Consider the following 48,948-nt stretch of genomic DNA (forward strand, 5'->3'; position numbering starts at 1 on the left):
GCGCCTTTCGCCGCGCGGGGGGGTTGCCCGCGCCCGGGGGCGGTGGCCCCCGGGGGGGGGGGGGGGTCCCGGCCCCGGTCCCCCCCCGGGCGGCGCCCCCCCCCCGGGGGGGGGGCGCCCGCGCGGGAGCCGCGTCGTCCTGTTCGGCACGGGGTCGTGCTGCTGCCGGTGGCCGCGCGGTGGGGCTGGTGCTCATCCGACGCACCCCGGCGGCGTGCGATCGCGAGTGCGGCGCTAGCTGATCTGGCATGTTCAGAATATGAACGAACCGGGCTCATTGTGCGGCGAGGCGGGCTGCTCGTCAAGGGTCGATGCGGGCGAATTCCGCGGGACTTCGGTTGGGGAGGCCGAATCGAGTTCGGGTGGGGTGCTTGACGGCGACGGAGGTCACTGCCACTCTGGATTGAACGTAACGGTCACTATGTGAACGCATCTCCCCGGTGTCGAGTCCCGGCGGAAGGACGGCGATCGCAGCCGGACCGACGAACCATCCCGTGCCGAGGAGAACCGATGTCCGAGCTCGCCGAAGCCCGCACCGCACTCGCCCGCGGCGGCATGGTCCTCGTCGTCGACGACGAGGACCGCGAGGACGAAGGCGATCTGATCATGGCCGCCGAGCACGCGACCACCGACGACGTCGCCTTCTTCCTGGAGCACACCTCCGGATTCCTGTGCGTCGCCGTCGACGAGGAGCGGTCCCGCGACCTCGGCCTCGACCTGATGGTCACCGCCAACACCGAGAGCCACGGCACCGCGTTCCTCGTCAGCGTCGACCTCAAGCACGGGACCGGCACCGGCATCAGCGCGGGGGACCGCGCCGCCACCATCCGCGCCCTCGCCGATCCGCGGACCGCGCCGCAGGACCTCGCCCGCCCCGGGCACGTGCTGCCGCTGCGGGCCAAGGCGGGCGGCGTGCGGGAACGCGCCGGGCACACCGAAGCCGGCGTGGAGCTGTGCCGCCTGGCCGGGGCGAGCGGCGCCGCGCTGCTCTGCGAGATCGTGACCCCCGACCGGCGCGACATGATGCGCCGCCCCGCGCTCGACGACTTCGCGGCGCGGCACGGCATCCCGATGGTGACGATCGCCCAGCTCGTCGAGCACGCGCGCACCTCAGGTCCGGCGATCGCGCGGACCGGGCGGGCCGAGCTCCCCACCGAGCTCGGCACCTTCCAGGCCACCACCTACCGCGGTGCGGGCGACGTCGAGCACCTCGCGCTGACGATGGGCGACCCGTTCGACGCGGGAGCGCCGCTGGTGCGGCTGCACAGCGAATGCCTCACCGGCGACCTCGCCGGATCGCTGCGCTGCGACTGCGGCAGCCAGTTCCGGATGGCGATGAGCGCCATCGCCGAGGAGGGCCGCGGCGCGCTGATCTATCTGCGCGGCCACGAAGGACGCGGCATCGGGCTCGGGCGCAAGCTGCGGGCCTACGAGCTCCAGCAGCACCGCGGGCTGGACACCGTCGAAGCGAACGTGGAGCTCGGGCTGCCCGTCGACGGCCGCGACCACGCCGACGCCGCGCGCATCCTGCACGACCTCGGCGCGGGCTCGGTGCGGCTGATGACGAACAACCCCGACAAGGTCCGGGCCCTCGCCGACCACGGCATCACCGTCGCCGAGCGGATTCCCCTCGAAGCATCGGAGAACCCGCACAACGCCGGCTACCTCGCCACCAAGCGCGCCCGCATGGGACACCTGCTGCACGCCTGATCCCGCTCCCGGCGGGCCCGCGGGAGCGGAACCTCGGGCGGTCGCCGGTGATCTCCCCGGCACACGGGGGAATTCGGCACGAAGTCCGCGGGCGAACCCGCGCGCACGTTCGGAGGAACACGGTGAAGATCGCGGAAATCCACGTCCACCAGCACGGACTTCCGGTCCGCGGCGGTGCCTACAAGATGGGCCACTCCGAAGTCCGGTTCCTGACCAGCACGCTGGTCCGGCTGGTCGCCGACAACGGGCTGGTCGGCTGGGGCGAGACCTGCCCCGTCGGGCCGCTGTACGCCGAGGCCCACGCGGCCGGTGCGGTCGCGGCGCTCCGCGAGATGGCATCGGGACTGCTCGGCGCCGACGTGCTGCCGGTCCCGCTGCACCGGCGGATGGACGGGCTGCTGCACGGGCACCGCTACGCGAAGGCGGCCGTCGACATCGCCGCGCACGACCTGCTCGGCAAGCACCTCGGCGTCAGCGTGTCCGACCTGCTCGGCGGCGCGCTCGTCGATCGGGTGCCGTCCTACGCCGCGCTCGGCGTCGGGCCGCCGGACGACACCGCCCGCCTCGCCGCGGAGAAGCGCGCCGAAGGCTACCCGCGGTTGCAGGTCAAGATCGGGGGCAGGCCGGTCGACGAGGACGTGGCCGCCGTCCGCAAGGTCGGGGAGGTGCTGCGCGGAACCGGCGTGCGGCTCGCCGTCGACGGCAACCGCAGCCTCGGCACCCGGGACGCGCTGCGGCTGAGCCGGGAGTGCGCGGACGTCCCGTTCGTGCTGGAACAGCCCTGCGACACCCTCGACGAACTCCGCACGATCCGCCCGCTGCTCGCCCACCCGCTGTACGTGGACGAGAGCAGCACCGGGCTGGACGTGGTGGTCGGCGCCGCGGGAACCGGCCTGGTCGACGGTTTCGGCGTGAAGATCACCCGGGTCGGCGGGCTGCACCCGATGCGCGCGGTGCGCGACGTCTGCGCGGCGCGGAACCTCCCGCACACCTGCGACGACTCGTGGGGCGGCGACATCATCGCCGCCGCCTGCGCCCACGTCGGCGCGACCACCCGCCCGGAACTGCTGGACGGCGTGTGGATCGCCGCCGACGGCATCGACGGGCACTACGACGACGAGCACGGCGTCCGGATCGACGCGGGCCACATCGCGGTGCCGCAAGGCCCCGGGCTCGGCGTCGAACCCGCGGACGGCCGCTTCGGCGACCCGGTCGCCTCCTGCTGAAGGACCGGTCCACGCGCAACCGGCCGCCCGGGGAGGCGAGCCGGGGAACGAACGCACGCAACAGGAAGGGTTCCGGAATGTCGCCGCAACTGAGTGGAGTTCTCACCGCCCTGCCGACCCCGTTCACCTCCGGCGGCGAAGTCGACGTGGCCGCGCTGGGCCGCGTGGTCGACCGCAGCATCGACGGCGGGGTCGACGGCCTCGTCGCCTGCGGCTCCACCGGCGAGTTCGCCGCGCTCGACGAGGACGAGCGCCGCCTGGTGGTGGAGACCGTCGTCGAGCGGGCCGCCGGGCGGGTGCCCGTCGTCGCCCAGACCGGCGCCGTCAGCACCGAGCAGGCCATCCGGCTCTCGCAGCACGCCCAGCGGTGCGGGGCCTCCGTCGTGATGCTGGTGACCCCGTACTACGAACCGCTCACCGAAGCGGAGACCGAGCAGTACCTGCGCACCGTCGCCGCCTCCGTCGACATCCCCGTGATGCTCTACAACCTGCCCGCGATCACCGGCGTCGACCTGTCCCCGGAGGTCGTCGGACGGCTGGCCCGCGAGGTCGACAACATCCGCTACATCAAGGACACCAACGCTGACATGTCCCGGCTGCGGCAGTTCGTCCACCACCACGGGGACGTGATCACCACCTTCGGCGGCTGGGACACGCTGATCCTCGCCGCGCTCACCGAGGGCGCCGCCGGTGTGGTGGCGGGCAGCGCGAACCTCGTGCCCGCCGAACTCGTCTCCGTGCACCGCGCGCTGCGGGCGGGGGAGCTCGACCGCGCCCGCGCCGAATGGGCGCGGCTGCACCCGCTGATGGACTCGCTGATGACGGTGCCGTTCATCCCCGCCGTGAAGGCCGTGCTGAACGCGGCGGGCCTGCGGGTCGGCAGCCCGCGCAGCCCGCTGCTGGACCTGCCGCCGGACACCGCGCGGCGCGTCACCGCGCAGGCCGCTGCGGCGCGCGGCGAGACCCCGGCCGGCGGCGGCGCACCGGCCGGAGGTGGCGCACCGGAGCCCGCGGCGGTCCGCCGGTCCACCGACGCGCGCCCGCTCGCCGCGGCGGCCGAACTGCCCCCGGCGCGCCACTTCATCGCGGGCGGCTACGCGGATTCCACCTCGACGCGACTGCTCGACGTCATCGATCCCTGCACCGAACAGGTCCTCTGCCACACCCCGGACGGCACCACCGAGGACGTGGATCGGGCCGTCGCCGAAGCCGTCGCGGCGCGCGGATCCTGGGCGCGGCGGGTTCCGAAGGATCGTTCCGACGTGCTGCACGCCATCGCCGGCCGGGTCGAGGCCAACGGCGATCTGCTGGCACGGCTGGAATCCGCGAACACGGGCAAACCGCTCGCAGTCGCCCACGACGACATCGCGGGCACCGTCGACACGTTCCGGTTCATGGCGGGAGCGGTGCGCTCCACCACCTCGATGTCGGCGGGGGAGTACCTCGACGACCACCTGTCGCTGGTGCTGCGCGAACCGGTCGGCGTGGTGGGCGTGGTGACGCCGTGGAACTACCCGCTGATGATGGCGGCCTGGAAGGTCGCGCCGATCCTGGCCGCGGGCAACACCTGCGTGCTCAAGCCCTCCGAGATCACACCCGTGACGACGGTGAAGTTCGCCGAACTGGTGGCGGACCTGCTACCGCCCGGGGTGCTCAACATCGTCACCGGTCGCGGCGACGTGGTCGGCGCGCGGCTCTCGTCGCACCCGGACGTGGACCTGGTGGCGCTGACCGGATCGGTGCCCAGCGGCCGCGCCGTGGCCCGCGCCGCCGCCGAGGACCTCAAGCGGGTGCACCTGGAACTCGGCGGCAAGGCGCCGGTGGTGGTGTTCGAGGACGCCGACCTGGCCGCCGTCGCGGAAACGCTGCGCACCGCGTCGTTCTGGAACTCCGGGCAGGAATGCGGTGCCGCGTGCCGCGTGCTGGTGCACGAATCGGTGGCGGCGGAGCTCGCCGAGCACCTCGTGCGCGAGGCCGCGACGCTCGTCACCGGTGAGCCGGCGGTGGACGGTGCGGAACTGGGCCCGCTGGTGTCCAAGGCGCACTTCGACCGGGTGCGCGGCTACCTGGAGCGCGCGCAGCGGGACGGGGCGCGCGCCGCGCTCGGCGGTGCGGCGCTGGACGGGCCGGGCTACTTCGTCCCGCCGACCGTGCTCGTCGACGTGCCCGAAGGTGCCGAGATCGCCCGGGAAGAGGTCTTCGGTCCCGTCGTCACGGTCGAGACGTTCCGCGACGAGGACGAGGCGATCCGGCGCGCCAACGACGTGCCCTACGGGCTGGCCGCGTCGGTGTGGACGGAGAACGCGCGGCGCTCGCACGACGTTCCCGCGCGCCTGGACGCGGGCACGGTCTGGGTGAACTCGCACCTGGCGTTGGCCAACGAGGTTCCGTGGGGCGGGTTCAAGGGATCCGGGTACGGCCGCGACCTGTCGCTCTACGCGCTGGAGGACTACTCCCGCACCAAGCACGTCATGCACAACCACGCTCGCTGACCGCCCGCCCGGCTCCGCCGATGCAAGGTCGGGCGGTGAAACCTCGGCGTTCTCCTCGCCGCGGGACCGGACGCGCCGGTGGCTCCGCCACGGCCCGGAACGCCGTCCGAACGGGAGAACGCCGAGGCGCCGCGGGCGGGGCCGATCGGGTCGCCGGTGCGGAGGGGAAGAAATCGCTCTGCTGGGGAGGAATCGGGAACCATCGTACTCGCCGGTGGGGGAATTCCCGCGCCCGGCCCGGAAATCTGCCGTGCGCGGTACCGCCACCTGGTTCAATGGCCGACGGCCGGGGCGTGGCGGATGGTCGGCGCGGCGTGCTTCGCGGCAGGAATGTGCGCGCGCCGCAACGGTTTTCGTACTTCACCTGCACCCGCGAGGAAAGCATCGTCGGCTGCCGCGGCGATTTCCCCGGGGTTCTCCCTCCGATGTGCACCGTCGACCGCCGAAAGGGTTGACTACCCCGCGCGACTCTGCCAAGTTTTCGGTCGCTGCGTTCGAAATATGAACACAGGTGGAGGTGTTGTCCTTCGAGGACGGCTCGCCGCCGCGGCCGTCCCACCGACGCTCGCGATCGCGCTTCCGAGCCGTGCCACGTCGAATCACGCCGACCGCCGGAGAGGGACAACGTTGTCCGAACCCAGGAGTGGCCGCCCGTCCTCGGGCGCGCGCAGGATCCGCGAAGAGGACTGCATCGTCGTCGACAGACCCGCGCTCATCCGCGCGCAGCTCGGCGCCGGCGTGGGCAACTTCATCGAGTGGTACGACATCGGGGTCTACGGCTACCTCGCCGTCACCCTGACCCAGGTGTTCACCGCGGGCATGGACGAACGGCTCGGGCTGCTGGTGACGCTGCTCGGGTTCGCCGTGTCGTTCCTGGTGCGACCGCTCGGCGGGATGATCCTCGGGCCGCTCGGGGACCGGATCGGCCGCCGCAAGGTCATGTTCTTCACCATCGCGCTGATGGCGGTGGCCACCACGCTGATCGGCCTGCTGCCGGGCACGGAGCAGATCGGCGCCTGGGCCGTGGTGCTGCTCTACCTGCTGCGCATCGCGCAAGGCTTCTCCACCGGTGGCGAGTACTCCGGTGCGCTGACCTACGTCGCGGAGTTCTCCCCGGACCGGACCCGCGGCTTCTGGACCTCGCTGCTCAACAGCGGTTCGCAGCTCGGCTTCGCCGCGGGCGCCGGCGTGGTCGCCGCGACATCCGGCATCACCACCCACTTCTGGGGCCAGGACGCCATGGTCAACGGGGGCTGGCGGATCCCGTTCCTGCTGGCGTTCGTCCTCGGCGCCGTCGCGCTGCTGCTGCGCAGCCGCATCGAGGAGTCGCCCAGCTTCGAGGCCGCCCAGGCGAAGACGGCGGAGCAGGCGGCCAACCCGCTGTTCACGCGGCACAAGCTGCCCGGGGTGTTCAAGTTCTACTGGCCGCAGGTCGTGGTCGGCCTCGCGCTGATCGGCGCGGACGGCGCGTCCTCGTACACGCTGACCAGCTACATGCCCACCTACCTCGAAGTCGAGGTCGGCATCGCCACCACGCACACGGCGATCGCCACCGTCGCCATCCTGCTGCTGCAAGCCGTGCTGCTGCCGGTGTTCGGGCGGATGTCGGACAAGCTGGGGCGGCGGCCGGTGTATGTGATGGCGGCCGTCGGGAACCTCGTGCTGCTGCTGCCCGCCTTCGCGCTGATGCGGGTCGGGGAGCCGTGGGCGTTGTACGTCGCGCTGGGGCTCGTGATGATCCCGTCGACGCTGTTCCTGTGCATGAACGCGGCCGTGATGGCCGAGCTGTACCCGACAGCGTCGCGGTACTGCGCCGTCGGGTTCACCCAGAACACGGCGACCTCGCTGTTCGGCGGCACCGTGCCGCTGGTCTCGCAGCTGCTGGTGGAGCTGACCGGCAACACCTACGCGCCCGCGTTCTACGTGATGTTCTTCTCCGCCATCGCGCTCGTCGCGGTGCTGTTCATGCGGGAGTCCGCGGCGCGCCCGCTGCTGGGCTCGGTCCCGGTCGTGGCCAGCGGCGCGGAGGCCCGCGAACTGGTCGAGGGCCAGGACGAGAACGAGCGCCTGGACACCTCGACGATGCTCCTGGCGCCCCTGCCGCCCGTCGAAGAGCGCACCTGAGCCGTGCCCGTTCCGCCGCCGCCGATCCGCGGCGGCGGGCCGGCGCGGCCCGGGCGTGCCGACGAGCCGGGGAGCCCTGACCGCCCGGGCGTGCTGTCGGCCCGGGCGCCTGGTCGGCCGGGCATCGTGACGGGCCCGGGCGCGCTGATTGACCGCGGCCGCCGCCGGGTAGGCGAGGGGCGTCGTCCCCGGCGCGCGGAGGTGGTCGTGTGAAGGCGTTGACCTGGCAAGGACCCCGGCAGGTCGAGGTGCGGGACGTTCCCGACCCGCGGCTGGAGGAGCCGACCGACGCGGTCGTGCGCATCACCAGCACCGCGATCTGCGGCTCGGACCTGCACCTCTACGAAGTGCTCACCCCGTTCATGACCCCCGGCGACGTCCTCGGCCACGAGCCGATGGGCGTCGTGGAGGAGGTCGGCTCGGCGGTGGACCACATCCGGCCCGGAGACCGGGTGGTGGTGCCGTTCAACATCTCCTGCGGGCACTGCTGGATGTGCTCGCGCGGCTGGTACGCGCAGTGCGAGACCACCCAGGTCCGCGACCAGGGCACCGGTGCGCCGCTGTTCGGCTACAGCGAGCTCTACGGCAGCGTTCCCGGCGGGCAGGCCGAGCTGATGCGGGTGCCGCAGGCGCAGTTCGGCCCGATCAAGGTGCCCGAGGGACCGCCGGACGTGCAGTTCCTGTACCTCTCGGACGTGCTGCCGACCGCGTGGCAGGCCGTCGAGTACGCCGACGTCCCGCCGGAGGGCAGCGTCGCGGTGTTCGGGCTCGGCCCGATCGGCCAGCTGTGCTGCCGCATCGCCGCGCACCGCGGGTTCCGCCCGATCGGCGTCGACCTGGTCCCGGAACGGCTGGACATGGCGCGGCGCCGCGGGATCGAGACCATCGACGTGTCCGAAGTGGACTCACCGGCGGACCGCATCCGGGAGCTGACCGACGGGCGCGGCACCGACTCGGTGATCGACGCCGTCGGGATGGAGGCGCACGGCTCCCCGGTCGGGGAACTCGCGCAGAAGATCGCCAGTGCGCTGCCGAGCGGGATCGGCGGGCCGATGATGGAGAAGGCCGGGGTGGACCGCCTCGCCGTCCTGCACCAGTGCATGGACGCGGTGCGCCGCGCGGGCACGATCTCGCTCAGCGGCGTCTACGGCGGCATGGCCGATCCGGTGCCGATGCTGACGCTGTTCGACAAGGGCGTGGCGGTGAAGATGGGGCAGGCGCACGTGAAGCGGTGGATCGACGACCTGATGCCGCTGGTCGGCGACGAGACCGATCCGCTCGGCGTGCACGACCTGGCGACCCACGACCTGCCGCTGGAGGACGCCCCGCACGCCTACGAGCTGTTCCAGAAGAAGCAGGACGACGCGATCAAGATCGTGCTGGAACCGTAGCCGCGGATCAGCCGAGCAGCGGCAGCAGGTGCTCCCGCGCCAGCCGCTGGGCGCGGTCCCGCTCGCCCGCCCGGATGGCGTCGGTGATCGCCGCGTGCTGGTCGACGAAGCTCGCGAACTCGGCGGGCGGCGTGGTGTCCCGGACGGACCGTTCCGCACCGTCGCGGATCGCGCGGTAGAAGTGGGTCAGGATCGGGTTGCGCGCCGCGTCGACGACGGCCCGGTGGAAGCGGGTGGACAGCTCGGTCAGGGCTTCCGCGTCGGCCCGCGCCAGCGCGTCCCGCGATTCGCCGAGGATGCCGTCCAGCCGCGCCAGGTCGTGCTCGTCGGCGCGCGTCGCGGCCAGCGCGGTCGCCTCGCCTTCGATGGCCAGCCGCACCTCCAGCACGGTGGCGAGGTCCTCGCCGCCGAGGAAGCGGCGCAGCACGGCGTCGAGCTCGGTGGTGGCGCGGACGAACGTGCCGCTGCCCTGCACGGTCTCCAGCACCCCGACGTGGACGAGCGCCTGCACCGCCTGGCGGAGGGTGATCCGGCTGACGCCGTGCTCGGCCGCGAGCTCGACCTCCTTCGGGATGCGCGATCCCACCGGCCACCGGCCGTCGGCGATGTTGTGCTGCAGGTTGCCGATCAACCGGCTCACCAGGGCGGACCTCTTGGGCGGCTCGCCGTCCGCGGTCATCGCGCGCACCTCCAGGTCCGGGCCGTCGACCCCCGGCGTTCGCCGAGATGGGGTTGCCCTTTAGCGTAGCGCGCTGAAAGGGTTGCCCTTTTCTCGTCTGGAGGAGCTGTGGTCGAAACGACGTCCTTGTTCCGGCGCGGTGCCGTGGTGGGCTGCCTGTTCGCCATGACGGCGATCGGCGCGCTGACCGCCGCGCACGGGCCGGCGATCCCCGCTTTCCGGGCCGAGCAGGGGATCGACGGGGCCACCGCCGCCGGCGGGCTCGCCGCGCAGTCGATCGGCGCCGTCGCGGGCATCCTGCTCAGCCAGGCCTTGTTGCGGCGCAGGGGGAACACCGCCGCGGTCGGCGCCTCGGCGCTGCTGGTGGCCGTCGGATCGGTCGCGATCGCGCTGGCCCCGTCGTGGCCGCTGATCCTCGCGAGCGCCGCCGTCGCCGGGCTCGGGCTCGGCGGGTGCGACGTGCTGATCACCCAGCTGCTGATCGTGGGCGCGGGCAGCCGCGGACCGGCGCTGGTCAACGTCGCGCACGCCTGCTTCGGCCTCGGCACGGCCCTGGCGCCCGCGGCGATCGCCGCGATCGGCGCGGAGCACTACCGGGTCGTGTTCGCGGGCATCGGCTCGCTCGCGCTCGTCGGGCTCGCCACCGTCCGCGGGATCTCGGCGGCACCGACCCCGCTGGAGCTGACCGCGCGGACCGCGGGCGACGCGGCACCGCGGCGGCTGGCGGGGACGGCGATCGTGCTGGGGTTCCTCGTGCTCTACGTGACCCACTTCGGCGTCCAGTCCGGCATCGGCAGCTGGGAGCCGACCGTCCTCGCCGAGCAGGGGTACGGCGCCGCGGCGGCGTCGCTGGCGACCTCCGGGTTCTGGCTCGCCATGGTCGGTGGGCGCTTCGCCGCCGCGTCGCTGAGCCGCCGGGTCCCGCTGCCGGCGCTGGTCGTGGCGAGCTGCGCGGGGATGGTGGCCGCGGCGGCGGTCGCCCTGCACGGACCGGCCACGGCCTGGGCCTACCTGCTCGCCGGGTTCTGCATCGGCCCGATCTTCCCGAACGGCCTGACCTGGCTGGCGGCGTCCGGGCACGCGCACGGCGGCAGGTTCGCCGCGGTGATCGCGGCCTCGATGATCGGCATGGCGCTCGCCCCGACCGGGCTCGGAGCCGTGATCGGCCGGTGGGGCACGCAGGCCGTGGCGCCGTCCGTCCTCGCCATTGCCGCGCTCGCGCTGCTGGCCGGCGGGTTCGTCACCGTCCTGACCCGCGCGGGCGCCCGACCCGAGGACGGCGGTAGCGCGGGCGGACGCGGTGGTGCGGTGCCGCGGAGCACCACCTCGGCCTGAACACCCGTCCGCGCGGGGCGGGACGTGCTGCCGCGCGAGGACCCCGAGCACCCGCCCGCACCGGGGCGCAAAAGTCGCAAAGAACGTTGAGCGCGGTGGTGGGCGGACCTAGCTTCGCGGTGGTCGTCCCGCACGAGGACCGGCCGGGAAGGAGCAGTGCCGATGCGTTCGCACCACCCCGCCCGTCAGTCGACGTCCACCCGCGCCGCCGCGGGAGGCACCGTCGTCGCCGCTCACGAATCCAGCTGCGCGGCCGGGCTGGACGTGCTGGAGCAGGGCGGCAACGCCGTCGACGCCGCGGTGGCGGCCGCTCTCGTCGCGGGGGTCGTCGAACCGACCGAGACGACCCTCGGCGGCTGCGGATTCCTGCTGCACCAGCCACCGTCCGGCGACGCCTGGTCGGTGGAGTTCGGGCCGAAGGCGCCGCTGCGCGCGCCCAGCACCTTGTTCGAGCTCGACCCGGACGCGGCGGCCGCGCCCGTCCTCGGCCTGGCACCGGTGGCGGGCAACGCGAACTTCGACGGCCCGCTCGCGTCCGGGGTGCCGCGGACCCTGCTGGGCCTGCTGGTGGCGCAGCAGCGGTTCGGCGTGCTGAGCAGGGACGCCGTGTGCGCACCCGCGGTGCGGGCGGCGCACGAGGGGTTCCCCGCCGACACCTGGTTCATCGGCGGCGCGCTGGCCGACGTGGACCGGCTCCGCGCGGACGAGCAGGCTCGCCGCACCTTCCTCGACGACCGGCTGCTCCCGATCGGTGCCCGGACGGCCACCGCCTACGGCGTCACCTTCGGCCCCCGGCCGCGGGTCACCCAGCCGGTGCTGGGGGAGTTGCTGGAGCGGGTCGCGGCGCTCGGCCCGGCCGCGCTCGTCGACGGCGAGGTCGCCCGGCAGCTCGTGGACACCTCCGCCGAACGAGGCGGGCTGCTCTCCGCCGCGGACCTGCGGGACGCGGCCCCGGAGATCCGGCGGCCGCTGGTGCTGCGCTACCGCGACGTGGACGTGGCCGTCCCCACCGCGCCCGGCGGCGGGTGGACCGAGCTGCAGGCGCTGGCGATCTGGCAGGCGCTGCACCCCGACCCGGCCCCGCCCACCGCGGGGCCCGAGCGGCTGCGGGAACTGGCGCTGGTGCTGCGGCACGCCTTCGCCGACCGCTACCACTGGTTCGGCGACCCGCGGGTCGTCCCGGTGCCGCTCGGCGGAACGCTCGACCCGGGCTACGTCGCCGACCTCGCCGAGCGGGTCCGCCGCGGCGAGGACGTCCCGGGATGGCGCGACGGGGCGCCGTGGCTCACCTTCGCGTCCCGCGCCGCGCACGACCCGTGGCCGTTCGACCCGGGCAGCGGCGACGCCCCGATCTGGCGGCCCGGCGGCGGCTCCACCCCGGGGAGCGGGACCACGCACATCTCGGCCGTGGACGCGGCGGGCGGTGCCGTCGCGATCACGCACACGGCGGCGAACCACTTCGGCAGCGGCGTGCTGTGCCCGCGGACCGGGCTGCTGTTCGACTCGGCGATGGCCTGGTTCAACGCGGCTCCCGGCGCGGCCAACAGCATCAGCCCCGGCGCCCGGCCGCTGGCGAACATGGGGCCCGCGCTGATCAGCAGGGGCGGCGAGGCGGTGGCGGCGCTCGGCGCGTCCGGCGGCCGCCGGATCATCAGCGCCGTCGTGCAGCTCGTCCTCGGCCTGGTCGACGGCGGGCTGGCACCGGCCGAGGCGCTCGCCGCGCCCCGCATCGAAGCCAGCGGGCGGGAACTGCTCGTCGACGAAGCACTCACCGGCCTCGGTGCCGACCTCGCCGCGTTCGACCCGGTCCCGGTGCCCGCGTCCAACGAGCCGTTCGCGATGGACTTCGCCCGCCCGAACATCGCCGGGTTCGACGCGGCGGGCCTGCCCGCGTCGGCGATCGCCACCCTCCACCACAACGACTGAGCGCGGGACGGAACATGGACATCGAAGTGGAGCGCCCCACCGCGCCCGTCTCGGGGGTGAAGGCGTTCTTCGTCGCGGGGCTGGGGACCGCGCTGGAGTACTACGACTTCCTCATCTACGGGCTCGCCGCGGGCCTCGTGTTCAACCACGTCTTCTTCCCCGCGCAGGACCCGCTGCTGGGCACCCTGTACGCCTTCGCCGCGTTCGGCACCGGGTTCTTCGCCCGCCCGCTCGGCGGCGTGGTGATCGGCCACTTCGGGGACCGCGTCGGCAGGCGGAAGATGCTGGTGCTGACGCTGGTCACGATGGGGCTCGCCACCCTCGGCGTCGGTCTGCTGCCGACCTACGAGCAGGTGGGCCCGCTGGCCCCCGCGCTGCTCGTCGCGCTCCGGCTCGTGCAGGGCTTCGCGGCCGGCGGCGAGTGGGGCGGGGCCGCGCTGTTCGGGATGGAGAACGCCCCGGCGAACCGGCGCGGGCTGTGGGGCAGCTTCACCAGCACCGGCATCGGCCTCGGCACGCTGCTCGGCACGGGGGTGTTCGCGCTCGTCAGCATCGGGTTCGACGGGGACCTGACCGGCTTCGCGTGGCGGATCCCGTTCCTGCTCGTGGGCACGCTGCTGCTCATCGGGCTGATCGCCCGGCTCGGCATGCCCGCGGAGGGCGGCGACGACGAACCGGCGGAGGTGCCGCTGGTCGAAGCTGTGCGGCACCGGCCGCGGGCGGTGCTGCTCGGGCTCGGGGTGAGCTACGGGTACAACACGATCGCCTACATCGGCTTCACGTTCTTCCTGTCCTACCTGACCGGGCTCGGCTACGGGGCCACCGAATCGCTGCTCGGCCAGCTCGCCTACAGCGCGGTGCTGTTCGGTTCCGCGCCCGCGTTCGCGCTGCTGTCCGACCGCATCGGGCGGCGGCCGACGATGGTGCTCGGCGGGGTGTCGACGAGCCTGTTCCTGTTCGCGTACTTCCCGATGGTGGGCGCGCTGGACGTGGTGCTCGCGGTGGTCGCGTTCGCGGTGACCGGGTTGCTCACCGGCATCACGCAGGGGCCGATTCGCGCGTTCCTCGGCGAGCAGTTCCCGGCGCGGATGCGCTACAGCGGGATGTCGGTGTCCTACCAGCTCGGCGCGGCGCTCGGCGGCGGGACCGCGTCGTTCATCGCGACCGGGCTGCTGGTGCTCACCGGCCACGACCCGATGTCGGTGGCGGTCTACGGTTCGTTCGCCATGCTGGTCCTCGTCGCCTGCTCGCTCGGGCTCGACGAGACCGCGTTCCGGACCGCGGAGCGGATCGACGAAGGATAGGGGGGAGCGGATGAGCACCGGCGGACCCACCCTGTCCGAAGTGGCCCGGCGCGCCGGGGTGTCGGTGTCCACCGCGTCCCAGGTCTACACGGGACGGCGGCCGGTCGCGAAGGCCACCCGGCGGAAGGTGCTGGAGGCCGCCGCGGAGCTCGGTTTCCGGCCGGGGCACGGGGTTCCGGCCGTCGGCATCGTCATCCGGCCTTCCGAGGCGGTGACCGGTTTCGCGTTCGGCACCGCCACCTTCTCCAACCTGGCGGGCGCCGTCGCGGTGTCCTGCTTGAACCGCGGCTGGTCGGTGTTCACCGCGCGCGGCGCCGCCGACGTGCTCGGGCAGGTGCCGCGGCTCGACGGGTGCGTGGTGCTGTACCCGGACGCGCGGGACGAGGCGCTGCGAGCGCTGACCCGGCGCGGCGTCCCCACCGTGTCCCTCGATCCGGACCCGGGTGCCGGGGCGTTCCGCTGGTGGCTGGGTGCGGACTACCGGTTGGCGGTGGGGCGGCTCCTGGAGCACCTCGTCGCGGGCGGGGCGCGCAGCACCGCGGTCCTGGTCGGGCAGACGGACAACGCCTACCGCCGGTCGCTGCTGTGGACGTACTCGGCGGCGGTCACCCGGCGCGGACAGGCCCCGGTCCAGCGGGTCGCCGACAACTCCGAGGGTCCGCTGTCGGCGACCGCGATCACGGCGGACCTGCTCGCCCGCCCGGACCCGCCGGACGCGATCGTCACCTCGTCGAGCGTGTTCGCCGCCGGAGCGCTCGCCGCTGCGCAGGACCTCGGCGTCGACGTCCCGGGCCGGCTCATGATCGCCACCGCCACCGACGGGCCGGTGGCGGAACTGTCCACGCCCTCGATCACCGGGCTGCGCATCGACGTGACGGCCGCGGCGAACCGGCTCGTCGACCTGCTCGCCGAGCGGATGACCACCGACGCCGACCTCCCGAGCCCCGACCGGTTGCCCCTCGACCTCATCGTGCGCGACTCGACGCGGCGGTGACGCTTCACCAGTGCGGGAGGTCCTTGCCGATCGCGTCCCGCTGGTCCTCCACCCAGGAGGCGGCGACGAGGCCTTCGGCGAACAGCTGCACCGCGACGTGGTCGGCCGTCCGCCGATCCGGCAGCGAATCCGCGAACACCCGCCCGGCACCGCCGTCCTCGCGCGCGTACAACACCCTGAACATGCCTGCTCCTGATCGTCCGGTTCACCGCTGGCGGTCGTGGCCGCGCCGTTCGTGCGCACCCGGGCCCTGCTGCGGCGCGTCCACGGCCTCGGCAGGGGAGCGCGGGGTCCGGCCTCCGAAGAGCAGTACCGCGAGGGCTGCGGCGGCCAGGGCCGCGGACAGGCCCGCGAAGCCGGTGGCGAAGGTGGCGGCGCCCGCGGCGACGCCGAGCAGCAGCGAACCGAGCCCCGTCCCCGAGTCGAAGCCGATGTTCCACGCCACCGACGTCGTGTGCCGGTTCGCCGTCCCGGCCCGGTCGAACGCCTGCACCAGGGTGACGCTCTGCAACCCGTCGTAGGCGACGCCGAGCAGCAGCATCCCGGCGAGCAGGGTGGTGGTGCCGGGGGCGGGCCCGACGGCCAGCGTGATCAGCAGCAGCCCGACGGACCCGCTCACCGCCAGCGCGAAGTTGATCGGGCGCGGCGGGAACCGGTCCACGAGCATCCCGCAGCCCCAGCGCGCGACCGCGGCGGTCGCGGTGGTGGCGAGCAGGGCGGCGGTGGCCAGCGCGGGCGTCGGGGTGAACTGCGGGGCGAAGGTGAGCACGGCACCGCCGCTGGAGGTGACCAGCAGCAGCAGGACCAGCGGGAGCGCGATGCGCCGCAGCACCGCGGCCGCGGGCTCGTCGCGCTCACCGGACCGGGCGGGTTCGTCGACGCGCGCCGCGACCGCACGCCCCAGCCCGCGCGTCCACGGCAGCGCCAGCACGGGCAGCGCACCGCAGGCGAGGACCGCGGGCAGGCCGATCGCGCTGACCAGCCAGGGAGCGGCCGGCGTCAGCAGCACCTGCGGAACGGCGATCGCCAGCCCGTACAACCCGATCGCCGCCCCCTGCTTCCCGCGCGGGGCCAGCACGGCCACGGCCGTGGACCCGCACACGGTGAGGATGCCGAACCCGAGCCCGCGCAGCGCGGTGGTGCCCAGCACCGCGGGCAGCTGATCGCTCAGCGCCTGCAGCGGCGCGGGCAGCCCGAGCAGGAGCGCGCCGAGCGCGAGCGTCCACGTCCAGCCGATCCGCCGCAGCACCGCCCGGACGCAGAGCTGGGCGAGCACCGTCGCCGCCATCAGCACCGCGGTGACCAGCCCGGAACCGAACTCGTCCGCCCCGCCGCGCAGCGCCCACACCGGCGACACCGGCACCAGCAGGGCGAACCCGGCGAAGCAGCAGAGCACCACCAGCAGCAGGTGCGGCATGGCGGGATCGCTCAGGACGGAACGTTCGGCGCGTGACGACATGGAACTTCGCTGGTCCTCGGAATCGGCGACGACCTCCGGGCGGAGACCGTCCCCGCATTGCACCACGCGAGGCGGACCCGGGACTCCACCGTGAGATGTTCATCCCCGCGGCAGCGGAACCCCGGCTCGCCGCGCCCACGGTGCGAGTCGGACGAGGGCGTCGGGGTGGAGTTCGACGCCGTTGCGGAGCTGGTCGGCGCGGGAGGCCAGCGCCCGCTCGCCGGGCAGGCGCGGTGGCCTGCCGTCGCGGCCCGGGTCGGCGCGGACGGTGCTGACGAGGTGGTCGACCTCGTCGAGGAACTCGGTGCTGCCCGCGAACTTGGCGGGGTCGATGACCTGCAGGAACACGCCCTGCCCGAACCGGTGCGGGCGGGATCGCCTGCCGTAGCCGGTCAGGGCCAGCGACAGCGCCTCCGACATGAGCCCGAAACCGAAGCCCTTGTAACCGAACTCGGCCTGGCCCAGTGATTGGATGGTGCCCTTCGGTTCGCCGGTGAGCACCGCCGGATCATCGGTCGGCACACCCGCCGCGTCGAGCAACCACTCGCCGGGCAACCGTTCCCCGCGGGCCGCGTAGTCGTCGAACAGGGCGTTGCTGCCGACCGAGGTGCACTGGTCGATCAGCAGCGGCGCGCCGCGGGTGGGGATGCCCATCGCGATCGGATTGGTGGTGATCACGGGGTTGGTGCCGCCGGGAGCGGCGACCGAGGCGACTCCGGGGTCGGTGGCGGTGAGCTGCACCAGCAGCCCGCGTTCGGTGAACGGCGGCAGGTAGCTCTGCAGGCAGCCGATGTGCGAGCAGTCCGCGATGGTGATCGTCGAGGTGGCGCGCTCGCGGACGTCGTCGAGCAGCAGCGCGGTCGCCTCGCCCAGCACCCACGCCCCGGGCAGCCGGTGCGCGCGCCAGGCCGCCGCGCCCGGTTCCCGGTGCACCACCTCGATCTCCCCGGAGGTGCGGATGTGCCCGCCGCTGATCCGCTCCAGGTAGTTGCTGAGGAACCACAGGCCGTGCGTCCGGTGCCCGAGCAGGTCGGCGTCGAGCAGCCGCTCGGTCATCGCGGCGGCCTGCGCCGCGTCCGCCCCGACGTGCCGCAGCAGCGCGGTGGTGAACTCGGTCAGGTCGGCGTGCGGGTAGCGCATGGTGCTGCCTCCCGATCTCGGTGCGGTGGCGGAGGTGTCAGCCCGCGACGATGGCGACGGCGTCGGCGAGCCCGTGGTAGCAGGCGAACAGCGTGAAGCACAGCAGGACGGCGAGGATCGCGTTCTCCCACCAGCGGTTCCGGCGATCGCCCATCATGCTGCTGCGGTTGAGGATCACCAGCAGCGCGACGACGGTGAGCACCAGCATCGGCGCCTGGAACGACACCAGCGCCACGGTGAGCGCGGTGAACCCGGGCGCCCACGGCAGCGACCACACCACCGCGCTCAACCCGACCAGCACGAACCCGCGGTACAGCCTCCCTCGTCCGTCCACAGTGGAATCTAAGTCGCCGCGGGCGGCGAGCCGGGACGCGCGGAAGGACTGCACGGCCAGCTTGCTGATGCTGAACAGCACCCCGGCCGAGGTCGTCCAGGTCGCGGCCAGCAGCCCGAAGTAGAAGATGTACGTGCCGATCGGACCGATGGCCCCGCCCAGCGCGCCCGCGATGTCCCGATCGGTCTCGGCGGGTGGGCCGCCGTGCAGCACCTCGGCACCGACGATCCACATGCACAGCCCCAGGAACGCGACCGCGACCGTGCCGAACAGCAGGTCCAGCTGCTGCTTGCGGCGGTGCCCCGGGGTGGTCCAGCCCTTCTCCTCCATCACCTGCGGGTAGATCAGGTTCGCCAGCGAACCCACGCTGGACATCACCAGGCTCAGCAGCAGCAGACCCGAGTTGAACACGCCGAAGTCCGGCGGTAACCGGAACCCGACCAGCCCGCCGGCCAGCGCGGACCAGTCGACGCCGACGAGCGCCACCGCGACGACGAACGAGGCGCCCAGCGCCGCCAGCAGCACCTTGAACACGCCTTCCAGCAGCGAGTACGCGCCGCGGTCGACGAGTACCGCGACGGTGACCGCACCCAGCGCCGCGCCCCAGAACCGGTCGACCGCGCCACCGGTCAGCGCGGTCAGCGCGGTGCCGACACCGCTGAGCATGAACGCCATGCTGATGTAGCAGTAGAACAGCAGCGCCGCGCCGAACACCCACCCGAGCAGCGGACTCAGCCGCACCAGGCCGCGGATGATGCTGGTGTCGCCGTGCGCGTTGAACAGCGGGTACCGCGCGATGGTGGAGACGAGGAAGAACCGGAACACCAGCGACAGCGGCACCACCCACAGCAGGGCGTAGCCGTAGTTGCCGCCCGCGGTCGCGTTCTCCACGAGGTCACCGGCGCCGACCCAGGTGAGGGCGACGACCAGGCCGGGCCCGACGGTCCGGACCAGGTCGAGCCACCGGCGGCTGGGCGACGTCGGTGCGAGCACCGCCGGTTCGGTCGGGTCGGACATGGGACCTCCACGGGACGTCGTCGTCTTCCTGAGGTGTGCTCTCCGCCGCACGGTGGTGATTCCGGTGTCGGATGGCGGAATCTCGTCGAAGCGAGGGGAGTTCCGCCGGGAACAGCCGCGACGCGTTTCGAGTGGCGGAATTGCCGGAACGAGTGACCGAGATTCCGCGCCGCGCGGCGGCGCTCTCAGACCGCGGTGGGCTCCGCGGTGCGGCGGCGGGCGGTGGACTTCAGCAGGGCGCACGCGCCGAGCGCGACGACGCAGGTCGCGGCCACCACGTACAGGCCGCCGGAGACGCTGCCGGTGCGCTCCTGGACTTGGCCCATCAGGGTCGGCGCCACGAACCCGCCCAGGTTGCCGATCGAGTTGATCAGCGCGAGGCCCGGCGCGGTGAGCGCACCCACCAGGTACTGCTGCGGGATGACGAAGAAGGAGGACGCGGCGACCTTGAACCCGACGGTGGCCACGATCAGCATCACCACCGCGAGCAGCGGGTGCGCGAATCCGGCCACGGCGAGCCCGACGGCGGCGAGCACGAACCCGGAACCGAGTACGGTGCGCCGCGCCCCGGTGCGGTCGGAGATCCGGCCGGCCACCAGGATCGCGACGAACGCGGCCGCGAACGGCAGCACCGCGACGAGCCCGATGGTGATCTCGCCGAGCCCGCCGATGCGGCGCACGAAGCTCGGCAGCCAGAAGGTGACCGAGTACTGCGCCAGCTGCGCGGCGAAGTACACCAGGCAGAACAGCAGCATCTGCGGGTCGCGCAGCATGGTCCACCGGGACGGTTCCGGCGCGCCGCCGGACTTGACGCGCTCCTCCTCGGCGAGCCGCTCGATCAGCGCGGTCTTCTCCGCGTCGCTGAGCCACGCCGCGTCGGCGGGCTTCGCCTCCAGGAACCGCCAGGCGACGAGTCCGATGAGGACGGCCGCGAGCCCTTCGATGAGGAACAACCACTGCCAGCCGTGCAAGCCGCCGATGTCGTCCATGCTCAGCAGCGCCCCGGACAGCGGACCGGCGATCACGGCGGCGATGGTGGAGGCGGAGTACAGCGCGGCGTTGGCCCGGCCGCGCACGGCGTTCGGGAACCACTGGGTGAAGTAGTAGAGGACACCGGCGAAGAACCCGGCTTCGGCGGCGCCGAGCAGCAACCGGAGCGCGTAGAAGATCCACTCGTTGTGCGCGAACATCATCGCGGCCGAGACCAGGCCCCAGCTGACCATGATGCGGGTCAGCCAGAGCTTCGCGCCGAACCGCTCCAGCAGGATGTTGCTGGGCACCTCGAACACGGCGTAGGTGAGGAAGAACAGGCCCGCGCCGAGGCCGAACGCCGCGGCGCCGATGCCGGAGTCCGCTTCGAGCGCGTCCTTCGCGAACCCGATGTTGACCCGGTCGATGTAGTTCGCGACGAACATGATCATCACGAGCGGGACGAGCCTGCGGAACGCCTTGCGCAGCGCTCCGTCCAGGACCGGCGTCGCCGGTTCCTGCTCGCTGGCGTGCGGGGAGGAGTGCATCGTTGCACCTGCCTTCGTACGGGGGAGGAGGGGCGCGCGGTCGCGCCGAGGTCCCCGGAGGTGGACGGCCCATCGGCCCCGTCCCGGCGGCCCGCTGGGCCGTCCACCTGGGGAGGTTCGTCGGGGACGGGCGGCTCAGGCCTGGTCGGTGACGGTGACGCTGGCGGTGGTGCGCCTCGCGATCAGGTCCGCGTCGTAGCTGACGCCGATGCCGGGTCCGGTCGGGACGGGCAGCGTGCCGTCCGCGCCGATGGAGGTGTACGCGTCGGTGTAGCCGCAGGTGTAGATCTCCGGGGACGGGTCGGCCAGCTGCGGCGACACGTTCGCGACCTCGTACATCGAGGTGGCCTGCATGGACGCGACCAGGTGCCGGTGGATCGGGCTGGGCCCGTGCACCTCCACGTTGACGCCGAGGGATTCGGCGAACTTGATGGTCTTCAGGCATCCGGTGATGCCGAGGTCGAAGTGCGAGTCGACGCGCAGCAGGTCGGTGCCGCCCGCGAGCAGGAAGTCGGCCTTCGCCTCGGGCCCGGCGACGTGCTCGGTCTGCAGGATCGGGATGTCCAGCGCCTCGCGGAGCTTGCGGTGCGCGAACGCGCCGATGCCCAGCGGCCGCATCGGGTCCTCGTACCAGCGGAATCCCGCGTCCTGGCAGGCCTTTCCGACGAAGATGGCGTCGGAGAGCGAGTCGAACACGCACGCCGGGTCGAGCATCAGCTCGGTCCGCTCGCCCAGGTGCTCGCGCAGGTGCGCGACGTTCTCGGCCTCCTCCCACTTGTCGCCCTCGTGCCAGCTGTGCATCTTGAAGCCGGTCCAGCCGAGTTCGCGCAGCTCGGCGAAGAACGCCACCACCGATTCCTTGTCGGAGAGGCTGCCGACGCGGTCGCCGTTGACGCTGGAGGCGTAGGCGCGGATGCGTTCCCGCCCGCCGCCGAGCAGTTCGGTCAGCGAGGCGCCGTACACCTTGCCCGCCAGGTCCCACAGCGCGTTGTCCAGGAAGCACAGCCCGTAGGAGTGCGCGGGCCGGGACAGCCTGCGCCCGGCCCGCAGGATGCGCTCGCGGGCGTGCCACGGCCGCCCGATGGCGACCCGGGCGACGTCGGCGGCCTGCTGGGCTGACCCGTTCACGGCGTGGTTGGCGTACTCGCCGACGTGCCCGTCGGTGGTGTGCACCCGGACCAGCAGCACGCCGCGCTTCCCGACCACGCCGGGCTGGTGGTACCAGGAACCGGCGCGGGCGTCGACGTCGAAGGTGCGGGTGTAGCCGGGGGTGTCGACGTCGAACTGGACGACCTCGACCTTGTCGATCAGCGTGCTCACGGTGGATCTCCTCTCAGCGCCCGTCTTCGGGCTCGTGCTGCGGCGGCGCGACCGGCGCGCGGGTGGTGCGGTGGGCGTCACGGGGTGGCCGGAACCGCGATCCCGTCGACGCGGCGGGGAACGGGGGAGGGCCCGTCCCGCAGTTCCGGTGGCAGCGACGCCTCGGGCGCGTTCTGCCAGGCGATCGGGCGCAGGAACCGGCGGATCGCGGTGGCACCCACGGAGGTGTGCTGGGTGTCGGTGGCGGGCCACGGCCCGCCGTGCTGCTGGGCCCACGCGACAGCGACGCCGGTGGGATAGCCGTCGAAGAGCAGCCGTCCGGTGCGGCCGCGCAGGGCCGCGACGGCGCGGTCGCGTTCGGGGTCGTCGGCGGCGCCCCCGTGCACGGTGGCGACGAGCGAGCCGGGCAGCCGGTCGAGCAGGCCGGTCAGCTGCTCGGGGGCGTACCGCACGAGGACCGCGATCGGCCCGAACAGCTCCTCCAACAGCGCGGCGTCGAGGTCGTCGGCGTCGACCAGCACCGCGGTCGGCCGCACCTCGAAGCCCGCGCCGGGTTCGGCGGTGGCGGTGATCAGGTGGCGTCCGCCGAGCGCGGCGACCCCGGCCGCGTAGGACTCGGCGATGCCCGCGTTGAGCAGTGCCGGAGCGGGCACCTCGGCGAGGGCGGCGGTGGCGGCGTCGACGAGCCGGTCGCCGTCGGGCCCGGCGGGAACCAGCACGAGACCGGGTTTGGTGCAGAACTGCCCGCCGCCCAAGGTGAACGAGCCGACCAGGCCGCGCCCGATCTCCGCCGCGCGCTCGGCGGCCGCAGCCGCGGTCACCACCAGCGGGTTCACGCTGCCCAGCTCCCCGAAGAACGGGATCGGGTCCGGGCGCCGCGCGATCAGCCCGCGCAGCGCGGTGGCCCCGGCGTGCCCACCGGTGAAGGAGACCGCGGTGATCGCCGGATCGGTGACCAGCGCCGTCCCGGCTTCGCGACCGAACACCACGGAGATCGTGCCGTCCGGGGCGCCCGCGCGGGCCGCGGCGGCGGCGAGGATCCGCCCGCACAGCGCGGAGGTGAGCGGGTGGCTGCCGTGCGCCTTGACCACGACGGCGCAGCCCGCGGCGAGCGCGGCCGCGGTGTCCCCGCCGGGCACCGAGAAGGCGAGCGGGAAGTTGCTGGCGCCGAACACGGCGACCGGCCCGGTCGGCACCAGCATCCGGCGCAGGTCCGGGCGCGGGCCCATCGGCGTGTCCCCGGGATGGTCGACGACGGCCTCCAGGTAGGCGCCGTCCTCGATGACCTCGGCGAAGAACCGCAGCTGGTAGGCGGTCCGGTTCAGCTCCCCGTCCAGTCGCGGGCGTCCGAGCGCGGTCTCCCGGTCGGCGGTGGCGACCACCTCCTCGCGGGCGGCTTCCAGGTCGTCGGCCATGGCGCGCAGCACGGCGGCTCGCCCGGCGCGGCCGATCCGCTCCAGCTCCTCGGTGGCCGTGGCGGCGCGGGCGCAGTGCGCCGCGACCTCGGCGGTGCCGGTCGGCAGCAGGTCGGTGCGGGTGGCCTCGCCGGTGCGCGGGTCGATGCTGGGCAGCGGGTGCGCGCCCGCCGCCGCGCTCATCGGACGTCCCAGCTGGCGAGGATCTTCGCGACCGCTTCCCGCGCCGCCGGTTCGATCCGGGAGGCGGGTGGACGCACGTCGGGTCTGCCGAGGCCGATCTGGTGCAGTGCCTCCTTGATCACGCTGACGTTGTCGGCACCGGCGTCCGCCGCGCGCAGTTCTTCGAACTCCCGCACCTGGTCCCACACCCGCATCGCCGCCGTGAAGTCCCCTGTGGACAGTGCGGCCTGCATCCGCAGCGAGAGGTCCGGGGCGATGGTGGCGAGCCCGGAGGTGAAACCGGTCGCGCCGACCGCCGCGTAGGCGGGGGCGGACAGTTCGGCGAGGCCCGCGATCCAGGTGAACCGGTCGATCCCGGCGACCCGCGCCACCGCGGCGAACCGGGTCGGGTCGGGCAGCGCGTACTTGACGCCGACGACGTTCGGGCAGGCGTCGGCGAGCGCGGTGAAGTCGGCCGCCTCGATCCGCGGCGTCCGCACGTACGGCAGCACCCCGAGGTCGGGGACCGCGGAGGCGATGGCCCGGTGGTAGTCGATCCAGCCTTGCCGGGAGACGTAGGGGTGCACCGGCTGGTGCACCATCACCGCGGCGGCCCCGCGATCCCGCGCGTAGCGGGCGGAGTCGATCGCGGTGGCCGCGTCGAATCCGACTCCGGCGATGAGCAGCGTGTCCGGCCGGACGGCCGCGGCGGTGAGGTCGGCCAGGGCGCGCGTCTCGGCGGGCGAGAGCGTGTAGAACTCGCCGGTGTTGCCGTTGACGGTGAGCACCCGCACGCCGCCGTCGAGCAGCCGTTCCACCGCGCGTTCGGTGTTCGGCACGTCGATGGTGCCGTCCGCGGTGAACGGGGTCGGGGTGATCGCGATGACGTCGGCGAGCCGGCGCCTGATCTCGTCGAGTTCCATGCTTCTCCTCGGAGGAGTCGGGTGAAGACGTCGTTGATCGCCCGCGCAGCCGGATGTCGCTGCGCGGTGGTGGTGTCGGATGTGCGGGGGTGGCGGTCAGCCCGCGGCGGTGTCACCGTCCGCGAGTTCGGCCGCGCCGGTGAGGTGCGGCATGACGCGCTCGACGAACTCGGCGATGTGGGCGCGCAGTGCGGTGGCGACCGCGTCGGCGTCGCCGCGTTCGGCGGCGTCGAGGATGCCGCGGTGCTCGTCGGCTTCGGTCCGCCACCCGCCCGCCGTGCGCCAGCCGGAGACGCTGACCAGCGCGGTCTGGTCCTTGAGCCCGTCGAGGGTGTCCACGAGGAGCGCGTTCCCGCAGCCCGCGTAGAGGTGGCGGTGGAACTCGCGGTTGGCGAGGCTCATTCCCGCGTTGTCCCCGGCCTCGCCCGCGGCCACCGCGCGGTCCAGCGCGACGCCGGCCGGGCCCGGGTCGAAGCCCGCGGTCACGGCCCGGCGCGCCGCTTCGGGTTCCAGCAGCAGCCGCAGGTCGTAGATCGCGGCGGCCTCGTCGGCGTCGAGTTCGCGGACGATGGCTCCCTTGAACCGGCTGAACGCGACGAGGCCGGTGCCGACCAGCGTCTTCAGCGCCTCGCGCACGGGGGTCTTGGACATGCCGAGGACTTCGGCGATGTCGGCTTCGACCAGCTGCTGGCCGGGCCGCAGCCGGTTGGTGAGGATGCCCCGCTTGATGGTCGACAGCGCCCGGTCGGTCCGGTTCGCCAGCGGATCCACCTCCGCGTCGGCGAGCGACAGCCGGAAGGCCGCCATCGCGTCCGGTGAGCTCTCGGCCATCACGCTGCTCCTTCGTACGTCATATATGAGATACGAGGGACTGTAGGGTGGTGGCATGGCGAGGTCAAGCAGTGGGCGGGCGGAGCTCCCCACGACGACCGAGGTCGCCGACCTGTGGCGGGCCGTGGTGCGCGCAGGCGGCGCCATCGGATTCCCCGTGGACGCCCCCGCGGAACTCGTCGCGGAGGCGGCGGCAGGAGAACTGCGCGACGTCGGATCCGGGCGGCAGGAGCTGCTGGTCGAACGCGACGGCGGGCTCCTGGTGGGGATGGTGCTGGTCTGCGGGAAGGAAGGGCAGGTGTTCCGCCACCGGGCGGAAGTGCGGAAGCTGATCGTGCACCCCGGGTGGCAGCGCGGCGGGATCGGGCGTCGTCTGCTGGCCCGCGCGGTCGAGCGCGCCCGCGACCTCGGTTTCCGGCAGCTCGTGCTCGCCACCCGCGGCGGCACCCACCTGCCCGAGTTCTACCGCCGCCAGGGCTGGGCCGAGGTCGGCCGCTTCCCGGCCGCGCTCCAGGTGGCGCCCGGGGACTTCCGGGACGAGCACTGGTTCCAGCGCGAGCTCTGATCCGCCGCGGTCTCCGGTAGCGATGGTCGTCCAGTCCGCAGTGGACGGGCTCGGCCGACCTGCGACCACCTGTCCTTTGTGGACTAGCGGTTCAGCGGTTCGCGCGGGCGAGTCGGTCGACGGCCTCGACCACGGTCTCCGGGGTCGAGCTCGTAACGTTCGCCGTCGTCGCGCAGCGGCACCTCCACCACCGAGCCGCCGGCTTCCGGCACCAGGTCGAAGAACGGCGGGTAGATCGGCGGGTTGACGATCACGCCGTCGCCGGGCGAGATGAGGCGCCGCAACGATTCGACGATGACGACGCTGACGTCGGTGGTGCAGCTCATCCGCTCCGGTGCGGGTTCCCAGTCCCAGGTGTCGGCCGCGTAGGAGGCGAAGGCCTCGGCGGCCCGGGTGTCGTGCGGGTCGACGTAGCCGGTGTCGCCCGCCTCCACCGCGGCCAGCAGCGCGGACTTGATCGCGGGTGCGAGCGGGAAGTCCATCTCGGCGACGAACATCGGCAGCACGTCCGGGCCGTGCGTGCGCCACTTCTCGCTCGTCCGGCGCCGGAGCGTCCACATCGGATCGGCTGCGGTCACGCGCCCTCCTCGGTTCCGGGTCGTGCGGTGGGGGTGCTCACGACGAGCGCGGGTCGGTGGCGTCGCCGTAGCTCTTGGTGAGGTGGTCGCGCAGGGTCGCCGCGAACGCGTCGCCGTCCCCCGAGGCGGCGGCGTCCAGCAGCAGCCCGTGCTCCTCGACGATCGCGGCGGCGCGGTCCAGCAGCCGCCGCCCGTAGCTGAACAGCAGGAAGCGCTGCCGATCGGCGAGCCGGTCGTAGAGCTCCAGCACCACCTCGTTGCCCGCGGCCGCGATGAAGGACCGGTGGAACGCGATGCTCAGCTCCACGAACGCGGTCAGGTCCCCGGCGTCGAGGACTTCCTGCTGCCGCAGCAGATCCGGGCGCATCTCGACGGCGAGCGCGGTGAGCGCGCGCGGGCGGGCGGCGCGCACCGCGCCCGATTCGAGCATCGCCTTGGCTTCGGCGAGTTCGCGGACGGCGCGGTCGCTGAGGGTCTGCACGAGGGCGCCGCGCTTGGGGTAGATCGTCACCCAGCCCTCCTCCTGGAGCCGGACCAGCGCGGCCCGCACGGGCGTGCGGCTCACCGCCAGCTCGGCGGCGAGCGTCGCCTCGCTGAGCATCGTGCCGCCGGGGAAGCGCCCGGTGAGGATGCCCTGCCGGACGTGCCGGTAGGAGCGCTCGTTCGCGGAGCCCTCGTCGAGCGTGGTCCTGGCCATCGTGTGCCGCCTCTCGTCGTCGCCCCCGATCGCTCCATCCTCCCAAGCAGGCCCGCGAGCCGTTGGGATGCAACATGTATCCTAGTTCGGTGACGAATCGACCCGCCGATCGCCCGGACGATCTGGAGGCGAAGTACCGCCGTTCCAAGATCATCAACGTCGTGCTCGCGGCCCTGTCCGCGTTCCTGCTCGTGGTGGTGGCCGCCCAGCTCTCCACCGGGCAGCCCGCGCCGAGCGCCGACGGCGGTGCGGCCTCCCCGCCGCAGCAGGTGGGCGTCGAGCTGCGCGACCCGCACGACCCGATGGCCATCGGCGGCGCCGACGCCCCGGTGGTGCTGGTCGAGTGGACCGACCTGCGCTGCCCGTACTGCGCCGTGTTCAACCGGGACACGCTGCCCGCGCTCGTCCGCGAGTACGTGGACTCGGGGAAGCTGCGCATCGAGATCCGCGACGTCTCCTTCTTCGGCGAGCAGTCGGCCACCGCCGCCGTCGCCGCCCGCGCCGCGGGGAACCAAGGCATGTTCCCCGAATACCTCGGCGCCGTGTACCGGGCCGCCCCCGAATCCGGGCACCCCGACCTCCCGCGCGACCGGCTGATCGGGTTCGCGGAGGAGATCGGCGTGCCCGACCTCGCGAAGTTCACCGCCGACCTCGACGACCCGCGGCTGCTGGAGGCGGTGCGGCAGAGCACCGGTGACGCGCAACGCCTCGGCGTGAACAGCGTCCCGTTCTTCGCCATCGGCAACTCGGCGCTCTCCGGGGCGCAGCCGATCGAGAACTTCCGCGAGTTCGTGGACGCCGCGCTCGCCGGCGGGGAGTAGGGCGCGTGGAACTCGGCCTGCTCGGCGCGTTCGTCGGCGGGGTGCTGACCCTGCTGAGCCCGTGCTCGGTGATGCTGCTGCCAGCCTTCTTCTCCTACGCCTTCACCGCACCCGGCGCGCTGCTCGCGCGCACCGGGGTGTTCTACCTCGGGCTGATCACCACGCTGGTGCCGCTGGGCGTGCTGGCCGGGACGCTCGGCGCGTTCGTGAACGAGTACCGGGACGCCTTCGTCGGCGTGGCGGCCGTCGTGGTGATCGTGCTCGGGGTGCTGATGCTGCTGGACGTGCCGCTGCCGATGCTGAGCAGGACGCAGCGCTCGGCGGGCACCTCGACGGCCTCGGTGTACGCGCTCGGCACGATCTACGGGCTGGCCGGGGTGTGCGCCGGACCGCTGCTCGGGGCGGTGCTGACGTTCGCCGCGGTGTCCGGGAACGCGCTGCGCGGCGGGGTCGTGCTGCTGGTGTTCGCCGCCGGGATGGCGCTGCCGCTGCTGGTGCTGAGCCTGCTGTGGGGCCGGTTGCCGTTCGTGCGCGGCCTGGTGCGCCCGCGGCAGGTGCGGATCGGGCGCTGGGAGAACACCTGGACCGGGGTGGTCGGCGGGGCGCTGACCGCGGCCGTCGGGGTGCTGATGCTGGTCACCCGGGGGACGACGAGCGTGGGCGGCGTGCTCGGCGCCTCCGAACAGGCGCGGCTCGAAGGCCGGGTGCTGGAGCTGTCCGGGGCCGTTCCCGACTGGGCGGTGGTGCTGGTCGTGCTGGCCGTGGCCGGCTCCGCCTGGTTCGTGCTGCACCGCAGGAACCGAACCGGCTGACCTTCCACTTCTGCCGCGTCGCACTGGCGCGGCGGAACTCACCGCCCGTCTTGTACGACGTGCACGCCCGGTCGGGTTCGACGGCGGGCGGTGGGGTTCCCCGCACCGGGCGGCAGGAGCGGATCGACGGCGTGGTCAGGCGAGGAGGAGGGTGAGGGCTCCGAGCAGCACCGCGGACGTGGCGGCGGCTCCGGCGAGGACGCGCTGCGCCGAACCGGGCAGCCGTTCCCCCGGCGGCAAGGCGACGGCGGCGGCCAGCGCGATCCGCGGCGGGGACGCGATGATCGCGAACGAACCCGCCACGTTCTGCCCCGCCAGCGCGATCAGCGGCGTCGCCCCCAGCCCGGCGGACGCGGTCGCGGTGGCGGCCGAGAACATCGCCGCCGCCCCGGTGTTGGACCCGGTGAGGTAGCCGCCGAACGCCCCGATCGCGGGGATCGCGGCGACGAACCCGTACCCGGCGCGCGCGGCCGAGGCCGCCAGGTGCTCGGCCATGCCGGTGGCGGCCATGACGATGCCGAGCACCATGAACAGCACGGCGCCGCCCGCGATCGGCACCCACCGGCGCACGGCGGAGCCGATCACCCGCCACCGGTCCGCTGCCGGGAGGTCGAGCGCGGCGACGGCGACGGCCGTGGCGATCAGCAGCCACACCGCCGGATTCGCCAGCACCGCGGCCGGACCGCTCGCGCCGAGCAGCGCCAGCACCCCGGTGGCGGCGAAGATGCCGCCGACCAGCACGAAGTACGGCAGCAGCGCGAGCGCGAGCGCCCGGTCCACCGCGGGCAGCGGGCCGTTCGCGGCGCGGGTCAGCGCGAGCAGTCCCGCGACCACCACCGCCGAGGCCAGCGCGCCCGCGGGCGGGAACAGCACCAGGTTCACCGCGATCAGCGCCACCCACTCCACGAGCACCACCGCGGCCGCCAGCAGCAGCTGCCGCGGCGCCGGGCGGCCGACGTCGAGGGCGAGCACGGCGCTCGCGGCCACGACCAGGACCGGCAGCGTCAGCAGCGCCGACCACAGGCCGAGCTCCCCTGATCCGACCCCGCCGAGCTGCGCGGCGACCAGCGTGCCGGGGCCGAGGGAGCCCCACGGCACCAGCACCAGCCCGAGCAGTCCGGAGACCACCGCCTTCACCGGGGGCAGCCCGAGCCGGACCAGCAGGGGAGCGGTGATCACCACGCCGAGGCCGAACCCGGTGACGGATTCCATGAACGGCGTCAGCCCGAACACCAGCAGCAGCAGGGTGACCGTCCGGTCCGCGCCGCGTTCGGCGCCGTCGAGCCAGTCGGCGATCCGGTCCTGCGCACCGCCGCGCCGCATGGCCTCCGCTAGCCCGACGCCGCCGAGCAGGATCACGGCGACCTCGACGACGGTGGGCGCCATGTCCCGCGCCGAAGCCGCCATCCCGGCCGCGTCGAGGGGGAACGCGAGCGCCGCGGCGAGGACGGCGACGACCAGCCCGGTGGCTCCGGCCCACAGCGACGGGATCCGCACCGCCAGCAGGAGCAGCACGACGAGGATGGGCGCGGCGGCGGCGAGGAGCATCGGCATGGCACGTCCGGGGCGGGTCGGCGGTGGGGCCGGCCGGGCGCGTTCCCGGCCTTCCGGGGGCCGGGTTCCGCTGGGGTGCGGAACGGCTCCTCGCGGGAAAACTACCGATGTTCCGCGGTGCGGTGGCATCCGGTGCCGCCGATCTCACCGCTGCGGCGGGATTCCGCCCGCATCGTCCACAGCGGGCGATCGCGCCACCGGGCCCGGCCGGTCGAGCCCCTGGTCACTTCGGGTGATCGCTCGGCGTCCGGTCGGGTGGTCGGCGGATCTTCGAGAGCCGCGTCACGCGATCGTTGCGCCCGATGCTCGATATTCCGCTACTCCGATCAGTCCATGGGCTCCTGTGCTGCAACACTCAGCACTAATCGCATTGACAATCATTTTCAACAGCGTCTTAGATGGTGGTCGCGCACGGTGCGGCGATGAGGCGGAGTGCGCTTGCGGGCGCGATCAACTCTAGTTAGCCTAACCTAAGTTGACTGGGATGGCGTGACGGACCGTGATCCGTGCGCCGTGGATTCACTAAGCCGGGTGGCGCCGATCGGTGCCACCCGCAACTGGGGCCGTGCGCGATCGCGATCAAGCACGGGAAAGTGGGAGACGATCAGATGACCTCCGTTGGCGGTGCGGTGGAACGCCGCATCCAGTTCGACGGCGACGCGCTCGCCGCGACCGCCGGGCTCTGCGCGGAGTCGGCCGACCAGCACGTGCTCTACGAGCACGGCGGTGCGATCCGGTGGGCCGAGGGGCGGCAGGCCGAAGTCCAGGTCCGCGCGACCGGCGCGACCCTCGTGCGCGGTGCGCGGCGCACCGAGTTCCCGCTGCGGACGCACCCGCTCGCCGCGGCGGGCGACGCGCTGCGCTCGCTCGGCGGAGCGGAGGCGCCGGGCGGGCCGCGGGCGTGCGGCTGGGTCAGCTTCGAGCTCTCGCAGGCCCACCGCGACGCGGTCGCCGCCGAGGACGTGCTCGCCTGGTTCCTGGTGCCGGAGCGGGAGGTCGTCGTCGACGGCGGGACCGCGCTGCTGCGCGCCGCCGACGCCACCGATCTCGACCGGCTCGAGCGGAGGTTGCGGGCGGCGACCGCGGCCGAGCCCGTCCCGGCGGACGCCGACCTGCTGGAGCACGGCGCCGAGGAGTACCGCGCGGGCGTCCGCGACGCGGTCGCCGAGATCCGCGCCGGCCGGCTGGACAAGGTGATCCTGTCCCGCCCGGTCCCGGTGCCCGGCGAGATCGACCTCGCCGCCACCTACCTCGCCGGGCGCCGCGCGAACACCCCGGCGCGCTCGTTCCTGCTCCGCCTCGGCGGCTGGGAGGCGGCCGGGTACAGCCCGGAGATCGTCGCGAAGGTCGGTCCCGGCCGCGTCGTCACCACGCAACCGCTGGCCGGAACCCGCGCGCTGGCAGGAGATTCCGAAGTGGACGGTGCGTTGCGCGCCGAGCTCTACCGGGACGCCAAGGAGGTCTACGAGCACGCGATCTCGGTGCGGCTCGCGGCGCAGGAGCTCGACGGCGTGTGCGCGCCCGGCTCGGTGCGCGTCGCGGAGTTCATGCACGTGGAGGAGCGCGGCAGCGTGCAGCACCTGGCCTCCGAGCTCAGCGGCGTGCTGCGCGCCGAGGCCGACGCGTGGGACGCGCTGGCCGCGCTGTTCCCCGCCGTCACGGCCTCCGGCATCCCCAAGGAACCGGCCGGGGCGCTGATCCGGCGGCTGGAACGCGAGGAACGCGGCCTCTACAGCGGCGCGGTCGTCGCCGTGGACGGCGACGAGCTGGACGCGGCCCTGGTGCTGCGCAGCGTCTACCGCAAGGACGGCCGCACCTGGCTGCGCGCGGGTGCGGGCGTGGTCGCGGACTCCGACCCGGACCGGGAGCTGGAGGAGACCCGCGAGAAGCTGCGCAGCGTCTGCCGCCACCTGGTGCCCGCCGCGGAACCGGCGGTGACCCCGTGACCGGGGCGCGGCCGCTGCGGGTCGTGGTCGCGGGCACCGCGTTCGGGCGGATCTACCTGGACGCGGTGCGCTCGGACCCGGAATCCTTCGAACTGGCCGGAATCCTGTCCCAGGGCAGCGCGTTCTCCCGCGCGCTCGCCGCGGAGCGCGGCGTCCCGTCCTACGCGGACCCGAGCGAGGTCCCCGCGGACGTGGACGTGGTCTGCGTCGTGGTGCGCTCCGGCGCCACCGGCGGCACCGGATCGGAGCTGGCGCGGGAGTTCCTGCGCCGCGGCACCCACGTGCTGCAGGAACACCCGGTGCACGCCGAGGAGATCGCGCAGAACCTGCGGGCCGCCCGGGACGGCGGTGCCGCGTACGCGGTGAACACGCTCTACCACGACATCGAGCCGGTGCGGACCTTCCTGGACGCGGTGGCCCGGCTGCGCGCCGAGCACCCGCTGCGGTTCGTCGACGCCGCCTGCAACAGCCAGGTCCTGCTCCCGCTGCTCGACGTGCTCGGCCGGGTCGCGGGCGCGCTGCGGCCGTGGGCGTTCGGCGACTGCGATCCGGTGCCCGAGCGGCTCGCGGTGCTCGCGGCGCAACCGCAACCGTTCCGCGCGCTGCACGCCGTGGTCGGTGGCCTGCCGGTGACGCTGCGGGTGCAGAACCAGGTGCACCCGGACGACCCGGACAACCACTCGCACCTGCTGCACCGGATCTCGGTCGGCACCGACGCGGGAGTGCTGGAACTGGCCGACACGCACGGACCGGTGCTGTGGAACCCGCGGCTGCACTCGCCGCGCGACGAGACCGGCAGGCTCGTGCTCGCCGGGCCGGGCACCGAACGGCTCGCGGTGCCCAGCACCTCGGTGTTGCAGGAGGCGCCCGGCACCTTCCACGACGTGTTCGCGCGGCTGTGGCCCGGCGCGGTGCGGGCCTCGCTGCTGCGGTTGCGCGCGGACATCGATCGACCCGCCCGCCGCACCGCCGCCGGGCAGTGGGCGCTGTCGGTGGCGACGGCCTGGGCCGACCTCACCGCGAAGCTCGGCATGCCCGAGGTGGTCCGGCCCGCGGAACCACCCGTCGTCGACCGGCGGGAGCTGGTCCGATGAGCGCCCGGTGCAGTCACGTGCTGCTGCGGGTCGACGACCTCGCGGCCGCGGTCGCGGACTTCCGCGCCGCCGGGTTCCAGGTCGACTTCGCCACCGCCGAGGAACGGGCGCTGCACGCGCACGTGTGGTTCCCGGACGGCCCGATCGTCGAACTGCTCACCACGCCGCGCGGTGCGCGGTGGTTCCGGCTGCCGCTGGAGCTGTTCTTCGGCCGCGGCGCGGGGAAGCGCATGGTGCGCTGGGCGCGCCAGGCCGAGGGCTTCTGCGACGTCGCCGTGCTGACCCCTCGCGACGGGTTCGCCGGACGCCTCGCCGCGCTCGCCCGAGCCGGGGTGCCCAGCGGGCGCGCCGTGCGCTGGAAGCGGCGGCGCCCGGACGGGGCGCGCACCGAGTTCTCCTTCGCCTACCCGCGCAACGACCGGCTGCCGTTCCTGGTCACCCCGTACGACCCGCCGCAGCACCCGCCCGCCGTGGCGCACCCGAACGGGGCCACCGCGCTGCGCACCGTCGAGGTGGGCGTGCGGGCGCGGGACCTGCCCGCGTTCCGCGCCCTCGTCGGCGACGCCCCCGGTTTCCGGGTGCGGGAAGCACCGGTCACCGGAGTGCTGGCGATCGAGATCGCCGGGCTGGACCACGACGTGGATCCGGCGCTCACGCACGGCGCCGTGCTGCGCGCGGCACCCGCGGACGGCTAGCGCGCCCCTCTCCCCGCCCCTTCCGGCGGGACCGCACGTCCGAACCAGTTGAAAACGATCATCGATGTCGATCCGGTGGCGCACCGCGCGCCGGACCGGGAAAAGCAGGAGGCACCCCATGATCCGCTCTCGCCGCGAGCTGTTCCGGCTCGCCGGGATCGCGCTCGGCGCCGCCGGAACCGGTGCGGTGCTCGGGGGCTGCGCGAGCGGTGCCGCCGGGAGCGGCCCGGTCCCGGAGGACGCGGGCCGGGTGCCGCGCCGCGGGGGAGTGCTGCGCGCCGCGTTCGGCGGAGCCGGGGCCGCGGAGAGCCTCGACCCGTTCGCGGGCGGAGCACCGGTCGACCTGGTCCGCAGCGGCGCCGTCTACGACACGCTGTTCGTGCTGCACGACGGCGCGGCCGAACCCGCGCTCGCCCTCGGGCTGGAGGTCGCCGCCGACGCGCGCTCGTTCACCCTCCGGCTGCGCGACGGGGTGCGCTGGCACGACGGATCGCCGTTCAGCGCCGCCGACGTGGTGCACAGCCTGCGGTACATGACCTCGCCGGACCGGCCGTACCCGAGCGAGCTCGGCACCTACTTCGACGTCGCCGGGGCGGAAGTGCTGGACCGGCTCGCGGTGCGGGTGCCGACCTCGACGCCGATCGGCGACCCGGCGCTGCTGCTGGCCGCGTTCCCCGCGAAGATCGTGCGCGCCGGGGCGTCCTTCGACGAGGCCGTCGGCACCGGCCCGTTCCGCGTCGCCGAGTTCGAACCCGGCAGGCAGACCCGCCTCGTCCGCTTCGACGACCACTGGGACGGACCCGCGCCCGTCGACGAACTGGTGCTGCTGAGCCTGCCGGACCAGCAGGCGAAGGTGAACGCGGTCGCCGCCGGGCAGGCCGACTACGCGGGCGACATCCCGTTCGTGCAGGCCCGCGCCGGGGCGCCGAGCGCCGAGCTGGAGATCCGCACCGCCGGGCCGCGGCAGCGCACCGGCTACGCGTTCGTGCTCAACGCGACGAAGGCGCCGTTCGACGACCCCCGGGTGCGCGAAGCGGTCCGCCTCGGCGTCGACCGGCAGGCACTGGTGGACACCGCGCTGCTCGGCTTCGGCGTGCCCGGCAACGACCTGTTCGGCGCGGGCAGCGCGCACTTCGACGACCGGCCGCCGCTGCCGCGGGACGTGCGGCGGGCGCGCGAGCTGGTGCGGGAAGCAGGCGTGGCGGGCGCGCGGGTCGTGGCCCGCTCCGCCGAGTACGAGAACGGCTACAACGCCGCCACCCAGCTGTTCGTCGAGCAGCTGCGGGAGATCGGCCTCGACGCGCAGGCCCAGCTGGTCGGGCTCGCCGAGTTCTTCGAGAGCTCGGCCATCGCCGAAGCCGACTCGGTGACCTTCGCGCTCGGCACCTACCCGCTGGCCGTGGCCTACGGGCGCCTCGCCGGGATCCCGTCGCTGTCGCTGCCCGACCCGGAGCTCGCGGCGGCGCTGGAGCGCGCGATGGCGAGCACCGCCGAGCAGGACCGCGCCCGCGCCTGGCAGGACGTGCAGGACGTGATGTTCGACCGCGGCAACACCGTGGTGTGGGGGCTGGCCGACGTGCTCGGGATGGCCCGGCGGGAGGTCGCCGGCCTGGAGATCCGGGACCAGGCCAAGTACCCGTACTTCGGGAAAGCGGGGCTGGCCTGATGGGCGGAACCGACCTGGTGGGCAGGCCGGGGCCGATGAGCGGATCCGGCCTCCTCGGCAGGACCGGCCCGGTGGGCCGCGAACTCGGCGCGGGCTGGCGAGCGCTGCCGCGCCGCCTCGCGATCAGCGCGCTGCTGCTGGTGCTGCTGTCGTTCGCCGTGTTCGTCGGCGTGGACCTGCTGCCCGGTGATCCGGTCACCGCGCGGCTGGGTGCCACCTCCGGTCCGGAACGGATCGCGCAGGTGCGCGCGCACCTCGGGCTGGACCGGCCGGTGCCGGCGCGCTACGGCGACTGGCTCGCCGGGCTGGTCCGCGGCGACCTCGGGACGTCGGCGACCGGGCGGCCGGTCGGCGAACTCCTGGCCGACCGGGTGGGGAACTCGGTGCTGCTGGCCGGGCTGGCCTGGGTGCTGCTGGTGCCGTGCTCGCTGCTGCTGGGCGTGCTCGCCGCGTGGCGCCGCGGGCGCGCCGCGGACCGGGCGATCTCCACGGGTGCGCTGCTGCTGGTGTCGGTGCCGGAATTCGCGGTGACCGGCGGGCTCGTCGTGCTGTTCGCGGTGACGCTGCGCTGGCTGCCCGCCGTGTCGCTGGTGCCCGCGGGGACGAATCCGCTGCTGCGGCCCGAGATGCTGGTGCTGCCGGTGCTCGGCCTGCTGCTGGCCGGATTGGCGTACGCGACGCGGGTGATCCGCGGTGCCGCCGTGTCCGCAGTGGACTCACCGCAGGTGGAGTTCCTGCGGTTGAGCGGAGTTCGCGGCTCGGTCGTGCTGCGCCGCGCGGTGGTGCCCGCGGTGCTGCCGGTGGCGGTGCAGGTGTGGCTGATCACCGCCGTCGCGTCCGTCGGCGGTGCGGTGCTGGTGGAGAACATCGTCGGCTACCCGGGGATCGGGCAGCTGCTGGTCTCCTCGGTGCAGACCGGGGACCTGCCGGTGGTGCAGGCGCTGGTGCTGCTGCTGGGCGCGGCGATGCTGCTGGCCCTGGTGCTGGCCGACCTCGCCGTGGTGCTGCTGACACCGCGGCTGCGGACGGGGGCGGTGCGGTGATGCGCGCGCTCTCGATCCGGCTGGGCTGGGTGCTGTTCGCCGCGGTGCTGCTGCTGGTGCTGCTCGGCCCGGAACTCGCCCCGCACTCGCCGAGCAGGCCGGTCGGGCCGCCGTTCGCCGCGCCCGGCGCGGTCGGGCTGCTCGGCACCGACCACCTGGGGCGCGACGTGCTGTCCCGGATGTTGCACGGCGGCAGGCCGCTGCTGCTGACCAGCGCGCTCGCCGCGCTGGGCGGGTCCGCGGTGGGTGCGCTGGCCGGGCTGTTCGCCTCGCTCGTCGCCGGCTCGCGGCGCTGGGCGGCGGCGCTGGTGCTGCGACCGCTGGACGTGCTGGCCGCGGTGCCGCCGATCCTGGTGCTGCTGCTGGTGCTCACCGCGCTGCCCGATCGCACCGGGCTGGTGCTGGCGGTGGTGCTCACCGGCGCCCCGCTGACCGCGCGGGTGGCGCGCGCCGCCGCCGACCAGGTGCTCGGGCGCGGTCACCTGGAGGCCGCGATCGCCCGCGGTGAGGGCTGGGGCTGGCTGCTCGGCCGCGAAGTGCTGCCGCTGGTCGCCGGTCCGCTGCTGGCCGACGCGGTGCTGCGCTTCGTCTCCGCCGTGTACCTGGCCGCCGCGGCCGGGTTCCTCGGGCTGAGCGGGACCGATTCGGACTGGGGACTGCTGATCGTGGAGGCGCTGCCCGGGGTGTCGTTGCAGCCGTGGGCGCTGCTGGCGCCGGTGCTGGGCATCGGGTTGCTGGCGGTCGGCACCCACTTCATCGCCGACGGCGCGGGGCGCCGGGCCAGGAGCGTGATCGCGTGATCGCCGAACTGCGCGGGTTGTGCGTCTCCGCGGGCGGGGCCCCGGTGCTCCGCGGCGTCGATCTGTCCATCATGGACGGTGAGGCCGTCGGGCTGGTCGGGGCCTCCGGTTCCGGGAAGACCACGATGGCGCTCGCGCTGCTGGGCGCGCTGCGGCCCGGACTGCGCCACGACGGTGGCCGCAGCCTCGTCGCCGGGCGGGACGTGCTGCCCGCGCCGGGGCCGGGGGTGCGCGGCGGGCTCGTCGGTTACGTCGGGCAGGACCCGGGTGCCGCGCTGAACCCGTACGCGACGGTCCGCTCCACCCTGCTGACCATCACCGGCCCGGTGCCGCGGCGGCGCCGCGCCGAGCACGTCGCCGGGCTGCTGGACCGGGTCGGCCTGGACGCCGCGCTCGCCGAGCGCTACCCGCACCAGCTCTCCGGCGGCCAGCAGCAGCGGGTCGTGCTGGCGGCCGCCCTCGCGCGGCGCCCGCGCCTGCTGGTGCTGGACGAACCGACCACGGCGCTGGACGTGCTGGCGCGCCGCGAGGTGGCCGCCGAGATCGCGCGCTCCCGGGACGACGGGGTGGCGCTGCTGTGGATCAGCCACGACGTCGCGGCGCTGCGGTCCCAGGTGGACCGGGTCGTGGCGGTCGAGGACGGCGCGGTGGTCCCGGCCGGGGCGGACGCCCGGCCCGGCGGGACCGGTGCGGTGCCGGCTCGGCCCCGGCACACCCCGGACCGGGCCGGAGGTGAACCACCGCTCCACCCGCCGGCGTCCGCGGGCGCCGACCTGCTGCGGGTGCGCGGGCTCGCCGCGCACCACGGGTCGCGCGAGGTCTTCGCCGGCGTCGACCTGGACATGCGCGAATCCGACTGCGTCGCGGTGCTGGGCGTCTCGGGCGCGGGCAAGAGCACCCTGGCCCGCCGGATCGTCGGCCTGCACCCCGCCGGGGCCGGTGAACTGCTCCTGCGCGGCGCACCGCTGCACCCGGACGTGCGGCGACGTGACCGGCGGGGCCGCGCCGGGATCGCCCTGGTGGCGCAGCACCCGGCCGACGCGCTGCACCCGCGCCAGGACGTGCGCACCGCGCTGGACCGGCCGCTGCGGCTGCTGCGCTCGATGCGGGATGCGGGCGAACGCGCGGCGGAGGTCCGGCGGCTCCTGGACGCGGTCCGGTTGCCCGCCGACCTGGCCGACCGGCTCCCCGGCGAGCTCTCCGGCGGCCAGCGCCAGCGGGTCGCGCTGGCCCGCGCCCTGGCGGGCCGCCCGGAGGTGCTGGTCTGCGACGAGGTGACCTCCGCGCTCGACGCGGACACCCGCGACGAGGTGCTCGACCTGCTGGACGAGCTGCGCGAGCGGCTGCGGCTCGGCGTCGTGCTCATCACCCACGACCCGGAGATCGCGGCGCGCCGGTCGGGCCGGGTGCTCGTGCTCGCCGCCGGGGGCACGGCCGCGGCCGGGCCCACCGCCGAACTGCTGGCGCCGGATCCGGAGGCCGCCGCGCTGCGGCTGCTGGACCGGCGGCCGGCACGCCGTCCGCGCGACGCCGATCCGAGCGAACCGGCCGCGGTCGGTTCCGGCTCGGCTGAACCCGGCCGGTCCGATGCGGGTCCGGCCGACGCCGACGCCGACCAGTCCTGCACCGACCAGTCCTGCACCGATCCGGCCGATGCCGGTCCGGCCGACCCGGGCCTGGCCAGCGCCGACCCGGTCGACGTCGACCCGGCCGACCTGGACCTGGCGAGCGCGGACCCGACCGAACCGCTGCCGACGAGCTCCGACCCGACCGCCCCAGCCCCGACCGACCCAGCCCAGACCGCCCCCGTGCCCGGCGAGGAGTGCCGCACCCATGAACGCTGACGAGATCATTTTCGAGCTCCAGGACCTGGGCGTCCGGTTGTGGAGCGAGGACGGGCAGATCCGGTTCCGCGCCCCGAAGGGCGCGCTCACCCAGCAGCACCGCGACGCCCTGCGCGCGCAAAAGGACGAGGTGCTCGCGCTGCTGGACCGCGAGCAGGACGCCGGCCAGGTGCGCGCCGACCCGGACGCCCGCGGCGAACCGTTCCCGCTCACCGACGTGCAGACCGCGTACCTGCTGGGCAGGCGCGATTCCTTCGGCTACGGCGGCGTCGCCTGCCACGGGTACCTGGAGGTCGGCTACCCGAGCCTGGAGCCGGACGCGGTGGTCGCCGCGTGGAACCTGCTGATCGGGCGGCACGACATGCTGCGCGCCACCGTGTCGGCCGACGGCTACCAGCAGGTGCTGCCGGAGGTGCCGCGCTGCGAGGTGGCCTGCACCGACCTGCGCGGTGCCGGGCCGGACGCGGTCGCCGCGCACCTGGCCGCGGTCCGGGAGGAACTGGGACACCGGCGCTACGACACCGCGGTGTGGCCCCTGTTCGAGCTGCGGCTGACCCGCACCGACGACGGCGACCTGCTGCACTTCTCGCTGGACTCGCTCATCGCGGACTGGGGCAGCGCCGGGGTGCTGCTGGACGAGCTGGACCTGGTGCTGGCGGGCCGCGCGGCCGAGCTGCCCGAGCTGGAGATCACCTTCCGGGACTACCTGCTCGCCGAGCGCGGGCTGCGCGACACGGCCCGGTACCGCCGCGACCGCGAGTACTGGAAGTCCAAGGTGGACGATCTGCCGCCCGCGCCGGAACTGCCGATGCGCACCGGCAGCGGCACCGGTGAGGTCCGCTTCGACCGGCACCGGTTCCGGCTGTCCGAACAGGACTGGAACGAGTTGCGCGCCCAGGCGGGGGCGCGCGGGATCACCGCCGCCAACGCGGTGCTCGCGGCCTACGCCTCGGTGCTGGACCGCTGGAGCGCGCGCCGCCGCTTCACCCTCAACCTCACCCTGCTGAACCGGCTGCCGCTGCACCCGCAGGTGGATCGGCTCGTCGGCGACTTCACCTCGGTGAGCCTGCTGGACGTGGACGGGATGGCCGGGACCTCGCTGGGGGAGCGCGCCGCGCGGCGCGGCGCGCGGCTGTTCACCGACCTGGACCACCGGTTGCACTCCGGCGTGGAGGTGATCCGCGACCTGGCCCGCGCCCGCGGCCAGGAGGCGGCGCTGATGCCGGTGGTGTTCACCAGCGCGCTCGGTCTCGGGCCCAGCGGTGGGTCCGGTGCGGGTCGCGTGCTCGGCGAGGGCATCACCCAGACCCCGCAGGTCTTCCTGGACTGCCAGGTCAACGACGGGTCCGGGGAACTGGTGGTGGACTGGGACGTTCGCCGCGGCATCTTCCCCGACGGGCTCGTCGCGGACATGTTCGCCGCGTTCGAGGAACTGCTGCGCTCGCTGGCCGCGGACGCGGCCGCGTGGGAGCTGCCGGAACCGGTGGGCCTGCCGGAGTGGCAGCGGGCCGAGCGCGCCCGCGCCAACGACACCGCCGGGCCGGTCCCGGACGGTCTGCTGCAGGACGGGGTCCTGGCGCGCGCCGCCCGCGCGCCGGACGCGATCGCGGTGCGCCACCCGGGCGGGGCCCTGCGCTACGGCGAGCTCGCCGGGCTCGCGGCCGAGGTGGCGCGGCGGCTCGACGGGATCGAACCGGGGGAGCGCGTCGCCGTGCTGGTCGACCGCGGTCCCGAGCAGGTCGTGGGCGTGCTGGGCGTGCTGCTGGCCGGCGGCTGCTACCTGCCGATCGACGCGAACCAGCCGCGGGTGCGCCGGGACCGGGTGCTCGCCGACGCCGGGGTGCGCCGGGTGCTCGTGCAGTCCCGCACCACCGACCTGCCGGACGAGCTGGTGGTGACCGAGCTGGACCGGCTCGAACCCGCCGCGACCGCGCCGCCGCGGCCCGCGACCGCACCGGACGACCCGGCCTACGTCATCTACACGTCCGGTTCGACCGGGGCGCCGAAGGGCGTGGTGATCAGCCACCGCGCCGCGCGCAACACCGTGGACGACGTCACCGAGCGGTTCGGCGTCACCGAGCGGGACCGGGTGCTGGGCCTGGCCCGGCTCGGCTTCGACCTGTCCGTCTACGACGTGTTCGGGGTGCTCGCCGCCGGAGGCGAGCTGGTGCTGCCCGACCCGGAGCGCGGCGCGGACCCCTCGCACTGGGCGGAACTGGTGGCCGAGCACGGCGTGACGCTGTGGAACTCGGTGCCCGCCCAGCTGCAGATGCTGGTGAACTACCTGGATTCCGAGCCCGCGGTGCTGCCGGGCCTGCGGCTGGGCCTGCTGTCCGGCGACTGGATCCCGGTGACGCTGCCCGATCAGCTGGCCCGGTTCGCCCCGGCCGCCGAGCTGGTCTCGCTGGGCGGCGCGACCGAGGCGTCGATCTGGTCGATCCACCACCCGATCGACCGGGTGGACCCGTCGTGGACGAGCATCCCGTACGGAACACCGTTGCGGAACCAGGGTTTCCGGGTGCTCGACGCGGACTGGCGGGACTGTCCGGTGTGGACTCCCGGCGAGCTGTGCATCACCGGCGCGGGACTCGCGCTCGGGTACCTCGGGGACGCGGAGCTGACCGCGGACCGGTTCGTCGCGCACCCCGCCGACGGGCAGCGGCTCTACCGCACCGGCGACCTCGGCCGCTACCTGCCCGGCGGGGAGATCGAGTTCCTCGGCAGGCGCGACGACCAGGTGAAGATCCGCGGCCACCGCATCGAACTCGGCGAGGTGGAGGCCGCGCTGCTGGCCCACCCGGAGGTCGGTGCGGCCGCCGCCGTCGTCGCCGGTGAGGGCGGGGAGCGGGCGCTGCTCGGCTTCACCGAACCCGCCCGCGTCGCCGAGCCGGACCGCGACGAGCGCGGCCGGGAACGGCTGCGCACCGCCGCGGCTAAGTTCGCCGACCGCCAGGTCGCGGGGCTCGCCGCCGAGGACGTCGAGCGTTACCTGCACGACCTGCACCGCGCGGCGCGGCTGTCCATGCTGCACGCGCTGCGCGCCCGCGGCGCCTTCGCCGCCCCGCGCGACGAGGACGCGGTGGTCGACGCCGCCCAGCCGCACGAGCGGCACCGCTGGCTGGTGCGCCGCTGGCTGCGCTGCCTCCTCGACGGCGGCGAGGTCGCCGAGCGGGACGGGCTGCTGCGGATCGCCGCGGACGTCTCCGGCGAGGACGTGGAACGCGCCTGGCAGCAGGTGGAACGGCACTGCGAGCGCGGTCTGTGCACCCCGGACTTCGTGCGCTACCAGCGCGACCACGTCGGCCGCCTGCACGCGCTGCTCGACGACGAGCAGAACCCGTTCGAGCTGCTGTTCCCGCAGGGCCGCGACGAACCGGCGCGGGCGGTGTACCGCGACGACCCGGCGATGCGCTACGCCAACCACGGCGCCGCCGCCGTGCTGCACCGCATCGCCGCCGGGCACGACGGACCGGAACCGCTGCGCGTGCTGGAACTCGGCGCGGGCACCGGCGCGACCACCTCGGCGGTGCTGCCGCTGCTCGACGGGTTCGAGGTGGATTACCTGTTCACCGACGTCACCCCGTTCTTCCTGCCCGCCGCGCAGGAGGAGTTCGCCGGAGTGCCCGGGCTGCGGTTCGGCCTGCTCGACGTGGACGGCGACCTGCGGGCGCAGGGCGCGACGCCGAACTCCGCGGACGTGGTGCTGTGCGCCGGGATGCTCAACAGCGCCCGGGACGTGGCCGCCGCGCTGCGCACCGCCGTGGAACTGCTCGCCCCCGGCGGCTGGCTGGTGTTCACCGAACCGACCGGCGAGCACCCGCAGATCCTGCTCACCCAGGGCTTCATGATGGATCCGGCGGACGGCGACCGGGAACGCGGCGCGAGCACCCTGCTGGACCGGGACCGCTGGCGCGCGCTGCTCGCCGAGGCCGGTGCCGAAGAAGTGCTGTGCCTGCCCGGTGACGAACACCCGATGGCCGCGCAGGGGATGCACCTGTTCGCCGCGCGGGTCGGGGCCGACCGCGCGGCCCCGCACCCGGCGGCGCTGGAGCGGTTCCTGCGGGAGCGGCTGCCCGCGCACATGGTGCCCGCGCATCTGCAGCTGGTGGACGCGCTGCCGGTCACCCGCAACGGGAAGATCGACCGGGCGGCGCTGGCCGGATGGCGGCCCGCCGAACCCGTCGGCACCGCGGTCGAGTCCGATGTGGACGGCGGGGACGAGCTGGCGGCGCGGCTGTGCGCGCTGTGGGCCTCCGCGCTCGGCGTGCAGCGGATCGGGCCGGACGAGAACTTCTACCACCGCGGCGCGGATTCGCTGATCCTGGCGCGCGTCGCGGGCCGGCTGCGCGAGGAGGTCCCGGAGGCCGCGGACTTCGCCTACGACACGCTGCTGCGCCAGATGCTCAACGAGCCCACCGTGACCGCGCTGCTCGCCGCCTTGCGAGCCGGGCGGGAACCCGAGGTGGCGCCGGTGCGCGCGGCACGGGGCGGCTCGCTGCTGGTGCCGTTCGGGTCGCAGGACGTCGACGGGCCGGTGCGGGTGCTGTTCCACGCGGCGCTCGGCACGATGGACTACTTCCAGCACCTGGGCGCCGCGCTCGCCGAGCAGCGGCTCGGCCCCGTGGTGGGGCTCGCGGTCGCCGATTGGGACGCGTACTGCGCGATCCCCGCCGAGGACCTGATCCCCCGCGTCGCCGACGACTACGCGCGGCGGCTCGTCGACGAGGGCCACACCCGGTTCCAGCTCGTCGGCTACTGCCTCGGCGGGCTGCTGGCCACCGAGGTGGCGCGGCGGCTGGCCGAACGGGGCCTGGAGGTCGTGGACCTGACGCTGGTCGACAGCATCCCGATGTTCATCGAGACCGACGAGGAACTCGCCTTCGAATCGATCTTTGTGCCGAACCTGGGGCTGGACCCGGTCGCCTCCGTCTTCGGGCCCGAAGTGGACGCCGCGGACGTGCACCGCGCCGTGCAGACGCTGATGGAGCAGTGCTCCGGCAAGGTCCCGGCCGGGGCGATCGCCGCGCTGCGCGACGACCCGGGGCTCACCGCGGTCGCCGAGGCGGCCACCCGCCGGGCCCGGATCGACCAGCGGGACCGGCTCGCCGAGTACGCCCGCGCCGCCGCCGAGAACGCCGGCGTCCCGGTCGAGCCGGAGATGGTGCCGACCCTGTTCCGGGTGTGCAGGCACAGCATGATCGCCGCTCGCTTCGACCCGGAGCCCTACGCCGGCGACATGCGGTTCCTGCGGGCCGACCAGCAGCAGACCTTCGGCCTCACCGCCGGGGTAGGGCACTTCGCCGCGCCGTTCTGGGAACGCACCTGCCTCGGCGGGTTCGCGGTCTCCGACGTGCCCGGCGACCACTTCAGCGTCATCGAACCCCCACAAGTGCAGATCGTCGCGGACCGGTTGGCCGAACCGCTGCGCGCGGACGTCGAGGAGCAGGGAGCGCACGCATGACAACAGCCGCTGGAGGAGCGGAGCAGGGCAGCTCGGCGCTCGCCGAGCTGCGGCGCCCGATCGCGCCGATGACGCGGCTCGGGGTGCTGCTCGGCGGGATCGGGGCGTTGACCACGCTCGCCCCGTTCGTCGGGATCGCCGAGCTGGGGCGCACGTTGCTGGCGCCGGGGCCGCTGGACGCCACCCGGGTGGCCTGGACCGCGGTGGTCATCGCGGTCGGCACGGTGCTCGGCTGGAGCTGCACCGGCGCGGCGCTGTGGATCACGCACCTGGCCGACGGCCGGATGCAGGCCGAGCTGCGCCGCAGGCTGGTCCGCAAGCTCGGCGAGGTCGGGCTCGGCTGGTACTCGGAGACCAACTCGGGCCGGGTGCGCAAGGCCGCGCAGGACGACGTCGACGACCTGCACCACCTGATCGCGCACCACGACGTGGAGCTGGCCGGGGCGGTGGTGCTGCCGCTCGGCGGGCTGGCCTACCTGCTGTGGGTGGACTGGCGGCTGGCGCTGCTGGCGCTGGCGACGTTGCCGATCTACTTCGTGGCCTACGGGTTCATGATGCGCGGGTTCGCCGACAAGATGCGCGAGATGGACTCCGGGTTCGCCCGCGTCAGCGCCGCCATCGCGGAGTTCGTGCACGGCATCGCCGTGGTGAAGTCGTTCGGGCAGACCGGCCGGGCGCACGCCGGTTACCGGCGCGCCGTCGACGAGTTCGGCGAGCGCTACGCCGGGTGGGTCCGCCCGGTGCTGCGGCTGGAGGCGCTGACCTCGATGGCCCTGTCGGTGCCGGTGATCGCGCTGGTCGGCGTGGCGGGCGGCACCTGGTTCGTGCAGCGCGGCTGGGTGACGCCGATCGACGTGCTCGCCGAGGTGCTGGTGGCCGTGGTGCTGCCCTCGACGCTGCTCACCCTCAACCAGGGCTTCACCGCGCAGCGCAAGGCCGTCGCCGCCGCCGAACGGCTGTCCGGACTGCTGTCCGCCCCGGCGCTGCCGGTGGCCGCGGAACCGCGCAGCCCGCAGGGCAACCTCGTCGAGTTCGACGCGGTGGAGTTCGGCTACGCCGCGGACGAACCGGTGCTGCGCGGCGTGGACCTCACCTGCCGCCCCGGCACGGTCACCGCGCTCGTCGGCCCGTCGGGCGCGGGCAAGTCCACGCTGGCGAAGCTGCTGCCGCGGTTCTACGACGTCACCGGTGGGGCGATCCGGCTCGGCGGTGTCGACGTCCGCGAGATCGCGCCCGCCGAGCTGTACCGGCACGTCGGGTTCGTGCTGCAGGACGTGCAGCTGCTGCACGGCACCGTGGCCGACAACCTGCGGCTGGGCAGGCCCGCCGCGACCGAGCGGGAACTGGTCGCCGCCGCCGAAGCCGCCCGCATCCACGAACGCATCACCCGGCTGCCCCGCGGCTACGAGTCGGTGATCGGCGAGGACGCGGTGCTCTCCGGCGGGGAGGCGCAGCGCGTCTCCATCGCCCGCGCGCTGCTCGCCGACACCCCGGTGCTGGTGCTGGACGAGGCCACCGCCTACGCCGACCCGGAATCCGAAGCCGAGATTCAGGAGGCGCTGTCCGCCGTCGCGCGCGGCCGCACCGTCCTGGTGATCGCGCACCGCCTGTCCACCATCACCGACGTCGACCGGATCGTCGTCGTCGAACGCGGCCGCGTCGCCGAGCAGGGCACGCACGCGGAACTGCTCGCCGCGGACGGCCGCTACGCGCGCATGTGGGCCGAGCACGAGTCGACCACCGACAGCACCGCCGGGGCGCCCGACGGGGGAGGAGCAGCACGATGATCAGGCACCTGGCGACGATCCTGGGGCCGCAGCACCGCGGTGCGCTGCGCTCCTACCTGGCCTGGCTGGTCGGGTACGCGGTGCTGGAAGGGCTGGCGATGGCCTTCCTGGTGCCGGTGCTGGGCGCCGTGCTCAGCGGCGACACCGGTGCCGCCTGGCGCTGGCTGGGCGCACTGGCGATCGCCGTGCTGGCGACCTGCGTCGCCCGCTACCAGCAGGCGATGCAGGGATTCCGGCTGGCGCTGGTCACCCTCGGGACCCTGCACCGCCGCCTCGGCGACCACGTGGCCTCGCTGCCGCTGGGCTGGTTCAGCTCGGAGAAGGTCGGCAGGCTCTCCCGCAGCGCCACCGGCGGCACCTTCATGGTCACCAACGTGTTCGCGCACCTGCTCACCCCGGTGGTGAGCGGTGTCGTCACGCCCGCGACGGTGGCGGTGGCGATGCTGGTGCTCGACTGGCGCCTCGGCCTGGTGATGGTGCTGGCCGCGCCGCTGCTGTACCTGACGCACCGCTGGTCCGCGCACTGGATCGGGCGGTCCGAGCAGCAGCGCGACGCCGCCGACGCGCTCGCCGGGAACCGCGTGGTGGAGTTCGCCCGCAACCAGCAGACGCTGCGCGCGTTCGGCCGCGGCGCCGAGGGCTACGCGCCGCTGGAGGAGGCCATCGACGGCCGCGGGCGCGCCGCGGGCCGGATGCTCACCGAGACGATGCCGCGGCTGCTGGCCTCCGGGCTCGCCGTGCAGCTGTCCTTCGCCGCGCTGGTCGCGGTCGGGGTGGCGCTGGTGCTGGGGTCCGCGATCGAGCCGGTGACGCTGGTGGCGCTGCTGGCGCTGGCCGCGCGGTTCGTCGGCCCGCTCACCGAGGTCGCCGGGCTCAGCGGCATGGTGCGGATGGCCGGCAACGACCTGCGACGGCTCGCGGAGATCTTCGACGAGGAGCCGCTGGCCGAACCGGCCGCGGCCGCCGAGGTCACCCGCCCCGGCGAGATCGAGTTCGACGCGGTCCGCTTCGGCTACGACCCGGCGAACCCGGTGCTGCGGGACGTGTCGCTGCGGGTGCCCCCGCGCACCATGACCGCGGTCGTCGGGGCCTCGGGCTCCGGCAAGACCACCATCACCCGGCTGATCATGCGGTTCTTCGACGTGGATTCCGGGGTGGTGCGCGTCGGCGGCGCGGACGTGCGCGAACTGGGCACGGCCGGGCTCGCCGAGCAGGTGTCGCTGGTGATGCAGGACGTGTACCTGTTCGACGACACGCTGGAGGCGAACATCCGCATCGGCCGGCCCGCCGCCACCGACGAGGAGCTGCGCGAGGCGGCGCGGCTGGCGGGCGTGCACGAGATCGTCGAACGGCTCCCGCAGGGCTGGGCCACCCCGGTCGGCGAGGGTGGCGCCTCGCTCTCCGGCGGGGAGCGGCAGCGGGTGTCGGTGGCGCGGGCCGTGCTCAAGGGCGCGCCGATCGTGCTGCTGGACGAGGCGACCGCCGCCCTGGACCCGGAGAACGAGCGCTACGTGCAGGACGCGCTGCGCAGCCTGATGCGCACCTCCACGCTGGTGGTGATCGCGCACAAGTTGCCGACCGTGGTCGCCGCGGACCAGATCCTGGTGCTCGACGACGGCCGCATCGCCGAACGCGGCACGCACGAGGAGCTGCTGGCCGCGGACGGCCGGTACGCGGAGTTCTGGAACCGGCGCACCCGCAGCCGCGGCTGGCGCCTGGTGTCCGCGGAGCAGGACCGGTGACCGCTGTCGTCGGAGTCGTCGGCGGGCGCGGGGACGTCGGTTCGCACGCGGTGCGGGCGTTGCGCGGACGCGGGTGCGCGGTGCGGATCGGCGGGCGCAGCGCGCCTTCCGGGCCGGAGGAGCGGGTGGTGGACTTCCGTTCCAAGTCCACTGTGGACGAGTTCTGCGCCGGGCTGGACGTGCTGCTCAACTGCGCGGGGCCGTCGCGGGAGATCGGCGACGCGCTCGCCGTCGCGGCGCACCGCGCGGGCGCGGACTACGTGGACGTGGCGGGGGACGAGGCGCTGCACGCGCTGCTGGACCCCGCCGGTCCCCGCGTCGCGGTCCTCTCGGCCGGGTTGCGGCCGGGCTTGACCGGGTTGTTCCCGCGCGCGGTCGCCGCCGAGCTCGACCGGGTGGACGCGCTCGAAGTCCACTTCGGACTGCTCGACCGGTTCACCGAGGTCGCCGCGGCGGACTACCTGCACGGCGTGGGGGGCCGCGCGCGCCCCCCCCCCCGCCGCGGGGGGGGGGGGGGGGCGGGGGGGGGGCGGGCGCGGCGGGG

At 74.3% G+C, this 48,948-nt stretch carries 36 protein-coding genes; 23 read left to right on the plus strand and 13 right to left on the minus strand.

The genetic code is table 11. The features are described from left to right. The first annotated feature begins 510 nt into the window (after positions 1-510). From ribA to LCD35_RS00535, 5 genes are all read left to right on the plus strand, one after another. Positions 511-1,710 (plus strand): GTP cyclohydrolase II, encoded by a 1,200-nt coding sequence (gene ribA / locus LCD35_RS00515; RefSeq protein WP_224956277.1) that lies wholly within the window; start codon positions 511-513, stop codon positions 1,708-1,710. Positions 1,711-1,832: 122 nt separating this feature from the next. Continuing rightward, on the plus strand, positions 1,833-2,936 hold the full coding sequence (locus tag LCD35_RS00520; RefSeq protein WP_224956278.1) for a mandelate racemase/muconate lactonizing enzyme family protein: 1,104 nt from the start codon (positions 1,833-1,835) through the stop codon (positions 2,934-2,936). Between the two features lie 77 nt (positions 2,937-3,013). Then, positions 3,014-5,428 carry a 4-hydroxy-tetrahydrodipicolinate synthase gene (dapA, locus tag LCD35_RS00525; protein WP_224956279.1) on the plus strand — a complete coding sequence of 805 codons (2,415 nt, stop codon included), beginning with the start codon at positions 3,014-3,016 and terminating at the stop codon, positions 5,426-5,428. A 627-nt stretch (positions 5,429-6,055) separates the two neighbouring features. Continuing rightward, complete coding sequence (locus LCD35_RS00530) at positions 6,056-7,552, plus strand: MFS transporter (protein WP_224956280.1); 1,497 nt, start codon at positions 6,056-6,058, stop codon at positions 7,550-7,552. Between the two features lie 209 nt (positions 7,553-7,761). After that, positions 7,762-8,943 carry a zinc-dependent alcohol dehydrogenase gene (locus LCD35_RS00535; RefSeq protein ID WP_224977718.1) on the plus strand — a complete coding sequence of 394 codons (1,182 nt, stop codon included), beginning with the start codon at positions 7,762-7,764 and terminating at the stop codon, positions 8,941-8,943. A gap of 7 nt (positions 8,944-8,950) precedes the next feature. Here LCD35_RS00535 and LCD35_RS00540 read toward each other — a convergent pair whose 3' ends face one another. Next, positions 8,951-9,622, minus strand: a complete 672-nt coding sequence (locus LCD35_RS00540) for a FadR/GntR family transcriptional regulator (RefSeq protein ID WP_224956282.1) — start codon at positions 9,620-9,622, stop codon at positions 8,951-8,953. 108 nt (positions 9,623-9,730) lie between these two features. Between LCD35_RS00540 and LCD35_RS00545 the strand changes: the two genes are divergently transcribed. The 4 genes from LCD35_RS00545 (at position 9,731) to LCD35_RS00560 (ending at position 15,181) form a co-directional block, all read left to right on the plus strand. Then, positions 9,731-10,957, plus strand: coding sequence for a sugar MFS transporter (locus LCD35_RS00545; RefSeq protein WP_224965838.1), 1,227 nt, complete (start codon positions 9,731-9,733; stop codon positions 10,955-10,957). Between the two features lie 162 nt (positions 10,958-11,119). Beyond that, entirely contained in the window at positions 11,120-12,883 is a 1,764-nt protein-coding gene (locus tag LCD35_RS00550) for a gamma-glutamyltransferase (protein ID WP_225043546.1), read from the plus strand. A gap of 14 nt (positions 12,884-12,897) precedes the next feature. After that, a complete protein-coding gene (locus LCD35_RS00555; RefSeq protein ID WP_225043547.1) occupies positions 12,898-14,187 on the plus strand; it encodes an MFS transporter in 1,290 nt (429 codons plus the stop codon). Between the two features lie 10 nt (positions 14,188-14,197). After that, complete coding sequence (locus LCD35_RS00560; RefSeq protein ID WP_225043548.1) at positions 14,198-15,181, plus strand: LacI family DNA-binding transcriptional regulator; 984 nt, start codon at positions 14,198-14,200, stop codon at positions 15,179-15,181. 4 nt (positions 15,182-15,185) lie between these two features. Here the strand turns inward: LCD35_RS00560 and LCD35_RS00565 are convergent, their stop codons facing one another. The 9 genes from LCD35_RS00565 to LCD35_RS00605 all read right to left on the minus strand — a co-directional run bounded on the left by LCD35_RS00565 (position 15,186) and on the right by LCD35_RS00605 (position 25,275). Next, positions 15,186-15,365 carry a hypothetical protein gene (locus LCD35_RS00565; RefSeq protein WP_224956287.1) on the minus strand — a complete coding sequence of 60 codons (180 nt, stop codon included), beginning with the start codon at positions 15,363-15,365 and terminating at the stop codon, positions 15,186-15,188. Between the two features lie 21 nt (positions 15,366-15,386). Continuing rightward, the gene (locus LCD35_RS00570) at positions 15,387-16,598 is read right to left on the minus strand and encodes an MFS transporter (RefSeq protein ID WP_225043549.1); all 1,212 of its coding nucleotides are present in this window, start codon (positions 16,596-16,598) and stop codon (positions 15,387-15,389) included. A 141-nt stretch (positions 16,599-16,739) separates the two neighbouring features. Further along, positions 16,740-17,780, minus strand: a complete 1,041-nt coding sequence (locus LCD35_RS00575) for an Ldh family oxidoreductase (RefSeq protein ID WP_225043550.1) — start codon at positions 17,778-17,780, stop codon at positions 16,740-16,742. 37 nt (positions 17,781-17,817) lie between these two features. Continuing rightward, on the minus strand, positions 17,818-19,131 hold the full coding sequence (locus tag LCD35_RS00580) for an Nramp family divalent metal transporter (protein WP_225043551.1): 1,314 nt from the start codon (positions 19,129-19,131) through the stop codon (positions 17,818-17,820). A gap of 185 nt (positions 19,132-19,316) precedes the next feature. Next, positions 19,317-20,648 (minus strand): MFS transporter, encoded by a 1,332-nt coding sequence (locus tag LCD35_RS00585; RefSeq protein ID WP_224956293.1) that lies wholly within the window; start codon positions 20,646-20,648, stop codon positions 19,317-19,319. Positions 20,649-20,783: 135 nt separating this feature from the next. Next, on the minus strand, positions 20,784-21,968 hold the full coding sequence (locus LCD35_RS00590) for an enolase C-terminal domain-like protein (RefSeq protein ID WP_224956295.1): 1,185 nt from the start codon (positions 21,966-21,968) through the stop codon (positions 20,784-20,786). Between the two features lie 77 nt (positions 21,969-22,045). Beyond that, the gene (locus LCD35_RS00595) at positions 22,046-23,566 is read right to left on the minus strand and encodes an aldehyde dehydrogenase family protein (protein WP_224956297.1); all 1,521 of its coding nucleotides are present in this window, start codon (positions 23,564-23,566) and stop codon (positions 22,046-22,048) included. Further along, positions 23,563-24,468 carry a dihydrodipicolinate synthase family protein gene (locus LCD35_RS00600; RefSeq protein WP_225043552.1) on the minus strand — a complete coding sequence of 302 codons (906 nt, stop codon included), beginning with the start codon at positions 24,466-24,468 and terminating at the stop codon, positions 23,563-23,565. The genes LCD35_RS00595 and LCD35_RS00600 overlap by 4 nt, the downstream gene beginning before the upstream one ends. A gap of 96 nt (positions 24,469-24,564) precedes the next feature. Next, entirely contained in the window at positions 24,565-25,275 is a 711-nt protein-coding gene (locus LCD35_RS00605) for a GntR family transcriptional regulator (protein ID WP_225043560.1), read from the minus strand. A 79-nt stretch (positions 25,276-25,354) separates the two neighbouring features. On the opposite strand from LCD35_RS00605, the gene LCD35_RS00610 reads away from it, so the two are divergent. After that, the gene (locus LCD35_RS00610) at positions 25,355-25,864 is read left to right on the plus strand and encodes a GNAT family N-acetyltransferase (RefSeq protein ID WP_225043553.1); all 510 of its coding nucleotides are present in this window, start codon (positions 25,355-25,357) and stop codon (positions 25,862-25,864) included. An 83-nt stretch (positions 25,865-25,947) separates the two neighbouring features. Here LCD35_RS00610 and LCD35_RS00615 read toward each other — a convergent pair whose 3' ends face one another. Both LCD35_RS00615 and LCD35_RS00620 read right to left on the minus strand, forming a co-directional pair. Then, positions 25,948-26,442, minus strand: coding sequence for a hypothetical protein (locus tag LCD35_RS00615; protein WP_225043554.1), 495 nt, complete (start codon positions 26,440-26,442; stop codon positions 25,948-25,950). 37 nt (positions 26,443-26,479) lie between these two features. After that, entirely contained in the window at positions 26,480-27,139 is a 660-nt protein-coding gene (locus LCD35_RS00620) for a GntR family transcriptional regulator (RefSeq protein WP_225043555.1), read from the minus strand. 89 nt (positions 27,140-27,228) lie between these two features. Between LCD35_RS00620 and LCD35_RS00625 the strand changes: the two genes are divergently transcribed. After that, positions 27,229-27,960 carry a thioredoxin domain-containing protein gene (locus tag LCD35_RS00625; protein WP_224956304.1) on the plus strand — a complete coding sequence of 244 codons (732 nt, stop codon included), beginning with the start codon at positions 27,229-27,231 and terminating at the stop codon, positions 27,958-27,960. A 5-nt stretch (positions 27,961-27,965) separates the two neighbouring features. Continuing rightward, positions 27,966-28,772, plus strand: a complete 807-nt coding sequence (locus tag LCD35_RS00630) for a cytochrome c biogenesis CcdA family protein (protein ID WP_225043556.1) — start codon at positions 27,966-27,968, stop codon at positions 28,770-28,772. 135 nt (positions 28,773-28,907) lie between these two features. On the opposite strand, the gene LCD35_RS00635 is transcribed toward LCD35_RS00630, so the two are convergent. After that, positions 28,908-30,326, minus strand: coding sequence for an L-lactate permease (locus LCD35_RS00635; protein WP_225043557.1), 1,419 nt, complete (start codon positions 30,324-30,326; stop codon positions 28,908-28,910). A 608-nt stretch (positions 30,327-30,934) separates the two neighbouring features. Here LCD35_RS00635 and LCD35_RS00640 point away from each other — a divergent pair. The 11 genes from LCD35_RS00640 to LCD35_RS00690 form a co-directional block, all read left to right on the plus strand. Continuing rightward, positions 30,935-32,272 carry a salicylate synthase gene (locus LCD35_RS00640; RefSeq protein WP_225043558.1) on the plus strand — a complete coding sequence of 446 codons (1,338 nt, stop codon included), beginning with the start codon at positions 30,935-30,937 and terminating at the stop codon, positions 32,270-32,272. After that, complete coding sequence (locus LCD35_RS00645) at positions 32,269-33,366, plus strand: Gfo/Idh/MocA family oxidoreductase (protein ID WP_224965845.1); 1,098 nt, start codon at positions 32,269-32,271, stop codon at positions 33,364-33,366. Before LCD35_RS00640 ends, LCD35_RS00645 begins: the two co-directional genes overlap by 4 nt. Then, positions 33,363-34,061, plus strand: a complete 699-nt coding sequence (locus tag LCD35_RS00650; RefSeq protein ID WP_224965846.1) for a VOC family protein — start codon at positions 33,363-33,365, stop codon at positions 34,059-34,061. Before LCD35_RS00645 ends, LCD35_RS00650 begins: the two co-directional genes overlap by 4 nt. A 118-nt stretch (positions 34,062-34,179) precedes the next feature. Beyond that, a complete protein-coding gene (locus tag LCD35_RS00655; RefSeq protein ID WP_224965847.1) occupies positions 34,180-35,727 on the plus strand; it encodes an ABC transporter substrate-binding protein in 1,548 nt (515 codons plus the stop codon). Continuing rightward, positions 35,727-36,770 (plus strand): ABC transporter permease, encoded by a 1,044-nt coding sequence (locus LCD35_RS00660; protein WP_224956312.1) that lies wholly within the window; start codon positions 35,727-35,729, stop codon positions 36,768-36,770. The genes LCD35_RS00655 and LCD35_RS00660 overlap by 1 nt, the downstream gene beginning before the upstream one ends. Further along, positions 36,770-37,570: an ABC transporter permease gene (locus LCD35_RS00665; RefSeq protein ID WP_224956313.1), complete on the plus strand. Its 801-nt coding sequence runs from the start codon at positions 36,770-36,772 to the stop codon at positions 37,568-37,570. Before LCD35_RS00660 ends, LCD35_RS00665 begins: the two co-directional genes overlap by 1 nt. Next, a complete protein-coding gene (locus LCD35_RS00670; RefSeq protein ID WP_225043559.1) occupies positions 37,567-39,414 on the plus strand; it encodes an ABC transporter ATP-binding protein in 1,848 nt (615 codons plus the stop codon). The genes LCD35_RS00665 and LCD35_RS00670 overlap by 4 nt, the downstream gene beginning before the upstream one ends. Further along, the gene (locus LCD35_RS00675) at positions 39,404-44,875 is read left to right on the plus strand and encodes a non-ribosomal peptide synthetase (protein WP_224977352.1); all 5,472 of its coding nucleotides are present in this window, start codon (positions 39,404-39,406) and stop codon (positions 44,873-44,875) included. Before LCD35_RS00670 ends, LCD35_RS00675 begins: the two co-directional genes overlap by 11 nt. Continuing rightward, entirely contained in the window at positions 44,872-46,662 is a 1,791-nt protein-coding gene (locus tag LCD35_RS00680) for an ABC transporter ATP-binding protein (protein ID WP_224956317.1), read from the plus strand. Before LCD35_RS00675 ends, LCD35_RS00680 begins: the two co-directional genes overlap by 4 nt. Next, positions 46,659-48,404 carry an ABC transporter ATP-binding protein gene (locus tag LCD35_RS00685; protein WP_224956318.1) on the plus strand — a complete coding sequence of 582 codons (1,746 nt, stop codon included), beginning with the start codon at positions 46,659-46,661 and terminating at the stop codon, positions 48,402-48,404. Before LCD35_RS00680 ends, LCD35_RS00685 begins: the two co-directional genes overlap by 4 nt. Further along, on the plus strand, positions 48,401-48,948 hold a 548-nt coding region (locus LCD35_RS00690), incomplete at its 3' end, for an NAD-dependent epimerase/dehydratase family protein (RefSeq protein WP_374108017.1). The genes LCD35_RS00685 and LCD35_RS00690, both read left to right, overlap by 4 nt.

Source organism: Saccharopolyspora sp. 6V (assembly GCF_020176785.1).
Taxonomy (GTDB): Bacteria; Actinomycetota; Actinomycetes; order Mycobacteriales; family Pseudonocardiaceae; genus Saccharopolyspora_C; species Saccharopolyspora_C gregorii.

Excerpts from the sequence above, each read along its gene's own strand:
- LCD35_RS00555 (WP_225043547.1), top strand. The coding sequence starts at position 12,898 with ATGGACATCGAAGTGGAGCGCCCCACCGCGCCCGTCTCGGGGGTGAAG.
- LCD35_RS00675 (WP_224977352.1), top strand. The coding sequence starts at position 39,404 with ATGAACGCTGACGAGATCATTTTCGAGCTCCAGGACCTGGGCGTCCGG.
- LCD35_RS00635 (WP_225043557.1), bottom strand. The coding sequence starts at position 30,326 with ATGCCGATGCTCCTCGCCGCCGCCGCGCCCATCCTCGTCGTGCTGCTC.
- LCD35_RS00580 (WP_225043551.1), bottom strand. The coding sequence starts at position 19,131 with ATGTCCGACCCGACCGAACCGGCGGTGCTCGCACCGACGTCGCCCAGC.
- LCD35_RS00680 (WP_224956317.1), top strand. The coding sequence starts at position 44,872 with ATGACAACAGCCGCTGGAGGAGCGGAGCAGGGCAGCTCGGCGCTCGCC.
- LCD35_RS00605 (WP_225043560.1), bottom strand. The coding sequence starts at position 25,275 with ATGGCGGCCTTCCGGCTGTCGCTCGCCGACGCGGAGGTGGATCCGCTG.
- LCD35_RS00600 (WP_225043552.1), bottom strand. The coding sequence starts at position 24,468 with ATGGAACTCGACGAGATCAGGCGCCGGCTCGCCGACGTCATCGCGATC.
- LCD35_RS00650 (WP_224965846.1), top strand. The coding sequence starts at position 33,363 with ATGAGCGCCCGGTGCAGTCACGTGCTGCTGCGGGTCGACGACCTCGCG.
- LCD35_RS00565 (WP_224956287.1), bottom strand. The coding sequence starts at position 15,365 with ATGTTCAGGGTGTTGTACGCGCGCGAGGACGGCGGTGCCGGGCGGGTG.
- LCD35_RS00570 (WP_225043549.1), bottom strand. The coding sequence starts at position 16,598 with ATGCCGCACCTGCTGCTGGTGGTGCTCTGCTGCTTCGCCGGGTTCGCC.
- LCD35_RS00685 (WP_224956318.1), top strand. The coding sequence starts at position 46,659 with ATGATCAGGCACCTGGCGACGATCCTGGGGCCGCAGCACCGCGGTGCG.
- LCD35_RS00550 (WP_225043546.1), top strand. The coding sequence starts at position 11,120 with ATGCGTTCGCACCACCCCGCCCGTCAGTCGACGTCCACCCGCGCCGCC.
- LCD35_RS00640 (WP_225043558.1), top strand. The coding sequence starts at position 30,935 with ATGACCTCCGTTGGCGGTGCGGTGGAACGCCGCATCCAGTTCGACGGC.
- LCD35_RS00620 (WP_225043555.1), bottom strand. The coding sequence starts at position 27,139 with ATGGCCAGGACCACGCTCGACGAGGGCTCCGCGAACGAGCGCTCCTAC.
- LCD35_RS00560 (WP_225043548.1), top strand. The coding sequence starts at position 14,198 with ATGAGCACCGGCGGACCCACCCTGTCCGAAGTGGCCCGGCGCGCCGGG.
- LCD35_RS00660 (WP_224956312.1), top strand. The coding sequence starts at position 35,727 with ATGGGCGGAACCGACCTGGTGGGCAGGCCGGGGCCGATGAGCGGATCC.
- LCD35_RS00610 (WP_225043553.1), top strand. The coding sequence starts at position 25,355 with ATGGCGAGGTCAAGCAGTGGGCGGGCGGAGCTCCCCACGACGACCGAG.
- LCD35_RS00665 (WP_224956313.1), top strand. The coding sequence starts at position 36,770 with ATGCGCGCGCTCTCGATCCGGCTGGGCTGGGTGCTGTTCGCCGCGGTG.
- LCD35_RS00575 (WP_225043550.1), bottom strand. The coding sequence starts at position 17,780 with ATGCGCTACCCGCACGCCGACCTGACCGAGTTCACCACCGCGCTGCTG.
- LCD35_RS00585 (WP_224956293.1), bottom strand. The coding sequence starts at position 20,648 with ATGCACTCCTCCCCGCACGCCAGCGAGCAGGAACCGGCGACGCCGGTC.
- ribA (WP_224956277.1), top strand. The coding sequence starts at position 511 with ATGTCCGAGCTCGCCGAAGCCCGCACCGCACTCGCCCGCGGCGGCATG.
- LCD35_RS00540 (WP_224956282.1), bottom strand. The coding sequence starts at position 9,622 with ATGACCGCGGACGGCGAGCCGCCCAAGAGGTCCGCCCTGGTGAGCCGG.
- dapA (WP_224956279.1), top strand. The coding sequence starts at position 3,014 with ATGTCGCCGCAACTGAGTGGAGTTCTCACCGCCCTGCCGACCCCGTTC.
- LCD35_RS00595 (WP_224956297.1), bottom strand. The coding sequence starts at position 23,566 with ATGAGCGCGGCGGCGGGCGCGCACCCGCTGCCCAGCATCGACCCGCGC.
- LCD35_RS00655 (WP_224965847.1), top strand. The coding sequence starts at position 34,180 with ATGATCCGCTCTCGCCGCGAGCTGTTCCGGCTCGCCGGGATCGCGCTC.